At 68.8% G+C, this 56,162-nt stretch carries 55 protein-coding genes; 21 read left to right on the top strand and 34 right to left on the bottom strand.

The features are described from left to right. Nucleotides 1-85: 85 nt before the first annotated feature. Together ON38_RS12850 and ON38_RS12845 are read right to left on the bottom strand one after the other, a co-directional pair. Nucleotides 86-784 carry a GOLPH3/VPS74 family protein gene (locus tag ON38_RS12850; protein ID WP_039825030.1) on the bottom strand — a complete coding sequence of 233 codons (699 nt, stop codon included), beginning with the start codon at nt 782-784 and terminating at the stop codon, nt 86-88. Between the two features lie 296 nt (nt 785-1,080). Next, entirely contained in the window at nt 1,081-1,356 is a 276-nt protein-coding gene (locus ON38_RS12845) for a hypothetical protein (protein WP_051164673.1), read from the bottom strand. 1,225 nt (nt 1,357-2,581) lie between these two features. On the opposite strand from ON38_RS12845, the gene ON38_RS34135 reads away from it, so the two are divergent. Continuing rightward, nucleotides 2,582-4,567 (top strand): adenylate/guanylate cyclase domain-containing protein, encoded by a 1,986-nt coding sequence (locus ON38_RS34135; RefSeq protein WP_157181758.1) that lies wholly within the window; start codon nt 2,582-2,584, stop codon nt 4,565-4,567. Then, nucleotides 4,564-5,223, top strand: a complete 660-nt coding sequence (locus ON38_RS12835; RefSeq protein WP_039824983.1) for a Crp/Fnr family transcriptional regulator — start codon at nt 4,564-4,566, stop codon at nt 5,221-5,223. Before ON38_RS34135 ends, ON38_RS12835 begins: the two co-directional genes overlap by 4 nt. Nucleotides 5,224-5,227: 4 nt before the next feature. Here the strand turns inward: ON38_RS12835 and ON38_RS12830 are convergent, their stop codons facing one another. Together ON38_RS12830 and ON38_RS12825 are read right to left on the bottom strand one after the other, a co-directional pair. After that, on the bottom strand, nt 5,228-5,785 hold the full coding sequence (locus ON38_RS12830) for a hypothetical protein (RefSeq protein ID WP_039824982.1): 558 nt from the start codon (nt 5,783-5,785) through the stop codon (nt 5,228-5,230). A gap of 194 nt (nt 5,786-5,979) precedes the next feature. Beyond that, nucleotides 5,980-6,288 (bottom strand): DUF6802 family protein, encoded by a 309-nt coding sequence (locus ON38_RS12825; RefSeq protein ID WP_039825027.1) that lies wholly within the window; start codon nt 6,286-6,288, stop codon nt 5,980-5,982. A gap of 438 nt (nt 6,289-6,726) precedes the next feature. Here ON38_RS12825 and ON38_RS36020 point away from each other — a divergent pair, with 438 nt between their 5' ends. Beyond that, entirely contained in the window at nt 6,727-6,933 is a 207-nt protein-coding gene (locus tag ON38_RS36020; RefSeq protein WP_157181757.1) for a hypothetical protein, read from the top strand. Between the two features lie 116 nt (nt 6,934-7,049). On the opposite strand, the gene ON38_RS12815 is transcribed toward ON38_RS36020, so the two are convergent. The 7 genes from ON38_RS12815 to ON38_RS12780 form a co-directional block, all read right to left on the bottom strand. Then, entirely contained in the window at nt 7,050-8,462 is a 1,413-nt protein-coding gene (locus ON38_RS12815) for a DUF4153 domain-containing protein (protein WP_245564022.1), read from the bottom strand. 657 nt (nt 8,463-9,119) lie between these two features. Beyond that, the gene (locus ON38_RS12810; protein WP_373281213.1) at nt 9,120-10,070 is read right to left on the bottom strand and encodes a HAMP domain-containing sensor histidine kinase; all 951 of its coding nucleotides are present in this window, start codon (nt 10,068-10,070) and stop codon (nt 9,120-9,122) included. Between the two features lie 137 nt (nt 10,071-10,207). Then, a complete protein-coding gene (locus ON38_RS12805) occupies nt 10,208-10,909 on the bottom strand; it encodes a response regulator (RefSeq protein ID WP_083872621.1) in 702 nt (233 codons plus the stop codon). A 367-nt stretch (nt 10,910-11,276) separates the two neighbouring features. Beyond that, a complete protein-coding gene (efeB, locus tag ON38_RS12800) occupies nt 11,277-12,563 on the bottom strand; it encodes an iron uptake transporter deferrochelatase/peroxidase subunit (protein WP_039824980.1) in 1,287 nt (428 codons plus the stop codon). Next, nucleotides 12,547-13,680: an iron uptake system protein EfeO gene (efeO, locus tag ON38_RS12795; protein WP_039824979.1), complete on the bottom strand. Its 1,134-nt coding sequence runs from the start codon at nt 13,678-13,680 to the stop codon at nt 12,547-12,549. The genes efeB and efeO overlap by 17 nt, the downstream gene beginning before the upstream one ends. A 17-nt stretch (nt 13,681-13,697) precedes the next feature. Beyond that, on the bottom strand, nt 13,698-14,597 hold the full coding sequence (gene efeU / locus ON38_RS12790) for an iron uptake transporter permease EfeU (RefSeq protein ID WP_039825023.1): 900 nt from the start codon (nt 14,595-14,597) through the stop codon (nt 13,698-13,700). Between the two features lie 583 nt (nt 14,598-15,180). Continuing rightward, nucleotides 15,181-16,107 (bottom strand): TIGR03620 family F420-dependent LLM class oxidoreductase, encoded by a 927-nt coding sequence (locus ON38_RS12780; protein WP_039824977.1) that lies wholly within the window; start codon nt 16,105-16,107, stop codon nt 15,181-15,183. Between the two features lie 87 nt (nt 16,108-16,194). On the opposite strand from ON38_RS12780, the gene ON38_RS12775 reads away from it, so the two are divergent. Both ON38_RS12775 and ON38_RS12770 read left to right on the top strand, forming a co-directional pair. Then, on the top strand, nt 16,195-16,788 hold the full coding sequence (locus ON38_RS12775) for a TetR/AcrR family transcriptional regulator (protein ID WP_218000770.1): 594 nt from the start codon (nt 16,195-16,197) through the stop codon (nt 16,786-16,788). A gap of 341 nt (nt 16,789-17,129) precedes the next feature. Further along, nucleotides 17,130-17,528, top strand: coding sequence for a PPOX class F420-dependent oxidoreductase (locus ON38_RS12770; RefSeq protein WP_039824976.1), 399 nt, complete (start codon nt 17,130-17,132; stop codon nt 17,526-17,528). A gap of 154 nt (nt 17,529-17,682) precedes the next feature. Here ON38_RS12770 and ON38_RS12765 read toward each other — a convergent pair whose 3' ends face one another. Then, the gene (locus ON38_RS12765) at nt 17,683-18,093 is read right to left on the bottom strand and encodes a DUF5997 family protein (protein WP_039824975.1); all 411 of its coding nucleotides are present in this window, start codon (nt 18,091-18,093) and stop codon (nt 17,683-17,685) included. A 61-nt stretch (nt 18,094-18,154) separates the two neighbouring features. Between ON38_RS12765 and ON38_RS12760 the strand changes: the two genes are divergently transcribed. Beyond that, nucleotides 18,155-19,090 (top strand): LysR family transcriptional regulator, encoded by a 936-nt coding sequence (locus ON38_RS12760; protein WP_039824974.1) that lies wholly within the window; start codon nt 18,155-18,157, stop codon nt 19,088-19,090. 18 nt (nt 19,091-19,108) lie between these two features. Here ON38_RS12760 and ON38_RS34870 read toward each other — a convergent pair whose 3' ends face one another. Beyond that, entirely contained in the window at nt 19,109-19,756 is a 648-nt protein-coding gene (locus ON38_RS34870; protein ID WP_083872618.1) for a hypothetical protein, read from the bottom strand. Nucleotides 19,757-19,826: 70 nt separating this feature from the next. Here ON38_RS34870 and ON38_RS12750 point away from each other — a divergent pair, with 70 nt between their 5' ends. Next, nucleotides 19,827-20,450 carry a TetR/AcrR family transcriptional regulator gene (locus ON38_RS12750; protein ID WP_039824973.1) on the top strand — a complete coding sequence of 208 codons (624 nt, stop codon included), beginning with the start codon at nt 19,827-19,829 and terminating at the stop codon, nt 20,448-20,450. Between the two features lie 42 nt (nt 20,451-20,492). Here the strand turns inward: ON38_RS12750 and ON38_RS12745 are convergent, their stop codons facing one another. After that, nucleotides 20,493-21,332, bottom strand: coding sequence for an alpha/beta fold hydrolase (locus tag ON38_RS12745; RefSeq protein ID WP_039824972.1), 840 nt, complete (start codon nt 21,330-21,332; stop codon nt 20,493-20,495). 164 nt (nt 21,333-21,496) lie between these two features. Here ON38_RS12745 and mbp1 point away from each other — a divergent pair, with 164 nt between their 5' ends. Beyond that, nucleotides 21,497-21,739, top strand: a complete 243-nt coding sequence (mbp1, locus tag ON38_RS12740; RefSeq protein ID WP_039824971.1) for a microaggregate-binding protein 1 — start codon at nt 21,497-21,499, stop codon at nt 21,737-21,739. A 211-nt stretch (nt 21,740-21,950) separates the two neighbouring features. Here mbp1 and ON38_RS12735 read toward each other — a convergent pair whose 3' ends face one another. The 3 genes from ON38_RS12735 to ON38_RS12725 all read right to left on the bottom strand — a co-directional run bounded on the left by ON38_RS12735 (nt 21,951) and on the right by ON38_RS12725 (nt 23,984). Then, nucleotides 21,951-22,832 carry a CE1 family esterase gene (locus ON38_RS12735; protein WP_039824970.1) on the bottom strand — a complete coding sequence of 294 codons (882 nt, stop codon included), beginning with the start codon at nt 22,830-22,832 and terminating at the stop codon, nt 21,951-21,953. Nucleotides 22,833-22,921: 89 nt separating this feature from the next. Further along, nucleotides 22,922-23,125, bottom strand: coding sequence for a hypothetical protein (locus tag ON38_RS12730; protein ID WP_039824969.1), 204 nt, complete (start codon nt 23,123-23,125; stop codon nt 22,922-22,924). Nucleotides 23,126-23,249: 124 nt separating this feature from the next. Next, nucleotides 23,250-23,984, bottom strand: coding sequence for an MBL fold metallo-hydrolase (locus ON38_RS12725; RefSeq protein ID WP_039824968.1), 735 nt, complete (start codon nt 23,982-23,984; stop codon nt 23,250-23,252). 126 nt (nt 23,985-24,110) lie between these two features. Between ON38_RS12725 and ON38_RS12720 the strand changes: the two genes are divergently transcribed. The 3 genes from ON38_RS12720 to ON38_RS12710 all read left to right on the top strand — a co-directional run bounded on the left by ON38_RS12720 (nt 24,111) and on the right by ON38_RS12710 (nt 27,508). After that, nucleotides 24,111-25,646, top strand: coding sequence for an MFS transporter (locus ON38_RS12720; RefSeq protein WP_039824967.1), 1,536 nt, complete (start codon nt 24,111-24,113; stop codon nt 25,644-25,646). Beyond that, nucleotides 25,633-26,211 carry a TetR/AcrR family transcriptional regulator gene (locus tag ON38_RS12715; protein WP_039824966.1) on the top strand — a complete coding sequence of 193 codons (579 nt, stop codon included), beginning with the start codon at nt 25,633-25,635 and terminating at the stop codon, nt 26,209-26,211. Before ON38_RS12720 ends, ON38_RS12715 begins: the two co-directional genes overlap by 14 nt. 79 nt (nt 26,212-26,290) lie before the next feature. Then, entirely contained in the window at nt 26,291-27,508 is a 1,218-nt protein-coding gene (locus ON38_RS12710; protein WP_051164670.1) for a YbfB/YjiJ family MFS transporter, read from the top strand. Between the two features lie 98 nt (nt 27,509-27,606). Here the strand turns inward: ON38_RS12710 and ON38_RS12705 are convergent, their stop codons facing one another. Beyond that, on the bottom strand, nt 27,607-27,798 hold the full coding sequence (locus tag ON38_RS12705) for a DUF3072 domain-containing protein (RefSeq protein ID WP_039824965.1): 192 nt from the start codon (nt 27,796-27,798) through the stop codon (nt 27,607-27,609). Nucleotides 27,799-28,117: 319 nt separating this feature from the next. Between ON38_RS12705 and ON38_RS12700 the strand changes: the two genes are divergently transcribed. Further along, nucleotides 28,118-29,278 carry a DUF1444 domain-containing protein gene (locus ON38_RS12700; RefSeq protein ID WP_039824964.1) on the top strand — a complete coding sequence of 387 codons (1,161 nt, stop codon included), beginning with the start codon at nt 28,118-28,120 and terminating at the stop codon, nt 29,276-29,278. Nucleotides 29,279-29,334: 56 nt separating this feature from the next. Here the strand turns inward: ON38_RS12700 and ON38_RS12695 are convergent, their stop codons facing one another. From ON38_RS12695 to ON38_RS12685, 3 genes are read right to left on the bottom strand one after another with little or no spacing between them, the layout of a single operon-like run. Then, the gene (locus ON38_RS12695) at nt 29,335-30,867 is read right to left on the bottom strand and encodes an acyl-CoA synthetase (protein WP_039824963.1); all 1,533 of its coding nucleotides are present in this window, start codon (nt 30,865-30,867) and stop codon (nt 29,335-29,337) included. 8 nt (nt 30,868-30,875) lie between these two features. Beyond that, nucleotides 30,876-32,003 carry a DUF5938 domain-containing protein gene (locus tag ON38_RS12690; protein ID WP_039824962.1) on the bottom strand — a complete coding sequence of 376 codons (1,128 nt, stop codon included), beginning with the start codon at nt 32,001-32,003 and terminating at the stop codon, nt 30,876-30,878. 54 nt (nt 32,004-32,057) lie between these two features. Next, entirely contained in the window at nt 32,058-32,861 is an 804-nt protein-coding gene (locus tag ON38_RS12685; protein WP_039824961.1) for an SDR family NAD(P)-dependent oxidoreductase, read from the bottom strand. Between the two features lie 199 nt (nt 32,862-33,060). Here ON38_RS12685 and ON38_RS12680 point away from each other — a divergent pair, with 199 nt between their 5' ends. Continuing rightward, nucleotides 33,061-33,693: a TetR/AcrR family transcriptional regulator gene (locus tag ON38_RS12680; RefSeq protein WP_039824960.1), complete on the top strand. Its 633-nt coding sequence runs from the start codon at nt 33,061-33,063 to the stop codon at nt 33,691-33,693. Between the two features lie 92 nt (nt 33,694-33,785). On the opposite strand, the gene ON38_RS12675 is transcribed toward ON38_RS12680, so the two are convergent. After that, on the bottom strand, nt 33,786-34,715 hold the full coding sequence (locus ON38_RS12675; protein ID WP_039825019.1) for an SDR family NAD(P)-dependent oxidoreductase: 930 nt from the start codon (nt 34,713-34,715) through the stop codon (nt 33,786-33,788). Nucleotides 34,716-34,850: 135 nt separating this feature from the next. On the opposite strand from ON38_RS12675, the gene ON38_RS12670 reads away from it, so the two are divergent. Next, nucleotides 34,851-35,474 carry a DUF4126 domain-containing protein gene (locus ON38_RS12670; protein WP_051164669.1) on the top strand — a complete coding sequence of 208 codons (624 nt, stop codon included), beginning with the start codon at nt 34,851-34,853 and terminating at the stop codon, nt 35,472-35,474. Between the two features lie 150 nt (nt 35,475-35,624). After that, complete coding sequence (locus ON38_RS12665; RefSeq protein WP_039824959.1) at nt 35,625-36,389, top strand: dienelactone hydrolase family protein; 765 nt, start codon at nt 35,625-35,627, stop codon at nt 36,387-36,389. 121 nt (nt 36,390-36,510) lie between these two features. Here ON38_RS12665 and ON38_RS12660 read toward each other — a convergent pair whose 3' ends face one another. From ON38_RS12660 to ON38_RS12650, 3 genes are all read right to left on the bottom strand, one after another. Then, nucleotides 36,511-37,863, bottom strand: coding sequence for a diguanylate cyclase domain-containing protein (locus ON38_RS12660; protein ID WP_083872614.1), 1,353 nt, complete (start codon nt 37,861-37,863; stop codon nt 36,511-36,513). Nucleotides 37,864-37,957: 94 nt separating this feature from the next. Then, nucleotides 37,958-39,049, bottom strand: coding sequence for a terpene synthase family protein (locus tag ON38_RS12655; protein ID WP_039824958.1), 1,092 nt, complete (start codon nt 39,047-39,049; stop codon nt 37,958-37,960). A 272-nt stretch (nt 39,050-39,321) separates the two neighbouring features. Further along, nucleotides 39,322-39,789 carry a winged helix-turn-helix transcriptional regulator gene (locus ON38_RS12650; RefSeq protein WP_051164668.1) on the bottom strand — a complete coding sequence of 156 codons (468 nt, stop codon included), beginning with the start codon at nt 39,787-39,789 and terminating at the stop codon, nt 39,322-39,324. A 76-nt stretch (nt 39,790-39,865) separates the two neighbouring features. Here ON38_RS12650 and ON38_RS12645 point away from each other — a divergent pair, with 76 nt between their 5' ends. Further along, nucleotides 39,866-40,801 carry an NADP-dependent oxidoreductase gene (locus ON38_RS12645; RefSeq protein ID WP_039824957.1) on the top strand — a complete coding sequence of 312 codons (936 nt, stop codon included), beginning with the start codon at nt 39,866-39,868 and terminating at the stop codon, nt 40,799-40,801. Between the two features lie 147 nt (nt 40,802-40,948). Here the strand turns inward: ON38_RS12645 and ON38_RS12640 are convergent, their stop codons facing one another. Together ON38_RS12640 and ON38_RS12635 are read right to left on the bottom strand one after the other, a co-directional pair. Further along, nucleotides 40,949-42,112, bottom strand: a complete 1,164-nt coding sequence (locus ON38_RS12640; RefSeq protein ID WP_083872610.1) for a winged helix DNA-binding domain-containing protein — start codon at nt 42,110-42,112, stop codon at nt 40,949-40,951. Between the two features lie 466 nt (nt 42,113-42,578). After that, entirely contained in the window at nt 42,579-43,001 is a 423-nt protein-coding gene (locus ON38_RS12635; protein ID WP_039824956.1) for a VOC family protein, read from the bottom strand. Nucleotides 43,002-43,095: 94 nt separating this feature from the next. Here ON38_RS12635 and ON38_RS12630 point away from each other — a divergent pair, with 94 nt between their 5' ends. Further along, entirely contained in the window at nt 43,096-43,791 is a 696-nt protein-coding gene (locus tag ON38_RS12630; protein WP_039824955.1) for an HTH domain-containing protein, read from the top strand. Between the two features lie 291 nt (nt 43,792-44,082). On the opposite strand, the gene ON38_RS12625 is transcribed toward ON38_RS12630, so the two are convergent. Beyond that, entirely contained in the window at nt 44,083-44,853 is a 771-nt protein-coding gene (locus ON38_RS12625) for a hypothetical protein (RefSeq protein WP_039824954.1), read from the bottom strand. A gap of 265 nt (nt 44,854-45,118) precedes the next feature. Here ON38_RS12625 and ON38_RS36015 point away from each other — a divergent pair, with 265 nt between their 5' ends. Then, nucleotides 45,119-45,274: a hypothetical protein gene (locus ON38_RS36015; RefSeq protein ID WP_157181756.1), complete on the top strand. Its 156-nt coding sequence runs from the start codon at nt 45,119-45,121 to the stop codon at nt 45,272-45,274. A gap of 38 nt (nt 45,275-45,312) precedes the next feature. Here ON38_RS36015 and ON38_RS12620 read toward each other — a convergent pair whose 3' ends face one another. After that, nucleotides 45,313-45,891 (bottom strand): hypothetical protein, encoded by a 579-nt coding sequence (locus ON38_RS12620; RefSeq protein WP_039825014.1) that lies wholly within the window; start codon nt 45,889-45,891, stop codon nt 45,313-45,315. 111 nt (nt 45,892-46,002) lie between these two features. Here ON38_RS12620 and ON38_RS12615 point away from each other — a divergent pair, with 111 nt between their 5' ends. Next, nucleotides 46,003-47,643: an ABC-F family ATP-binding cassette domain-containing protein gene (locus ON38_RS12615; protein ID WP_039824953.1), complete on the top strand. Its 1,641-nt coding sequence runs from the start codon at nt 46,003-46,005 to the stop codon at nt 47,641-47,643. 15 nt (nt 47,644-47,658) lie between these two features. On the opposite strand, the gene ON38_RS12610 is transcribed toward ON38_RS12615, so the two are convergent. Together ON38_RS12610 and ON38_RS12605 are read right to left on the bottom strand one after the other, a co-directional pair. After that, nucleotides 47,659-49,458 (bottom strand): MFS transporter, encoded by a 1,800-nt coding sequence (locus tag ON38_RS12610; RefSeq protein ID WP_039824952.1) that lies wholly within the window; start codon nt 49,456-49,458, stop codon nt 47,659-47,661. Between the two features lie 73 nt (nt 49,459-49,531). Continuing rightward, nucleotides 49,532-49,990 carry a MarR family winged helix-turn-helix transcriptional regulator gene (locus ON38_RS12605; protein ID WP_051164667.1) on the bottom strand — a complete coding sequence of 153 codons (459 nt, stop codon included), beginning with the start codon at nt 49,988-49,990 and terminating at the stop codon, nt 49,532-49,534. 227 nt (nt 49,991-50,217) lie between these two features. On the opposite strand from ON38_RS12605, the gene hrpB reads away from it, so the two are divergent. Together hrpB and ON38_RS12595 are read left to right on the top strand one after the other, a co-directional pair. Further along, the gene (gene hrpB / locus ON38_RS12600) at nt 50,218-52,677 is read left to right on the top strand and encodes an ATP-dependent helicase HrpB (protein ID WP_039825012.1); all 2,460 of its coding nucleotides are present in this window, start codon (nt 50,218-50,220) and stop codon (nt 52,675-52,677) included. A 162-nt stretch (nt 52,678-52,839) separates the two neighbouring features. After that, the gene (locus ON38_RS12595; protein WP_085995399.1) at nt 52,840-53,799 is read left to right on the top strand and encodes a peptidase; all 960 of its coding nucleotides are present in this window, start codon (nt 52,840-52,842) and stop codon (nt 53,797-53,799) included. 46 nt (nt 53,800-53,845) lie between these two features. Here the strand turns inward: ON38_RS12595 and ON38_RS12590 are convergent, their stop codons facing one another. The 3 genes from ON38_RS12590 to ON38_RS12580 form a co-directional block, all read right to left on the bottom strand. Next, nucleotides 53,846-54,700 (bottom strand): ABC transporter substrate-binding protein, encoded by an 855-nt coding sequence (locus tag ON38_RS12590; protein ID WP_083872608.1) that lies wholly within the window; start codon nt 54,698-54,700, stop codon nt 53,846-53,848. Nucleotides 54,701-54,777: 77 nt separating this feature from the next. Next, nucleotides 54,778-55,308 (bottom strand): YybH family protein, encoded by a 531-nt coding sequence (locus ON38_RS12585; protein WP_039824951.1) that lies wholly within the window; start codon nt 55,306-55,308, stop codon nt 54,778-54,780. A 196-nt stretch (nt 55,309-55,504) separates the two neighbouring features. Further along, nucleotides 55,505-56,162 (bottom strand): TetR/AcrR family transcriptional regulator (locus ON38_RS12580; RefSeq protein ID WP_157181755.1); only part of this gene is annotated, 658 nt, incomplete at its 5' end.

Below are 56,162 nucleotides of genomic sequence, written 5' to 3'. Positions count from 1 at the left end.
GGGAAAGCGCCCGTGGCCCGCCCGGTGACGCGGCGTCATGCGCTGATGCTCTGTTGCGGAAATGCCGTCGGACGGCGCCGAGCTATCAGCCGCCGCTGCCGGCATTGGTCGCCGCGCTGGTGGCGGCGATGACCCCTATGGTGACAGCCTGGACTTCTTGCACCGCTTTCCGGACCGCCGGGCCGCCCCATTCGCTTTCACTGATCGTCTTCCCGCGCTGTTTGACAGCACGCTTGTCGGCGTCGGGAAGCAGCTTGGGCAGCAAGTCGACGGCGTGCAGGATCGAGATCAATGCCGCAGTGCGGTCGTCGGGTTCGATTTCGTCGATGACAGCGGCGCGGACGCGCTGTTCCACCCGGGCCTTTTCACCGTCGGTCCGCGGCCGCCATGCGGTGGTGGGGAACAACCCCAACACCTTGCGCTCGGTTTCGGTGACCTCGCCTGCGTCGGCGAGGTCACCGAGCAGTGCCTCCCGCAGATCGCGAGCGCGGCTGCGCCACGAGCCGAGCCCGCCCACCTTACCGATCGCGTCTTTCGGCTTGCGGCCATCGGCCACCGCCACGAGTTCGGCGAACCGCGGATCCCCGGGCTTCTTGCCGGTCGGCCTCAGGCGTCCTTTCTTGACGCCCGGCTCATCGGCCTCGGTCAGCCGTAGCGCGCCGTCGAGAGTGAGTTCCACGATGGCAGCACCGGCCAGTGCCGCAATCAGTTGGGTTCCACCCACTCGCGCCTTACCCGTCGTACTGTCGTAGACCAGCAACAGCAGGCTTTCTGCAACTGTCATCGCGACCACACTAGTCGCCCGGGCCGACCCAGAGAAGAGTCGGGTCCAACTCCTTCGCAGAGGGCGGACCGCCCGCGTCCGCAGCGACTTCACCGATACCGGCTGCGGCGCCGCCGAGCGTCTTCGCCATCGCCCGACACCCCGGGGTTCGCGGTAACCGGTGAGCGCCGGATTGCTCGAACGTGCCTCGTCGGCCTCCGGGCTCACGTAGCCCTGCCTGGAATGCGATTACCAGGCCATGAACGACCGAGCGAAGAGAGTACACATCAACCCTCGCTACGCGCTCTCTGTGCCGCTCAGCTGCAATGCACCTTGAAAGTCTGCCATAGGTCGTCACCGATGAGGCCGCCCCAGTCGATGCACTCGCCCTTCGCTGCAACTTTCACCGGGCCGGCTAACTCGGTGTAGTCGGCATCATCGATGATCACATTACTGTGATCCTTCGACGTCCGGAGTCCGGCGCCCATCCGCACAGGTTTCCCCGGCCGGTCCCGGACGGTGACCACGCAGTTCTTCGTACCGTTGTAGGTGAGGTAGACGGTGCCGCCCTCGAGTTTGTGTGAATCGATCACGTCATACCCTTGGCCGCACTGACCGCCATACGTTGCCGCGGAGGCAGTGGCGGGGTGGATCACCGCAACTCCGGCGGTGATTCCGATTCCGTACGCGCACACCGCGATTGTCTTCTTTACATTCCTCACGTCGAATTCTCCTTCGAACGGCGTTTGTTTCGGTGACCACAATTCTTCGGCTTCGGCCCCGGAAGATCTGTACGCGCACCGACATCCCCTGTGTGTCCGAGCCGACACAGAGACTCACCGAAACCTGTCGATCTTTGTTTCGGCGCCCCACCACGCGGCGTCCACCGAAGCCGACAAGCCTGCGCGCCCTCCGTGAGGTCATCCACCTGTAGTGCGAGTCGGTCATCGATGGACGCAGGTCCTCGCCCGCCATTGACTGGAGCCCGGTGAATGGGTCCATCGGTTGTGAGAGTTCTGATGCGTCAGAATGGGCGCAGGAGGAGACGACCACACCATGGCAGGGCTGAGGTCGGGGTGGTTTGCGCGGCTGCGGCGCGCAAACCACCAGATTGTGGGTAGCCGGTGACCGCTGGTCTGCCCGGCCTTTCCACTGTGGTTCCTGATAGAGCCCGGATTATCGGGGTGAACGGATAGGTCAGGCTGCGGCCGGTGGCGAGTGCACGGCAGCGAACAGATCGAGCCAGTCACCCTCGGCGTGCCAGTAGGCGGGTAGATGCCAGACCTGTCGGCGCCCGCGACGGGCCAGGCGAGCGGGCACTCCGATGAGGTCGGCGCGGATGGTGCCGGTGGTGGCGCGGCGGCGGCCACGACCTCCTCGGCATAGAACGCCGAATCGGCCTGCACCACCACCGGGCCGGACACGCTGAGAGCGCGCGGTCTTGACGGCCTCGGACACGAAATTCGCCGCCCCACGCGCGGATTTCGTCGCACCCTTCGCATCGAGTACAACACTTACCGTCCCCACGGATCGCTGAACTTTTCTACTCCCGAGAAATTTCGGCGGCAGTGGACATGGACCGAGTTCAACCAACCACAACTCGCATAGTCGGTGGACCCGCTGTCGGGGCCCAGTCACCATCATCCGGCCCCGGCACAGTGGCGATCCGTTCCTCTCGCGCTTTGCGCGGAACATACCGTGGTCGGGCAGATAGGCGAGACACGGTCGCGGAAGCGGTTCCGCCGGGCGCCGCAGCGGCGTAGACGTGATCGGCTGTACATGTTTCTCTCGTGCGAGTCGCGCGGTAGCGTTCGCGTGGTGTCGAAGGTCAAGGTTCTGCTGTGGCTGGGACATGTCGCATTACCGGCGCTCGGATTGTGGCTGCTGATAACCCGCCCCGAACTCGAGGTGGACTACGAACACCACGGGACACACTTCTGGCTGGTGCTCACCACCGCCGCCATCGCGATGGCCCTGGGCGTGATACTGTTTCGGGCCGCCCGGATGCGCCGGGACGCCCGGTTGATCCTGGTTTCGCTGGTATTCCAGTTCAGCGCGGGTTTCCTCGGACTGCACGCATTGGCGACGCCGGGCGTGATCCTGCATGCGCCCAACGCCGGTTTCGTCTATTCGGTGCCCGTCGGGCTGGGACTCGGCGGTGTCGCCGCCCTCGTGTCGGCGGTGGAATTCGGTCCCGCCGCGGCCGCCCGGTTGCATCGGTTCGCGTGGATGTTGTCCGCGCTCCCGACGCTTCTGCTCGTGGCATGGGCAGTGGTATCGATGGCACAGTTGCCGCCACTGCATCACGCACCCGATCCGGCGGAGGCCAAGGGACCACTGGTCGGTGTGGCCTTCATCGGATCAGCGTGCTACCTCGCCGCGGCGTTTCGCTATGGTCATCAGTACCTGCGACGACGCGGAGTGGTGCTGCTCAGTGTGCTCACCGCCTTCGTACTGCTGGCCGAGGCGCTGTTCGCCGTGGGTTTCAGTCGCAGCTGGCATACCTCGTGGTGGGAATGGCATGTGCTGATGCTGGCAGCCTTCGTCCTCATTTCCGGTAGCGCACACCTGCAATTCCGGAGGGAGGGGTCGGCCCTCGGGCTTTTCGACAGCGTCACTTTGTACCAGACCATGGCCGGGCTGGAGCGCGACTACACGCATGCCCTGAACGAGATGGTCGATGCGCTGCGGGCGCGCGCCGAGGGCGGCGTCGATCCGACCGAGCCGCTGGGAGCGGTCGGTGTCCGGTTGGCCAGGCGATTCGGGCTCACCGAACGTCAGGTCGCGGTGCTGCAGCAGGGCGCCTACGCGCTGGGTGGTGAGCGGGAGCAGGTCCGCCGATTGGGACTGCTGGCGGCGATCGGGGAGCGTTCGAACGTGATCCGCGGCGAACAGGAACTCCTCGACGAGGCGCTGCACCTGGTATCGGAAGCGTTCGAACGGGATCGATTCCGCCTGGGGCTGGTTCGAGGGCACGAACTGGCCTTTTCCGACGGTGGATCCGCCGATCCACAATCGTTGGCCCTTCCACTGGTCGTCAAGGGAAGTCGTGCTGGGGTACTCGAGGCACAGCGTGCGGAGGGCCGCTTCAGCGATACCGAGTTCGCGATGCTGCGATCGTTCGCCGACCGCACGTCGGTCATGCTGGAGAATGCCCGCCTGTATCGGCAGCTCGACGGGCTGTTCCGGTCCTATATGTCGCCCACGGTAGCGACCGCACTGATCGCCGACCCCTCCCAGGCCGGACTCGGCGGTCGGATCGCCGAGGTCAGTGTGCTGATGGCCGACTTGTCGGGATTCACGCCGTTCTCCGAGTCCGCGCCCCCGGAAGCGGTGGTGCATATGCTGAACACGTATTACGGCGCTATCGTGCCGGCAATCCTTGACCACGGTGGGACGGTTGTCCAGTTCGTCGGCGACGCGGTGATGGCCCTGTTCAACGCGCCGACCCACCAGCCGGATCATGCGCTGCGGGCGGCCGGCGCAGGGCTCGCGCTCCAGCGAGCCGTCGCCCACACCGCGATTCGGCATCCCGGCTGGCCGCGATTCCGTGTCGGGGTCAATACCGGTCCGGCGCTGGTCGGCAATATCGGCGCGCCGCAGATGCGCAATTACACCGCGATCGGTGATACGACGAATCTCGCCGCCCGGCTGGAGAGCCTGGCGGAGCCCGGGACCGTGGTCATCGGCTCGCTGACCTACGCACACCTCGGCTCGCGCGCGCAGGTACGCAGCCGTGGCACAGTCACTGTACGAGGCCGGAGCGAACCGGTGACCTGCTATGTGCTGGATGGATTACGGTGACGACCGACTTCGAAATACTCCGTGGCCTACGCGAGCCGGAACAACGCGAATTTCTCGCTTCGTGCACACCACGCCGGTACAAGCGGCGGGAGATCATCTGCCACGAAGGCGACCCCGGAGACTGTCTGCATTTGATCAAATCCGGCCGGCTCATCGTCCGGGTGGCTACCCCGCTAGGGGATACCGCGACGCTGACCATGCTCGGACCCGGCCACTCGTTCGGTGAACTGGCGGTGCTCGACAGCCACTCTCGCCGGACCGCGACCGTCGAAGCGGTGGAAAGTGCCGAGACATTGACGTTCGGTCGCGCACAGCTGACGGCACTGCGTCGAAGATATCCGGAGATCGACCAGGTCATGATCGACACATTGGCCGCCCAGGTGCGGCGGCTCTCCGCACAGGTGCTGGAAGCGTTGTATCTACCGGTCGAAACCCGGGTGGTGCGGCGTCTGATCGACCTCGCCGCCATCTACGGCGGATCGAGCTCCACCGCCGAGATCCGGCTCAATCAGGAAGATCTGGCGTCCATGGCGGGCACCACCCGGGCCACGACGAACAAGGTGCTTCGCGACCTGCAACAACGCAATATCCTGGCGCTGACCCGTGGCAGGATCACCGTGGTGGACCGGGTGGAACTGGTCCGCTTCGCCCGCTGAAAGCCTATTTCGCGAGGGCCTTACCGCCGGAGGGCGCGACTGCGAACCACGTGCCGCCGACGCCCTGACCTCGCAGATCACCTGGCCGGTGGTCCTTCGAGAAGTGGTACACCGGCCAGCCGCCGACAGTGATCTGGCACGAACCGTCCGCGCGTTCGACGAACCCGACCCGCCCCGGGTCGATACCGACGATGTAGAGCCCTTGCCCCCGGCTCACCAGCAGTGGCGGCCATGTGACGGCGCAATCGCCGTTGCAGTTCGACTGTGACGGTTTGGCGGTGTCCTTGTCGAACCGGTAGAGCGAGCGACCGTCACCATCGGTGACGCGAAGCCCGACCGTCGGGTCGGCGACCGCGGTGAGCTCGACGGCATTCGCGCCGTGCGGCGCCCGCCCGTCGTAGATGTTCAGCCATCCCTGCGTTCGCACGGGCGCGTGCGCCGATATCGCGGGGCCGGCCGGCGCCGGATCGGCCGTCGCGGCCGGGGGCCCGGACAAACCTACAACCGCGGCAGCGACGAATGCGACAGCGGTCGTATTGATCAGGGTGGTGAGTCTCGACATGGAATCCTCCGAATGGCCTGCGTTGTTCAGTGACCACAATTCTTCGGCTCCGCACCTGAACGGTCTGTTTCCGCACCGACATGCACTGTGTGTGCGAGCCGACACAAGGGACGCCACCGGTGCCGCTCGATCATCGATGTCCGCAGTCCGCACTCATCGACGCGGCGTCTCGGTGCGCGCGGCCCGCGCCCCGATCACTCCCCCACTGTCCCCTGGTCGGTCTGCCGCCACTCGCCCGTCCCGTCCGGATTGCGGTGGTATTCCCAGGCCGAGAAGTCGCCGTCGTTCTCCACCACGCTCAACCGGTCGGCGTAGCCGTCGAGGTCGGTATCGGTCCAGACACTCATCGAATCGGGACCGGTGGTGACGAAGGTGTCGAGGATGCCGTCGACGACGAGATCCTGGGTGGGTGTTTCCATTTCCACCGGACCCAGGCCGTCCATGGACGAGGACGCTTCGAAACTCGGCATACCGATGCCGGGGAACTCTCCTGATGTAGGCATGGATTCTCCTGAGCTCCACTGGTCGACCGCGATGATGTTCGCGCCCATCTTTCCATCCCCGACGGTACAGCGCAGCCCCGTACCGAGCCCGGCCGGCGACCCGCCCTGCCCGCTTGCGAGTACTGTCCGCTGCCCGAGGGCCACATCCGGTGGACCGTTCCGGTGAGGGCCGAGATCGAGTTCCGCTGGCACCGGGGCCATGCGGCGCTGGAACAGCTCCTCGACGAGGCGGACATCTTCCCCGCCGATGCACTCCGGGCATTCGGCGGTATGAGGCGTCGGCCCCGAGGTGCGGGGCGGTCCCCGCGTGTCATGACGAGAGGCATATCGGCTCCGGATCCCGCCGGCTTCGGAGATCCGGCCGGTGACGTCGAATTGCGCGAGAGGACAATATATTTCAGTCGCAAAGCAGCGGTGTCACACGGTAGCCTTCCCGCCATGTCGAAGTATCTGATCACCGGGGTGATGATCGCGGCCTTCTCCTTCGGCGCGGCCGGTACGGCGGCGGCCGATTACACCGTCGGCCACTACTCCACCCACGGAGCGTGTGTCGCGAACGGGGTGGGTCGATTCGGTAACGACGAGCTGGGTAAGACCTGGTTCTGCCGCCGGTCCGGTGAGGGGTACGACCTGATTCACCGCTGAGGGGCCGCTGGGGGCGGGATGGTCTCGCAGCACCGAGAGGGCCGTCGGGCCCTGCCGGCGAGCACACGCGGTGGGAGTGACCGGGGGTGAAATCGACTGCAGGAGCACAGCACGGCTCAGCGTGCCCGGCTGCGGGCCAGATTCCAGCTGTTCCAGGTGTCGTCGTCGAGCCGGTTCCCGAGCCGGTCGAGCAGGCTGTCGCGGATCGGGGCGGGCAGGCGGTCGAGGGCGGGGACTATGTCGACGGACAGACCGGCCAGGTAGTCGACGTCGAGATCTTCGCCGCGCTCCCAGCGGTCGATGTTCTCGGCGGCGACCAGGCCCTCGGGGTTCAGTGCGGCGAGGGCCAGTAGTGCGGCCGTCGCGGTGGCGATCACACTGCGGGGCAGCCAGGCCGTTTCCAGACGCAGAACGGCAATGATCACCAGTACGTAGACGATGCCGAGCCAGAGTTCGCAGGTGCCTACCAGCAACCGCAGCACGGTGAATCCGTACGCCTGCTGGTAGGTCCACATACGTCCGAACGCGGAGGCGATCATCACCAGGGTGAGCCCGCTGATCGCCCACAGCAGGCCGCGCAACCACAGCCGGTCCACGGCGGTGTCCCGGGCGGCCCGGTGCAGGACCGGCAGAATGACGGCGAGCGTCAGCACGGTGACCGCGGCGAGCTGCCAGAAACCGCCGCGGGCGTACTCGGCGTAGGTCAGGCCGGCGGTGCGCTGCACATAATCGTCACCACCGAACAGGGCCACCAACCGCGCCCCGAGGAATAGCGCGAACACCACCGTCAGAGCGCCGACCGGCAGTCCCCATTCCAGCCGCGCCAGCGTCCGATTCGCGTTTTTCGGCTCTCCGCCGGCCGGGAGCGGGGGTCCGGCGAGCAGGTACAGGGCGCCCAGAGTGCCGATACCCGCGGCCGAGAACACCACGACCCAGCGGGTCACCGTGTCACTGTCCATTCGCGGCACCAGACCGTCGATGAGCGCGGCGAACGTGGCGTCGGCGCCGGCCAGCAGCGGCACGAACACCGCCAGTAACGCCACCGTGACGGCGGCGGATACCGCGAGCCGGCGATTACGCGTCCCGGCACCGCCGGACCGGTTTCCCAAGGCGGTATACACCCAGGCGATGGCGCCGATCGACGCCAGCGGAACAGCCAGCGCGTCCCGGAAGGTGCCGCGCACGGAACGCCGGCCCACCACCGCCAGCGATCCGGCCACGGCCGCCGCCGCCACGCACAGAACGAACAACCACCCCGCGGCCCGGAAGGTGCCGACCGCCGGCAACACCAGCGCTGTGATCGCCCACCACAGGCGCCACGGGTTGCGGACCTGTCCGTGTTCCGGTCCCGCGGTACGACGTGCCCGTCGATGGACTGCACCGACCGCGGCCGCGGCCGCGGAAGCCGCGAGCACCCAGCCGATTCCGGGCCGGTCCAGCGGGACGGTCGCCGCGGCGACCAGGCCCACGATCCCCGCCGCCGGTAGGACACCCGCCGGGTAGGCGACCAGGTGCCGGTGTGGTGGCACGGCCGGCGGATTCGGGTGTTCCGGTGCACCGTGAGCGCTCGACGACTGCACGTGCATCCGGCTGCCCGGCCCTCGGATAGCAGCATCGGAGGCCGACTCCGCGGCGGTTTTCGGCCCCGCGGAGGACCTCGGGTTTCCGGTGACCGCTGCCGCTGAGTCGCATGGGGGGGCAGCCGAATGTCCTGTTACCGCAACAGGTTGCAAGGCCCGGGCCCGGGCCGTGTCACCGATCGGTTCGGCTGCGCCGGTTGCCTCGAGCGGGTCCGCGGGACCCCCTGATCCCGCCGACTCGCCCGGTCTCGCCGCCTCGATAGCGGTTTCGGGCTCACCCGGTTCCGCCGAGCGGGTTGATGCTCCCGACCCGAGCGATCTCCCCGGGCCGCTCGATTCGGCAGGGGCTGCCGAACCCATGTTCTCGGTCGTTGCTCCGACTCCCGTTGTTCCCACCGGCGTCGCCGCGGGCTCGGCGGCGGCCGAGGTTCCGAAGCCGGCACCTGCCGAGTTCGGAACCTCGGCAGGTGCCGGCGATTCCGCCGGGGTCGTCGTCGGTTCGGTGCTGTCGTCGTTCGGTTCGGTTCGTCCGGGCACGGGGCGCCTCCTGAAGGTGTGCGTGATCGGCCCGGGCCGATCGGCGGCCGGGCTGTGCAGAGGGAAAGGTCAGTGTCCGGGCGGCTCGGTGGCCGGCAGGACCACGCGGATCCGCGAACCGGGGTCGGTGACGGCGATGGCGCCGCGGTGCAGATCGATCACCCAGCGCGCGATGGCGAGCCCGAGCCCGGTGCCGCCGCCGTCGTCGGTACGACCACCGCGGGTGAAACGGTCGAAGATGCTCTCGCGCTGGGCAGGTGGTATGCCGGGACCGTCGTCCTCGACGTCGATGACGAGATCGGCGGCCACGGTGTGGGCGCGGAGCCGGACCTCGCCGCCGGCCGGACCGTGCCGGGCGGCGTTGTCCAGAAGATTCAGCACGACCTGGTGGAGGCGTGCGCGGTCGGCGTACACGGTCGCGGTCACCGGCTCGACCTCGCTGCGGAAGCGGATCCCGCGGCCCGATGCGGCCGTCATGACCTCCACCTCGGCCACCACTTCCGCGAAAAGGGGCGCGATGGCGAACTCACCGCGGTCGAGCGGGACGGCGCCCGCCTCGATACTCGAGAGGTCGAGCAGTTCGGAGACGAGCCGCCCGAGCCGTTCGGTCTGCGCGAGAGCCGTTTCGAGTGTTTTCGGATCGGGCGTCGATACGCCGTCCACCAGGTTCTCCAGAATGGCGCCCAGCGCGGTGACCGGGGTACGCAATTCGTGCGAGACATTGGCTATCAGGTCACGACGCTGCTGGTCGGCTGCGGCGAGGTCGTCCGCCATCCGATTGAACGCTTCGGCCAGCTGGCCCACTTCGTCGCGAGAGGAGGCGCGCACACGACTCGTGTAGTCCCCGCGCGCCATCCGCTGCGCGGCGGCGGTCATCTCCCGCAGCGGCGTGGTGATGCCGTGCGCCAGGAACTGAGAGGACACCAGCGCGATCACCATCGCGGCCAGCGTGGTCATCGGTGGCAGCCAGCCGATCTGCAGGCGGAAGTAGCCGAAGGCGACTCCACCCGCGAAAGTCATCAGGACGGCCAATTTGAGTTTGATGGAGCGGACCCGATCCAGCGGCCGCGGCAATACCGCCGCCACCCGATCGGATGCCCGTCGCAACCCGCCCACGACCCCGCCCCGGGCGTCGGCTCCGGTGACCGTGTGCCCGCTCATCTGCTCTCCAGCGCATACCCGACACCGTGGACGGTCCGGATCAGGTCGGCGCCGAGTTTGCGACGTAATGCCTTGATATGGCTGTCGACCGCCCGGGTACCCGCGGCATCGGCCCAGTCCCATACCTCCTCGAGGAGCCGTTCGCGGGCCAGCACCGCGCGGGGCCGCTGCGCCAGCCGGGCCAGCAGATCGAATTCCAGCGGCGTCAGTTGTGCTTCGACTCCGCCGCGCCAGACCCGGCGCTGATCGGCGTCTATTCGCAGATCGCCGACCACGGTGATCGCGCCGGGCGGCGCCGCGGCACGTTCCACCCGGCGCAGCAAGGCGTGCACCCGGGCGGCGAGAACCCGGAGGGAGAACGGTTTGGTGAGGTAGTCATCGGCGCCGACGCCGAGACCGACGAGCTGATCGGTCTCATCGGTTCGCGCGGTGAGCATCAGTACCGGCACCGAGCGTTCGGCCTGGATCCGCCGGCAGACCTCCAGTCCGTCGAAGCCGGGCAGCATGACATCGAGGACGACGAGATCGGGTTCGAAAGTGTTCGCGGCGGCTACCGCGGCGGGCCCGTCGTGGGCCAGTTCCACCGTGAACTTCTCGGCCCGCAACCGCGCCGCCACCGATTCCGCGATGGTGAGTTCATCGTCCACCACCAGGATCCGCCGCGCCGCCGCTCCCCCTACCGGTGAGTTCCGTTCCATGCTCGGGAAGCCTAGCCACCCGGTGTGGAGAGAACAGGCGTCGAATGTGGAGATTCTGTGCCCGGGAACACCCTGTACCCGCCGGTGAACCCTCGGACCGTGCCCGACCTCGCTCGGCGCCCCTCATTCGGACCGCCGGAGTCCCGTCGATCGATCGCCCGGTCGCCTCGGGCCGGCGCTCTCACGCACTGCCGCGGCCGGCGCTGATGATGCTGCTGAGTACACCTGGGTAGCGGTCTTCGATCTTGCCGGGCAGGCCACGGAAACCACAGCGTCCAGTCGCGGTCTCGCGAACAGGCTGACCGAAGCCATGTCCCGGGCAACGGAATCACGGCCGAGCGCGCCGCAGCTCAGCGGCCGATTCCGTCTAGTCGCCGAACAGGCGAGCGCCCCAGTGTTCTCCGTCGCTCGGCCCACCCGGGCAGGCGAATACCGCCGAACCGACGTGCTGGATGTATTCGTTCAGCGCGTCGTTGCGGGCGAGAGCGTTCTGCATCGGTACGAACTGGGTGCTCGGGTTGCGACAGTAGGCGATGAAGAACAGCCCGGCGTCGAGGTGACCGAAGCCGTCCGATCCGTCGGTGAAGTTGTAGCCGCGGCGCAGGATCCGGATCCCGCCACGTTCTTCGGCGGAGGCCAGGCGGACATGGGCGTCGGCATCGATCAGCGGTCCGCCGGGGCCCGACGACTGCAGATCGAGGTCGTCGAACTCGTCGCTGCCGCCGAGTGGTGCGCCGGTCCCCTTCGCCCGGCCTATCACCCGTTCCTGCTCGCGCAGGCTCGTGCGGTCCCAGGGCTCGATGAGCATCCGGATACGGCGGGCCACGAGGTAGGAGCCGCCTGCCATCCACTTCTGATCGTCGGCTTCGTCGACCCACACGAACTCGTCGACGGCGTGCCGGTCTTCGGCCTTGATGTTGCGGGTTCCGTCCTTGAATCCGAACAGGTTCCGAGCGGTCACCTGACTCGTCGTCGTCGAGGACGTGCGACCGAAGCCCAGCTGCGACCACCGCACCGAAACCACTCCGAAGCCGACGCGCGCCAGATTCCGGATCGCGTGCACCGCTACTTGGGGATCGTCGGCGCAGGCCTGGATGGCGATATCGCCACCGCTGCGAGCCGGGTCCAGCGCATCTCCGGTGAATCTGGGTAGATCGGCGAGCGCGCGGGGTCGGCGTGCGCCGATCCCGAATCGATCCCTGCCCTCGGCATCGGTGAACAGCGAGGGGCCGAAGCCGATCGTCAGCGTCAGCCGGGCCGGAGACAGATCCGACGCCTCACCGGTATCGGCCGGCGGGTTGTAGGCGCCCCCGCCGACCGCGCCGTCCGGGAATGCCTCCCGCCCCGCGGTCATCCGCTCGGCCATCACGGTCCAGGTGCGCAGTAGATCGACCAGCTCGTCACGCGAATCGGTGTGTACATCGAAGGCCGCGAAATGCAACCGATCCTGCGCCGCCGTGAGGATCCCCGCTTGGTGCTCACCCCGGAACGGCACGATCTGGTCGACGGCCGGCGGCCGGCTCCGGGACAGCAAGCTTCCCGCGACCGAACCGGCCCCCGCCGCGACGACTCCGACACCGGCCGACCCGATCAGGCCGCGGCGGGTGATACCGCCGCGGCCCCGGGACAGCCGCGGTTCAGGATCCGGCGACAACGCCCTGCACCTGACTCACCACTGCGGACAGCGCGTCGATCCGGCGAGAGAGCGCACCGCGCTGCGCGTCACCGACGGTGTCGTAGCCGACGTAGCCGTCGCCACGCCGGTACTGGGCCAGTTCACCGTCGAGTTCGGTGAAGCGACGATCGATCAGGACGCCCAGTTCGGCGTTGCGCTCGTCCAGGATCGGGCGCACGCTCGCGACCGCAGCCTGCGAACCGTCCACATTGGCCTGGAAATCCCAGAGATCGGTATGGGAGAAGATGTCCTCCTCACCGGTGATCTTGGTACGCGCGATCTCGTCGAGTAGCGTCTGCGCGCCTCCGGCCACCTGCACCGGATCGATCGAGTACTCCGGGGCACTCACGCCGGCCACGAGTTCGTCGAGATCGGCGAGCAGCTGATCGGCGATCCGATTCGTATCCGGTTGCGGACCACGGACCCACAGATCCTTCTCGAGCCGGTGGAACCCCGTCCACACATCCCCCTCGGCCAGGTCGGCCTCGCGCAGGTCCAGCCGCGGATCCAGATCGTCGGGGAAACTCTCGGCGACCGGTTCGATGCGCTCGTAGTAGGTCCGGGTCACCGGGTACTGCTTCTTGGCAGCCTCGATGTCGCCGGCCTTCACGGCCGAAACGAAGGTTTTCGCCGTTTCCTGCAGGGCGGTGACCTGACCGACCAGGTAGCGCTTGTACCCGTCCGCCGCTTCCGCGAGCTTGCCGGAATCGTCGCGTTGCCGTGCCTGGCCGGTGACCGTGAAGTCGTGACGGATCCCGTCGCCGACCATGCCCGGTTTGCAGGCGGTCGAATAGCTCCCGGGATCGGGTACCGAAACGATCAGCTGCCGGGTCAGCCCCGGGCCGATGTTCTCGACCTCCCCGAGCACCCGATCACCGGCACCGTAGACATAGAACTCGGTGACCTTGGTCCCGTTGTTGGTGATCCGGAACGTCACTGTCCCGGTCTCGGCGGAATCGCGGGAGATATCGCAGGACGAATCACCGGCGGTCACCGCGATCTCGTCCTGCGCGGCCGGACCCGATTTGGCCGTACACGAGACGAGTAGCAGCGGTGCCGTCGCCGCCAGGACAGCCGCGAACAGGGAACTACGCACGGAAATGGACCTTTCGTTCACCGCGGCGATGCCGCCGAATTCTGCGCCGACGGGAGCTTCCTGTCCGGAGCAGCCGGGACTGTGCGCAGGAACAGCCACAGCACCACGGCCACATAGACGACCCACGCGGCCGCCTGCAGGACGGTGGGGTCGGCACGGAAGTTGAAAATGCCCTGGGCCACGGTGCCGTACCAACTCGACATCGAGAACCACGACGAGATGTCGAAGGCGTGCCGCGAAAGCCCGGGCAACCACGACGCGGTTTGCAGTGCGCGAATGCCATAGGCGAGGATCCCGGCCGCCACCACGATCAACAGGATCCCGGTGTACTTGAAGAATGTCGTGAAATCGATCCGGACCGCACCCAGGTAGATCAGCACCGTCACGGCCGCAGCCACCCCGATACCGGCCAAGAGCCCGATCAGGGGCCACTGACTGCCGGACGCGTTCTCGGCATAGCCGACCATCAGCAGCGCCGTTTCCACACCCTCGCGGCCCACCGCCAGGAATGCCAGGGTCATCACCGCCACCGGACCACCACGCAACGCCCGCGACATCCCCGTCTTCAGCTCCCCCGAGATGGACTTCGCGGCCGCCCGCATCCACAGCACCATCCAGGTGACGATCACGACCGCGGCCAGCGACGCGAGCCCCGCGATCAGCTCGGCGGCCACACCGGTCACCGTGGATGTCCCGTAGTGCACACCGGCGAAAATGGCGACCACCATCGCGACCGCACCGCCGACTCCGAGAGCCACCCACTTCAACGCGGCATGATGCCGCGATTTCACCAGGAACGCGACCAGGATCATGACAACGATCCCGGTCTCGAGGCCTTCACGGACACCGATCAAGCCGCTACCGACCAGCTGGGCCGCCACCGACGGCGCACCGGAAGCGAACGTATTTTCGACCACATCCACTCCCGCAGAGAACCAAACCAAGCCTTACCAACATTCGATAGGGCGGACTCAGTGTTACACAAGATTCGGCAGATACGGAAACCGACGCGAAGAAAGCACAGTCGGCCATTTCCACCGGATCAATCCGGCTTTTCGGACAAATCGGCGATTGCGTCTGCTGTGGCCGGCCTTCGGCGCGGAGCCGTCGACCGTCCAATTCGGCGAAGCGGAATTCCCGATGCCGGGCAACCACCGCCCTTGGCCGCCGAAACCCGCATCGACCACGCCCGGAGCCGGAATTCGCCGAGCCGGTACACCACCGATGGAGGACATCTCGCGCCGATCACCGACCGAACTCGATCGGAAATTCGCCGAATCGAGGAAATCGCCACCGGGAGATTGCTTGTCGCTCTCGCGGTAGCGGGTTCGTCCGGTTGCCGAAGTCGAACGATTCGCTCGCGTTCTGTCTTCGATCGATGCAATGAAACATTGTTGCGGCAGTCGCCGATCGAAGTATCCGTCGCACTCGGTCGTTGGCACGCCCACGACGCACGCACCGGCACACCGGCTCCCATGACGCGTCGGGGTGGGGCGGTGATCAGGAGACCGACGTGCGGTGGGACACGCTCGGCACGATCGCCGACAGTTCGCGCCATTCCCGCAGCGGCAGAGCCGCCGGGGCGGTCCCCACAACTTGCAGGCACACATGGTCCGCACCCGCGGACAGATGGCGGCGCACACGTTCCTCGATCGCGTTCAGATCGCCGTAGGCCACGATCGCGTCGACCAGCCGGCCGCTGGGACCGGCGAGATCGTCGTCACCGAAACCCAGCCGGCGCAGATTCGCCGCTTGATGCGGAGCGCCGGATGCGTACGCGGCGACATGAGCTCGGGCGAGTTCGCGGGCGCGGGCGATATCGGGATCGAACACGATCGGTTGCTCCACACCCAAAAACGAGTCGGGCCCCAGCACTTCCCGGGCCCGCGCCGTATGTTCGACCGGAACGAAATAGGGGTGCGCTCCCCAGGTCCGCTGCGCCGCCAAGGCCAGCATTTTCGGCCCCAGAGCTCCCAGCACCCGCCGAACCGGCGGGTCCGGGACCGGCCCGTGGGCGGGCACCGCGTCCATCGCGTCCAGATACCCACTCAGCAGCGCCAGGGGCCGGCCACCGGAGGGAATAGTGAATCCCCCCGCGTCGACCGGGCGGCCCCCGACCCGATGCCCACCGAGCCCCAGGAGATAACGACCGGGGAACGCCTCACCGAGGGCCCGCTCGGCTGTCGCCATCGAGATCGGGTCCCGCAGCGCGACATTCGCGATGCCCGATGCCACCACGATCCGCCGCGTGGCCGACAGCAACAGCCATGCCTGTCCGACGGTGTCCCGGCCGAGCCCTTCGCCGAACCAGAGCGCCCCGAAGCCCAGTTCCTCGATTTCCGCGGCGGCGTCGCGTACCGCCGGCGCCGGCTGCCGGTCGAAGGACCATGTCCAGATTCCGACGACGCCTGGGTCCTGCTGTTTCATCCGATCCTCCGTAACGCGTACCGGAGAACCTCTCCGTTACCGCCCGGATAGAATATGGAGAACTTCTCCGCTTCACAAGAGGTATGGATGCGATCACACGCGCGGCGCAACTACGACCAGATCATCCGGACGGCGACCACCGTGTTCGCCGAGTCCGGTCCCGACGCCTCACTCAACGAGATCGCCCGCCGCGCGGGGGTGGGTCCGGGAACTCTGTACCGGCACTTCCCGAACCGGCAATCCCTGCAGGCGGCCGTGCTGGAAGAACGCGTCGAGAACCTCTGCGGGGGGGGCGCCGAGCTCCTGTCCCTGCCCGACGCCGACGCCGCCTTGACGCGATGGCTACACGCGCTACTGCTGCACACCCGCACCGACAAAGGACTCGGAGCCGCCGCGCTCACCGGCAGCGCCGAGCAGAGCGCGCAGTGCCGGACAGCCATCGAAGAAACGGCCACCCGCCTGGTCTCGCGCGCGAAGCGCCACGGCACCGTCCGGAACGACACCTCCGTCGACGACCTCATCCTTCTGGTGGCCGGCATCGGACTGACCACGGAGCGCGATAGGACTCCCGCACGGGCCGAACGACTGCTCGAGACCATCCTCAGAGGGATCGGCATCCTCGAACCCGACGACCGTAACCACGGCACCGGTACGCCCGCGGCGACCCCCGCGCCCCGCTGACAGAGCGCTCGCGAGCCGGCCCCGAGAGGCGCCCGCTTCCGAACCACTTCTCCCCGTGACGCTCCCGCACCCGGGCTGCCGCAGTCGGTCCCGAGGGGTAACGAAGCGCTCGACCGAAGGCGGGCGACTCGCTGTTCCCAGCAGGATCCGAGCCCGAGATCTAGCAAGGCTAGACAAGATAGCGCCCCGATGTTAACGTTGCGCTAGTTCCTAGCAACGCTAGATAACGTCGATGCGGTAACCTCCGCGCCCACGCAAGGGCTCGCACCTCCCGCACCCGACAGCTTCCGGCCAATCACCGGGGACACATCCGGAATACAACTCACCCAGGAGTAACCGACATGACCTTCACCGCCAATGAACAGAAGTTTCTCGCGGAGGCCGGAATCGGCCGGCTGGCCACGGTATCGCCCGACGGCGTTGTGCAGAACAACCCGACCAACTATCGGGTGAACGCCGACGGCACGATCGACATCGGGGGCATGCGCATGCGCACCAGTCGGAAGTACCGCAATGTCGAGGCGGGCAGCCGGGTATCGTTCGTGATCGACCAGCAGGTTTCCTTGGAGCCCTATGTGATTCGCGGCATCGAGGTACGCGGCACGGCCGAGGCGCTCGACGACGAGGAGCCGCCGTTTCCCCCGCAGGAACGCGCGGTCATCCGGATCCACCCCGAACGGGTCATCTCCTGGGGCATCGACGGCGGGTCCTTCGACTTCACCAGTCGCGGCGCCGAGTAGCCGGGCCGCGTGGAAGATCTCCGGAAAAGGTCGTCACCGGCCGACCGATGAGGGAGCGGAAAGGCCGCCGGGCTGTTGTGGCCGGCGGCCTCCGGCCGGGGCGCCTCACCCCACACCGGCGGGGACTACCGCGAGTGCGGTCGACTCAGCACAACTAGCGGCCCTTGGCCGGCCGGTTGGTGGCGGCCCGGCGTTCGGCCTCCTTGGCCTGGACCCGTTCGTCCTCCGCGCGCACGGCGGCATAGCTCTCGCGTTCACGGATCAGCCACTCCGGGGGATCCGCGAGGAACGCGGCGATCTCGTCGGCGGTGAGCGCGTCGGACACCCCGGCCCGCGTCAGGCCACTGTGGGAGATACCGAGCTTGCGGGCCACGATGTCACGCGGGAATGGTCCGGTGCGGCGCAGCTCGGTGAGCCACTGTGGCGGGTTCGTCCGGAGCTCGTCCAGCTCGCTCCGGGAGATCGGGTGGTTCCGGAACTCTTCGGGAGCCGCGGGAAGATAGATGCCGAGCTTGTTCGCCGCGGTCAGCGGCTTCATCGTCTGCGGTTTCCTGTCCTGGCTCACCGGAACAGCGTATCGGGCCGCCGGGCAGGTCCGGACTCCGCGGTGCCATACGCTTGCGGGTATGAGCCGGTTCCCCTCGATCGATGTGCAGCGCCTGCGCTGGTTTGCCGCAGTCGCGGAGGAATTGCACTTCGCACGCGCCGCGACGGGATTGCACATCTCCCGGCAGAAGCTCAGCCACACCGTCATCGACCTGGAGACCGAGCTCGGCACGAAGCTCTTCGTGCCGGGGGCGCAGCCGACCCGGCTGACCGATGCGGGGAAGGAGTTGCTGCGCGAGGCGCGTGAGATCATCGCGCGGACCGAGAAGGAGCCGGACAGCGCGACGGTCACTGCCCCCGCCACCCTGCGGGTCGGGTTCGTGCCCGGCGTCACCGTCACCAAATGGGAGCGCATCTGGGGCCGGCGGTTTCCGGATACGCCGCTCGAGCTGGTCGCGGTCGCTCAGGCCGACCAGGAGACGGCGCTGCGCGACGGCCGGGTCGACATGTGCTTCGTCCGCCTGCCGATCGACCGCGACGGGATGAACGCGATTCCGCTCTACCGTGAACTGCCCGTCGTCGTGGTACCGAAGGATCACGAAATTTCGCTGTTCGACGAGGTCGGCATGGCCGATCTCGCGAACGAGCGCCTGCAGGACACCGCCGATATCGACGCGGCCGGGGCCGCCATCGAACTCGTGGCCGCCGGCGTCGGTGTCGCCATCGTGCCTCATTCGATCGCCCGCCTGCACCACCGACGCGACCTCGTCTACCGCACGGTGACCGACACCGACGACACCGAGATCGCCCTGGCCTGGCCGCCGGACCGGACCTCCGATCCGGTCGAGGAGTTCATCGGCGTGGTGCGCGGCCGCTCGGAGAACAGCTCCCGGTCCCCCGTCGGGAAGCGCATCGAACCGGAACCGCGGAAGCAGCCTTCGCCGGGGAAGCGACCGCGTCCCGCGAAGAAACCGATCACTTCCGGGAAGAAACCGGCACGGGGGCGCAAACGCTAGCACGCCGGAATCCGGTGGCTATCGAGCCAGCAGGGTGACGCTGGCGGCCACGATCCAGCCGATCCAGCCGAGCCAGCCCACCAGGCCGATCAGCGCGAGGCGGCTGGTCCCCTCGGCATTGTGGGAACTCGCGGAGGAAGCGAAGAACAGCAGCGCGGCGGCGGCGAAGCCGAGCCACTGCTGCCACGGCGGCAGGAAACCGGTCTCGGCGGCGGCGATACCGAAACCCAGCAGCGCGATCGCCAAGAAGAGCTGGTTGAAGCCGAACAACACATTGTGCAGGGCCCACAGGCCCGATGCCGGAACACGGTCACGGGCGGCCGCGGCCATCCCGAACCGCAGCGCCTCCACACAGCCGAAGGCGACGTTCTGCATCAGGACGCCACCGAATCCCAGCAGCAACCACATGGTCGGCGCCGCCGGCGACTCCCACATCGCCGCGGCCAGTCCCGCGGCGAACACCGTGGTGCACAGCCATGCCAGCGGGGCGAGCACCGAGGGACGTTTCAACGCTTCCCCCACTCCGGCCAGCGCGTCCATCACCTCGTCCATGCTCTGTCCCGACATCGGCAACGGCAGTCGCGCACGCAGGTAGACGACGTTGACCGCCACTGCGGTGAGCACGAATCCGATTCCGGCGAAGCCCGCTGCATTCGACTCGACCACGGCGTCGACCTCCCATATTCGGTTTACGCTTATTATTATGAATATAAGGAGCGGAAGACCGGAGGCGCAAGTGACCGACTCGACCCCCCGCCGCGGCTACGATTCGCTGCGACGGCAAGCGCAAGCGCAGCGCACGCGGGCGGAGATCGCCGAGGCGGCTCGTCGCCTGTTCGTCGCACGGGGCTGGGGGGCGACGACCGTGCGGGAAGTGGCACAGGAGGCAGGGGTGTCGGTGCCGACCGTCTACGCCGCGTACGGGAACAAGACCGGTCTGGTGTGGGCGCTGGTGGAAGCCGCGGACCTGCCGGCCGACCCGGCCCGGCTGCTGGGCGAATTGGAGTCGGCCGAACCCACGCGGCAACTCGCCGCAATGGCCGGCTACGACCGCAGGCTCTTCGAAAGGTCCGGCGACCTCATCGGACTGATCCGTGAGGCCGGGCGGACCGAGGCCGACCTGGCCACCCTCTACACCCGGGTCCGCCGGGCCGCCGACGGCATCCGGGAGGAAGTCTTCTCGGCCTGGCCCACGGGCACACTCCGCTCCGGAGTGGATCTGTCCACCGCCGTCGACACCTATGCCGCCCTGTGCAATATCGACGTCTACACCGTGCTCACCCGTGAACGCGGCTGGTCCCCGGAGCGGGTCGAGCAGTGGTGGAGTCACGTGCTCGTCCGCCAGCTGCTCGACGGGTGATCGCAGCGTCTCGTTACCGGGACACGTCCGGCCCCACGGCTGCTACACCGTGAAGAAATCGCCCATGACACGGGCGATCCGGCCGGGGGCGCTTTCCGTGGGGATATGATCGGCCCCGCGAATGCGGACGAGCTCGGTACGCGGAATCTCCGCGGCGAACTTCTCGGCGTAATCGATGCTTTCGAACCGGTCGTCCACACCCCAGACCAAAAGCTTGGGTGTCCGGCAACGCCGTAGCAGGGGCACGAGATCGAGGGTGTAGCGGTGGTCGGCCGCCCGCGCGAGCGCCAGCCAGGAGCGGCGAACCCTCGGGTCGGTCCACGGATCCACATACTCGGTGACCAGTTCCGCGGTGGCGGCATCGGCGAGCGCCGACGCCACGGCCCGCCGGCGCGCTTCCAGAAACTCCTCGGCGGTGGCGGCGGCGGCCACCGCCGGGTCCGCGAATCGCGCCACGTGTGGTGCGGGCCAGGAGTCGTAGAGCACCGAGTTGACCAGCGCGAGGCCGGACACATCGAAACCGTCGTGGACGAGGAGATGCTGGGCCACGGCACCGCCGATATCGTGGCCGCCCAGGGCGATCGGCCCGGTGATCCCCATCGCGGAGACGAATCGCCGTACCCATGCCGCCAGCGCGGGAACGGTGGCGGTATCCGTGGTGAGTTCGCCTTCCGATCGGCCCAGCCCGGGAAGGTCGACCGCGAGGGGCCGCAGCCCCGCCGCCGCGAGTCCGCCCAGCACCGGAAGCCACACGCGGCTCCAGTACGTTCCGTGGAGCAGCAGCACGGTGGGCCCGTCCTGCTCCACGGTCAGGTAACTGGCCGCTCGGCCGTCGACCGGTACGGCGGTCCGCCGTACGCGCGGTGGAATGGTTGCGCTCATGGCTTCAGCGTGGCCGTATCGGCACCCGCAGACGAGAGTCCGGAAAGACATCATCGAGTACATTCCTGCCACTGCGCGGCCGCAGGGAAGATCACCGATTGAACCTCCGACCTCCGGGTACGTCGCGTATATCCACCAGCACCGAACATGCGGAGGTAGATATCGTGGCCGAGAAGCAGACCGGTCCCCGGGAAGGATTGGAAGGCGTCGTCGAGGGCGTGAAGGGCAAAGCCAAGGAAGTGGGCGGCACCCTCCTCGACAACAAGGACCTACGCGACGAGGGCATCGCCCAGCAGGACAAGGCCGAAGCACAGCGTGAGGTCGCGGAGAAGGAAGCCGAAGCCGAGAAGGCCCGCTCCGAAGCCGACGTACAGGAAGCGCGGCAGAAGTCGCATCAGGGACGGTAGCGGCGATTCGCCTGCCGGACCCGAGCGCCTCGTCACGGCGCACCGGCCATCGAACACCCGACGGCGGCCGTCCGGACTTCCGGGCGGCCGCCGTCGTGCTGTCATCGTCGCGGAAGGTTCCGGTCGCGTGCCGGAATAGACCGGTGGCGATCCCGCCCGGAATCGCGTCCCGCGCCGCGGACTATCGCCGGCTCACTGCCCGGCCGGGCGGCTACGGATGCGGATGGGCTGTGAACAGCTGCCACATCCGGTTCAGGATCTCGGTGCGCCGGGTGCCCGTCGGCCAGGCATGGCTGCCGCCGTTGTAGACCCGCCACAGCACCTGGGTGCCGGACGCACAGTCCCAGCGCTTCGAATCCTTGACATCGGTCCCGCCGTCGGGCTGCTCGTTCTGGCAGGGACGATTCTCCCAGCTCCAGTACACGACATGGCTGTAGGCGATGGGCTCGACCACGGTGGTGTCGTTCGCCGAAGCGAAGACGCCCCAGGAGACCGCCCGCGCCGGGTCGCAGCCCGTCGGCGGCGGCGCGGGCGCGTAGACCGCACCCGAGGCGATGAGACCCGGGTCCGTGCAGGCGACGCGAGAGGCCATCTGCCCGCCGTTGGAATGGCCCGACAGATGGATGCGTTTCGGATCCACGCAGTATTTCGCGCGGACGTCGGACACCACCTTCTGGATATGGGTGATGTCGTAGGCGCCCTCGCCGGCGTCCCACCCCCAGCCGGGGCTCTCCGGTTTGCTGCCGCGCGGATAGATCACGATGGCCTTCTGCTGATCGGCGATCGTATTCCAGCCCGACACGGAGGCGATGGTCTCCGGAGTGCTGTAACCACCGTGGACGACGACCACCAGCGGTGCGCCGCCGGCGGATATCCCGGCGGGGACGTGCACGAGATAGTACCGGCCGTCGAAACCGTCGACCTTCAGGTTGCCGGTGGTCGGCGCGGTCGAACAGGCGAGGGCCGCGCCGCCCGGACCTCCGGGGGACTTTTCGTCGGCGGCGGCGGGGCCCGTTGCCGATACCACGAGCGACAGTGCCGCGCAGGAGGCGGCGAAAAGCGCGCCCAGGCGTTTCGAAAGGGAGGACGCCACGGAAACTCCTTGTGTGCGAACGAACTTCCGGATCGCACACTACGCAGGGGATCGTGGGGTCCGGGCCGGAATCGCGGGGCCCGGCCGGGTCAGCGGCGGACGCGTCGCCAGTTCCAGGAGCGGCCCCCGGTTCCGGCGCGCGCACCGGTACCGAATCCCGCGAGATGCAGGGCGATCAGCAGCAATCCGAGGGTGACGAAGGTGCCGCCGGTGATCGACTCACCCAGGTCGGCATCCGTCAGATCGAAAAGGAGCGCGAGGCCGAACGCGACGGCGGCGGCGATGGCGAGCATGAGAACCTCCTGATGTTCCGTCGGAACCGGTGACACCCGAGCGGCTTCGCCGAGTTCCTATGTCGCACATACCCGCAAAACTCCCCGGCTCACAGTCGCGTCGGGAATGGCGTGGCGGCCGGCGCTACAGGGTGGGTTCGTCCACTCCGAAGCGGGTGACCAGATCGTCACGCTGTCTGCGAAGGAAGTCCGCGTCCACCGCCGCGCCGTGCCCGGGCACGTACACCGCGTCCTCGCCACCCAGCTCGAGCAACCGGTCGATGGCGGCGGGCCACCGCGACCCGACGGCGTCGGGCCCGGCCTGCGGTTCGCCCGACTCCTCGACGAGATCACCGCAGAACACCACCGTGGGGTCGCCGGGCACCACGACCGCGAGATCGTGCCCGGTGTGTCCGGGACCGATACGGACCAGCAGGACATCGCGACCGGCGCCGCGCGCCAGCACGGTCACGTCCCGGACGTACTCACCGGGCCGGACCAGGGCATCGGCGGCCGCCCGGGCCGCGGTCGTGTCGAGTCCGTTGCGCACGGCGTCGGCATACAACTCCTCGCGTGCTTCCCGGTACAGCGCCTGCGCACCGTCCGCGGCGAAGACCGGCGCGGGCCCGAACGCCGCGGCACCGAAGACATGGTCGAAGTGCTGATGGGTCAGCACGACACCGGTGATATCCCGGCCCGCCAGCCGCTGTGCCCGATCCCGCACCCGGGCGCCCTCCGCGAGGCTCGACCCGGTATCGACCACCAGTGCCGAATCCTCCCCCACGATCAATCCCGCCGTGCAGTCCCATACCGGCAACCGGCATCGCCCCACCCCGTCCGCGAGCCGCTCCCACCCCATCTCTTCCCACGTCACCGTCATACCGAAACGCTAGCGGCCGGCCCAGCCGAGCAGCGCCCACGGACGGCGGAACGCCGACCACCGCGTGTGACCGAACAAACCGTTCAGATTCTATAACCTTCCATATGGACTGTTAGTGTGGGAGGAATGAGCGAAGCCGTGGAAACCGCCGGCACCCGGGCGGGCCGCCGTGAATGGGCGGCCCTGGCCGCGCTGGTCAGCGTGGTGCTGCTGCTCGCCATCGATGGAACCGTGCTCTACCTCGCGGTTCCGGCACTCACCGCCGATATCCGGCCCACCGCGACCCAACTCCTGTGGATCGGCGACATCTACGGGTTCGTCCTGGCCGGACTGCTCATCACCATGGGCAATCTCGCCGACCGGATCGGACGCAAACGCCTCCTGCTGATCGGCGCCGCCGCGTTCGGCGCCGCCTCCGTCCTCGCCGCCCTGGCGCCGAACGCCGAAATCCTCATTGCCGCGCGAGCGCTGCTCGGGGTGGCCGGGGCGACTTTGATGCCGTCGACCCTGTCCATCGTGCGTGCCGTGTTCACCGATCCGCGGCAACGGACGACGGCCATCGCCGTATGGTCGGCCGGCGCCACGGCGGGCGCGGCCGCCGGGCCGCTGATCGGCGGTGTGCTCCTCGAACATTTCTGGTGGGGTTCGGTATTCCTCATCAATGTGCCGGTCATGGCCGTCGTCCTGGTCGCGGGCGCGCTCCTGTTGCCGGAATCCCGCGGCACCGGCGGGCATGCGGTGGACTGGCTGTCCTCGATGCTGTCGATCGTCGCCATCGTGCCGCTGGTCTACGCGGTGAAACACTGGGCCGGCACCGGCCTCGACGCGACAGTTGCGATCGCGGCGCTGATCGGCGCGGGCGGCGGTCTGCTCTTCCTGCGCAGACAGTCGCGGCTGGCCCTTCCGCTGGTGGATATCTCGTTGTTCCGGATGCCCGCCTTCACCGGTGCCGTGCTCTCCACCGCCCTGTCGATCTTCGCGTTTCTCGGGCTGCTGTTCTTCTTCTCCCAGTACCTGCAACTCGTCCGCGGGTACGGGCCACTGCAGGCCGGGCTGGCCGAACTGCCGACAACGCTGGCCTCCATGGCCGTCATCGCCGTGGTCGGCCTCCTCGTGTCCCGGCTCGGGGCCGGGCGGACCATCGGCGGCGCGCTGCTGGTGGCCGCCGCCGGTCTGGCCGGGATCGGGTGGGCCGCCACCTCATCCGGTTTCTGGGGGCTCGGTATCGCCCTGGCCGTCCTCGGCCTCGGCGTCGGCGTGGCCATGACGCTGTCGACGGACGCGGTGGTCACCGCGGTGCCCGCGGAGCGAGCGGGCGCCGCCTCATCCATCGCCGAGACCGCTTACGAGATGGGCGGCGCTCTGGGTATCGCGGTGCTGGGTTCGATCCAGCTGGCGCGGTACCGCGCGCACCTCGAACTCGGGCCCGGCACCGATCCGGACGCGGCCGCCGCGGCCCGGGACTCACTCGCGGGCGCGGCGGGCGTCGCGGGCGAGTCCGATATCTTCACCCGTGCGGCGCACGCCTTCACCACCGGTCTGCAGTCCACGTCGTATCTCGCGGCGGCCCTGCTCGTGATCGCGGGCGTGCTGGCCTGGCGCGTCATCCCGTCGCGGCGGCCGACCACGGACAAGGAGCAGGGACAGCATGAGCCGGTCTGACCAGGGGCTCACCCGGGACAAGGAACGCACCCGGCTGGCCGTGCTCGAGGCCGCGGAACGAATGTTCGCCGAACACGGCGCCCGGGTGAGCCTGAGCGATATCGCCACGGCAGCCGGTGTGACGAAAGGCGGTCTCATGCACCATTTCCCGAACCGGGGCGCGCTGCTGGCCGGGGTCACCGAACACCTGATCGCGAAGGTGTGGGCCGAGGTACACGAGCGGATCGACCTGTCCGAGAACCGGCCCGGGAAATTCACCCGCGGTTACGTCCGGGCCCTGACCAGCGGTAGCGAATCGGTCACCCGGGCCTTCAGCCCGACCGGCCTGCTCGTCGCCCTGGGTTCGGCCCGCGACCTCGAGGAACTCTTCGCCGCCGACGCACGGCGGCTGCACGAAGCGTTCGCCGCCGACGGCCTCGCACCCGCCACGACATCGGTGATCCGCTTCGCGGCCGAGGGCCTGGCCACTGCGGCCGACAGTCCCTACCTCACCGCCGAGCAGCTCGAGACGGCACGCGCGGAACTGCTCGCCATGACCGAAACCGCGGCGCCGGACCACGGGTGACCGGCGGTCGCCCGCTCGCACTCACGGTGCCCGACCGCGGCCGTCCGAGGGTGGGACGGGGAATCGTAATCTACCGGGTATGACCGATCTGCGGGCCGCTCGGCGCGGCGGGGGGCCGGCACTGCGTGGCCGAGCGGTGGGCATCGCCGCGGCGGCCGGGCTCGCCGCCGCGATGGGCGTCGGGCGATTCGTGTTCACACCCTTGCTGCCGATCTTGACCGCTTCGGCCGGAATGAGTGCCGGCGAGGGCGCGGTGATCGCGACCGGCAACTACGCCGGGTACCTGCTCGGCGCGGTGTTGCTGACACGGCGGCCACAGCTGAGCCTGCGCTCGACGTTCCTGGCGTGGTCGGTGGTGCTGGTCGCCAGCGAGGCGGGAATGGCGGCGACCGCGCAGGTGGCGGTGGCGAGCGGCCTCCGGTTCCTGGCGGGGGCGGCCAGCGCGGCGATTTTCATCGCCTGCGCGGCCACGGTGGCCCACCACCGCCACGAGGGCGCGTCACCGGGAGTGGCGTTCGCGGGGGTCGGTATTGGGATCGCCTTCTCCGGCGTCTACACCCTGCTCGCCGCCCCGCATCTGTCGTGGCAGGGCCTGTGGCTCGGGTCCGCGGTGCTCACCGCACTGCTGCTCGCGCCGGCTTGGCTATTGGAGATCCGCTCCGAATCGGGTCCGGCCGACAGCGCGGGCGATACCGCGTTCGGCACGGGACATAGCAGTGCAGGGCCTGCGCGGCGAGCGTGGCGACTGCTGCTCGGGTCGTACTTCGCCGAGGGGGTGGGCTACATCATCATCGGCACCTTCCTGGTGGCCGCCGTGGCCGGAACCGGCAGCGCGTCGGCGGGCGCGCTGGTGTGGACGCTCGTCGGGCTGGCCGCGGCACCGGCCACACTGGCCTGGCATCACCTCGCACACCGGATCGGGACCGGGCCCGCGCTGATCACCGCTCTCACGGTGCAGGCGGCGGGGGCGGCGGTCGCCGCGGCGTCGCACAGCGTTGCCGCCGCGGCGGTCGCCGCCGTCGCATTCGGGGCCACGTTCATGGGCGTGGTGGTCCTGACCCTCGACTACGCCCGCGGGCTGGACGTCCCGCGCGCCGCGGCGACACTCACCGCGGTCTACGCGATCGGGCAGGTGATCGGCCCGCTGCTCGTGGTCCCGGTCATCGGGCACTCCTTCGCCACCGCGTTCACCGTCGCAGCGGTGGTCATCGCGATATCGGCGGTACTCGCGTTCGCCGCCTTCCGGGCCGGACGGTATCCGCGCGCTGCCCGCCGGCGAATCCCGGCCGGCCGGTGACACCGCCGTCCGGGCGCCGTGGGTTCGCCGGTAGACCCCCGCGTTACCGGAGTTCGCCGACCGAACCTCGCGGCCGCTGCGCTACCGGAGCCCGCCGATCACACCCCGCGGCCGGTGCGCTGCTGGAGTTCGTCGATCAGCTGTGACGCCTGCGCTTTGGTCAGCCCCTCCGGTACCTGCTGCCCGGCCTCCTGGGCCAAGGTGTGCAGATAGGACTCCTGTGGGCCGGTCATCGGCTCGTCGCCGGTGGTCCACTGGTCCCGGTCCTTCTCCGGTTGCTGCTGCACCATTACCGCTCCTCTCCACGGCAGAACGAGTGTTCGAATGGCGCGTACCCGGATCGGACAACTTCAACCAGCCCGCCACTCGCCCGCGGTGACGCGACCGCCACAGCCGGAGAGGCCCACTATGGTCGGTGTGGGCCACGGTCGGCGTGGGCCGCCCCACGATCACCGGCTTGCTCCCCTTCGTCGCCCCGGTGATCGACTTCGTCGCCGGGCGTCGGCCGACAGGGCGCACCGGCGCTGGGAATATCACCGGCAACTATTCCGGGTAGTGTCCGCGCTTCCTGCCATTGCCCGACCGCGAATTGTGAGGTTGCTCTTTCCGATGACGAATATCGACGACGACCGGGTACGGCGCGAATTCGCCTTGCGGGTGTTCGGGCATATGCGGTCGGCGGGCATCACCGATGTCTCCTACGACGCCGACGAATTCGCCGTCCGATACGACGGCGGCGATGCCGTTCTCCATCTCGCGAATCTCTTCGCCGAGACGCGCGACCGAGCACCGGAGGACACGCAGGAGTGGCTGGCCCGGATCGTCCCCGCGCTGGTGACACCCGAGACGCCTCCGGAGAGCTGGGAGGAGGTACGCCCGCTGCTGCGGCCGGTCCTGCGGCCGTCGACCTACGCGCTGGAGGACAGTGGTTCGCGGATACGACGCCCGCTCTTCCCGTTCGTGGACGAGTTGCTGGCCATCGACTATCCGGATGTGATCGGTTTCCCCGACGAGTCCAAGCTCACCGAATGGGGCGTGACGGCCGACGAAGCGTTGACGGTGGCCCGGGAGAACCTGGCGGCGGTGGTGCCGGTCGCGGAACTGCCCGGCGACGGCATCGTGAAGATCGAGGTCGACGAGGCCGACTACCTGTCGTCGTGGATCCTGGTGCCGGATTGGCTGCTCGTCTCGACGACGAACTTCGAGCATCCGCCGGTCGCGTTCATCCCCGACCAGCAGACCCTGCTGATCGTTCCCGGCGAGCCCGAACTGTTGTCCGAGGCCTTCGACGCGGTGGAACAGGAGTACCGGGAGGCGACCCGGCCGCTCTCGCCCCAGGGCTACACGCTCGACGAATCCGGCCTGGTGATCCCCCTGGACCGGGTGAGCACCGCGAACGACGCCGAGATCGCCCGCGCCCGGGCGGTCCTCGCCGGCGCCGAATACCACGCCCAGCAGCAATGGCTCGAGGAGCACTACCGGGCCGACCTCGAGGCGATCTACGTGAGCAGCCTGATGGTGGCCGAACGCGAGGACGGTATCCATACCGTCACCGTCTGGGGCGAGGGTGTCGACGCCGCCCTGCCGGTGGCCGATTTCCTCGCGTTCGCCACCGAGGACGAACGGACCATCATGGTGCCGTTCGAGATCGCCGTCGATATGACCGGCCTCGCCCCGATGCCGGGCGTCCACCCGCCGCGCTATCGCACCGCCGGTTGGCCCGATCCCGCGGTGTTCGAACGTCTCACGGCGGCCGCGGTGGCGTTCTGACCGCGAGGAATCGAGAGTGGTGATCGCGAGATCCGCCCCCGGCGGTACCGGCTCGGTCACTCCCGGAGTTCGGAACGGATCACGTTCTTCAGCACCTTACCGACTTTCGAGCGCGGTAGATCCGCCCAGATCTCCACCTGCTTGGGGGCTTTGACGCTGCCGATGCGCTGTTTGACGAACGAGATCAGCTCGTCGGTGGTTACGGTGTGTCCCGGACGCAGGCGCACCACCGCGGTCACCCGTTCACCCCATTTCTCGTCGGGCAGACCGACCACCGCGCTCTCGGCCACCGCGGTGTGCGCGAGGACGGCCTGCTCGACTTCGGCGGAGTAGACGTTGAACCCACCGGTGATGATCATGTCCTTGGCGCGGTCGACGACGTAGAGGAAACCGTCCTCGTCCAGATAGCCGATATCACCGGTATGGTGCCAGCCGTACGCGCTCACTTCCGCTGTCGCGGTGGGGTTCTCGTGATAACCGTCCATCACCAACGGGCCCCGCACCACGATCTCGCCGCGCTCATCCGGCGGCAGCAGCGTCCCCTGCCCGTCCATGATGGCGACCGTGGTGAGTGGCGTGGGCCGTCCGGCCGAGGCGAGACGCTCGGTGGCGACCGAGCCGTCGGGCCGGAAATGATCGGCCGGTGCGAGGGTGGCGATCATATTCGGCGCCTCGGTCTGGCCGAACAACTGACCCAGGACCGGGCCGATCCGCGCGAGTGCCTCCTCGAGCCGGGTGGGCGATATCGGTGCGGCGCCGTACCAGAGACAGCGCAGCGCGGACAGGTCGGTGCGGTCGAGGTCGGGGTGATCGAGCAGGCCGTAGATCACCGTCGGCGGGAGGAACGCGTGCGTGATCCGGTGCCGCGCGGCGAGCGCGAGGAACTGCCCGATATCGGGCGCGGGCATGATGACGACCTCGCCGCCCAGGGCCAGGATCGGGAAGGTGAGTACTCCCGCCGAATGGGTGAGCGGTGCGAGAGCGAGGTAGCGCGGGCGGTCGCCGAACGGATAACTCATCAGCGCCAGCGCGGTCGAGGTCATCATATTGAGTTCGGTCAGCCGCACGCCCTTGGGCCGCCCGGTGGTGCCGCCGGTGCCGGCGAGCATGCACAGCCCGTCCGCCGGTCGCCGGCGCATGTCGGGTTCGCCACGATGCGCGGCCAGCCACGTGTCGAACGCGACCGCGCCCGCACTGTCGCCGTCCAGGCAGACCAGCCACTCCAGCCGGGGCAGGTGGTCGCGGATACGGGCCACCAGGCCGGCGAAGCGCTGCTGGAAGAACAGCAGCCGGCAACCGAACAGGTCGAAGAGTTGCCGGTTCTCCTCGGCCTCGTTGCGCGGGTTGACCGGGCACCACACCGCGCCGGCGCGCGATATGCCGAAAACGCAGGTCAGGGCGAGCGGATCGTTGGCGGACAGGACCGCGACCCGGTCGCCGGATTCGATCCCCGTGTGCTGCAAGGCGCCGGCGACGGCCACCGACCGGTCGTACACCTCGCCGTAGGTGCTGGTCGTGCCGCCGCAAGTGAGGCACGGGGCCTCGCGGCCGAGCGAGACCCCCTTGTCGAGATAGTCCGCGAGTCGCATCGACGGCCTCAGCGATGTACCGTGACGATGGGGTCGAGGACGAGCCCGAACGCGCGCAGCGTGCCGAGCAGTTCGCGGTGCCCGAATGCCTGGCAACTCGAGGCGAACCCGGTCACCTGCGGGGGCTGCTGGAGCAGGGCGGCCGCGGCGTGGGCGTTGAGGAGCGCGGTCTGCTTGTAGTTGCAGTTCCCGTGGATCAGGCAGTGCGCCCGGCCCAACGGCCCGGAGGCGTACACCGAGTCGAGCGAGGTGTTGATCCGCGGATTCTCCCGCGGCGGCATCTCGCTGCGGATGGCGGCGGACTGCTCGTCGATGATGCGGTACTTCTCCGCTTCCGACTTACCGTCCATCTGCGCGAGGGCCGCCGCCACCAATTGTGGTACGCCGAGCATCAACGGACGGTTCATCACGCCGCCGAGCGCCCGCACATTGGCGACCCGCGGATCGTTCTTGAACCACACCGGATGGGAGGTACCGCCCCACGGCAGTGCCAGACCCAGTTCGTGCTGACCTGGCACCACCACCTGGTAGAGCCCTTCGTCGACCGGCCATTCCACGTACTCGTTCTGCTCGAGGTAGTACGCCTCGGCGAAGGCGGCATTGGTGAGGATCGTGTTGGTGGAGGCCACGGTCGGGTGTCCCTTCCAGAACACCTCGATATCGAGGGTGTCCAGGCCGGGGTTCTCCAGACAGATATTGGCGGCGATCTCGCCGATGGTGTACATCTGCGCCAGTCCCGGCGTGAGCAGCAGGCTCCGGGCGGCGAATTCGGCACCGTAGCGTTCCTGGGCGTCGATCATCCAGTTCTGCTCACCGTTGGTGTCGGTGTAGTGGGCGCCTATCTCCAGACACGCCTCGACCACGGGGTGACCGTAGCGGGCGAACGGGCCGACCGTATTGAGCACGACCCGCGCGCCCCGGAATGCCTCGGCCAGCGCCGCGGCCGTGTGCTCGACCTCGGCGATCTCGTGGTCGACGGTATCGATACCCGGCACCGCGTCCACCGCTGCTTTCAGTCGCGCGTGGTCGCGGCCCGCGGCCAGGAAGGGAATACCGTACTCGCGCAGATATTCACAGATGAGCCGGCCGGTGTAGCCGGAGGCGCCGTAGACGACGACCCGTTTGTCGGTAGCCATGGTGGTGTTCTCTTTTCCTCGAATGTGATGGGGCGGTGGTGATTCGGGCTGCCGCTACATGCCCATCCCCCCGTCGACCGGCAGCCCGGCGCCGGTGATGAACTTCGCCGCGTCGGAGGCGAGGAATACGACGGCGTCGGCCATATCGTCGACCTGGCCGAGCCGGCCCAGCGGCGTGAGCTCGGCTACCGCTTGCGCGGCGGCTTCCGGAGACGGGAACAACCCCAGCTCCGCGCAGTCGACAGCGAGCTTGTTCCCCATCGCGGTGGGAGTCAGGGCGGGATAGATCGAGTTGACGCGCACGCCGTAGCCGAGCTTGCCCGACTCCGCGGCGGCCACCCTGGTCAGCCGGTCGATACCCGATTTGGTGGCCGAGTAGACGCTGATTCCGGGAAACGCGATCGTCGCGGCGACCGAGGCGATGTTCACCACGGCCCCGCCCCGCCCGGCGGCCCCGCCCGGCCGCATGGCCCGGAACGCGTGCTTGATGCCGAGCGCGGTGCCCAGCAGATTGACATCGAGCATGGTGCGGGCCCGGTCGGGATCGAGATCGACCAGCAGGCTGGTGACTTCCACGCCCGCGTTGTTGACCACGATGTCGAGCCCGCCCAGCGCGCCGACGGTCGTGGTGACGGCGCGTTCCCAGGCACTGTCATCGGTGACGTCCAGCGACACGAATTCGGCTCGGCTGCCCTGTGCCCGCAGTTTCTCGACCATCGTGGCGCCACCGTCGGCGTCGATATCGGCGATCACCACCGCCGCGCCGGCCTCGGCCAGCGCTTGGGCCATCCCCGCACCCAGGCCGCGCGCACCCCCGGTGACCAGCGCAGCTCGTCCGCCCAGGTCGTAACTCGTCATAACTGTTCCTCTCTCGAAAGCAGCCGACACAGTGATCTGTGCCACAACAACGCCGTGGTGTGTCGCAAGACACAGTAGGGCGAAATCTTGACAGTCGTCAAGAAAAATCTTGACAGTCGTCCAAAGATTGCGGGTAGCCGTGCGCTTACACTCAGGAGAAGCCGGGCAGGTGAGATCGAACCGAGAAGAATGCAGACGAGTGACACAGGCCGCTGACCCCAGATCCCGCATAGACGAGCGCGCGCGCGACAAATTCGCGGCCAAGCGCACCGAACTGGCGCTGGCCACCTTGCACACGCTCGCCGAGCGTGGCTACGCCCATACAAGCCTGCGCGAGATCGCGCAGAACTCCGAGTACTCCCACGGCGTCCTGCACTACTACTTCCGCGACAAGATCGACCTGCTGGTGCACGCCGTCCGGCAGTACGAGATGGTCTGCGTGACCCGGTACGACGAGGTGATCGCGTCCGCGCAGGACGCCGACGAGTTGCGCACCGAGTTCATCGCCACGTTCTCGGCCACCCTGGTGGCCGACGCCGCCGTCCACCGGCTCTGGTACGACCTGCGCAATCAGAGCCTGTTCGACGATTCCTTCCGCGACGATGTCCTCGAGATCGAGGCCCGCCGCGAGGACATGATCTGGCGGGTCGTCTCCCGCTACTGCGAACACCGCGGCAGCGCACCGGCCCTCACCCCCGCGGTCGCGTACACGACCATCGACGGGATCTTCCAGCGTGCCCTGCTGCACCGGCTCGCCGGACGCACCGACGGCGTGGAAACCGTGCGCGATCAGCTGGATTCGGTATTCGCTCTGCTCGGCGCACCGTCGTAGCGAGGCGGGAGCGGCACCGGTCCACGGGCAACGGCTGTGGTGGCCCGGCCGGAGAACTCACCCGTGCGCGCGGTGCACGAGACCGAGCGGGTTCACCGATCGGCGAGACCGACCATCACGGCACTGCGGGCCCAGAGGTCGTCGCGGACCTCGTCGTCGCGGGCGAGCTTCGAGGGCGCGGGATAGGTGACCTCTCCCCCGACCAGGGATACGTAGACGTGGCCTGCCGGAGGTGTCAGCGCGCCGGTCGCGAGCCGCGCGAGTACCAGCCCCGCCCGCCCGGGTTCGCCGGCGCGGTACGCGGGCCTGACGCTGCCGAAGATCCGGAAGAGCGGATACACCGCGAGTTTCATGAACCGCGCCGACGCGGGACCCGGGTCGCCGAGATCGGTGCCGGCGGTGAGACCCGGGTTGTATGCCAGCACCGTGATCCCGCGCGCGCGGAGCTCGGGCAGTTCGGCGAGTGACCGCGCGGTCAGCAGATTGCACAGTTTCGACGCCGCATAGGCGCGGAGGCCTGCCCACGGCCCGGATGCGGGCCGGTGCGCGAGAGCCTGCGGGTCGAGGCTTCTGGGCCCGAAGGGGATGACCGCCGGATCGTGGGTGTCGCTGGTGGTCAGGATCAGGCGCGCGTTGTCGGCGAGGTGGGGCACCAGCAGACGGGCCAGCAGATAGTGGGCGAGGTGGTTCACTCCGAAGGTGGTCGCGAAACCGTCGGCCGTCCGTGCTTCCCGGCGTCGCCTGGACTGCGTACCGGCATTGAGGACCAACGCGTCGATGGCCGTCCCCGCGAGCCGGTCCGTCACGGCGGCGGCGAACGCGCGGACGCTGTCGAGGGACGCGAGGTCCAGCGGCAGCGTTTCGACTCCGGTGGGCACCTCACGGCCGGAACCGCGGGCGCCGACCGTGATCCGAGTGCCGGGCTCCCCCGCGAGTTGCCGCAGTGCGGCGGCGCCGATACCGGAGGTGGCGCCGGTCATCACTACTACGCGAGCGCTACCGGGCGTGGTGTCGTCGGTCATATCGTGTCCTTCGTCGAGGAAGCGGACGGGCAGCCGGCGGTGGTGCCGGTGCAACCATCGCATCGGAATCCGTGCGGTGCACGGTGACCGTCCGTCCCGGGCCGTTCCCGGCCGAGGAAACCTACACTCGCAGACATGAACAGCTGGGTACTCCCCGCCTTTCTGGGTCTGGGGCTGGCGGCCGCCTGCGGATTCCGGACCTTCCTGCCGTTGCTGGTGCTCAGCGCCGCCGCGCATTTCGGTGTGCTCGGCCTGAACCTCAACGAGTCCTTCGCCTGGATCGGCTCGACCGGTGCCCTGCTCGCGCTGGCGGTCGCGGCCATCACCGAGATACTCGCCGACCTCGTCCCGTTCATCGACAACGTCTTGTCCCTCATCGGCAATGTCAGCGGCCCGATCGCGGGGGCGATCGCCGCCGGGGCGGTGTTCGAGGCGGCCGATCCGGCCACCGCGGCGATCGCGGGAATCATCGTCGGCGCCCCCACCGCACTCACCTTCAGCGCGAACCGGACCGGTGTCCGCGCGGCCACCACTGCCACGACGGCCGGTATCGCGAACCCGGTGGTCTCGGTCGTCGAGGATGTGCTGGCGTTCTTTCTGGTCGCGCTGGCGATCGCGCTCCCGCTGCTGGTGCCGATCGCGCTGGGCGTTCTGCTGTTCATCGCCTGGCGTGCGGTGCGCAGATTCCGTCGCCGCAGGCCGATACCGGCTCCTTCGGGCAGCGGCGAAAAAGAAGTTGGTACGGCGACATCGGCCTGATACTCTCCGCGAGTCCGTGACATCGACCGAGGAGGTGAGACCCATCAACGCTGTATCGAACGGGTGCTCCCTCTTCTCCGCACGGCCGGGCGACTGACGCTGGTGTCGCCGGGAGCGCCGCGAACAAGGCACTCCCGAAAGGTAATACCTATGCGTTCTACGCACTTCAGCGCCGAGACCTCGTCGAACGGCGTCATCGAGCGCGACTTCACCGTGGGAGAGGTCCCCGGCGTACTCTTCTCGCCCCAGGCCTGCTCCGCCCCAGCGCCTCTCATACTGATGGCGCACGGCGGCGGCGGACACAAGAGAGCTCCGGGGATCGCAGGTCGCGCGCATCGCTTCGTAACCGGTGGCGGTTTCCACGTGGCCGCCGTCGATGCTCCGGGCCACGGCGACCGCCCCCGGACCGCGGAATACGAGCAGCGCCTCGCCGTCCTCCGCCGGGCCCAGGCCGGTGGTGAGCCCATCGGCCCGGTCGTCGGCGCGCTGCACACCTACCTTGCCGAACGCGCCGTGCCGGAGTGGCAGGCCACCCTGGACGCTCTACAGCGCATACCGGAGATCGGTGCCGCGGGGCCGATCGGCTTCTGGGGCATCATGCAGGGCACGGGGATCGGGGTGCCCTTGACGGCGGCCGAACCCCGGATCACCGCGGCGGTGTTCGGGTGCCTCGGGCAGGAGTCCCTGACCGAGGCGGCGGCCCGGATCACGGTGCCGCTGGAATTCCTGCTCCAATGGGACGACGAGCTGGTCGACCGCCGCTCCGGTCTCGCGTTGTTCGAGGCTTTCGCCTCGAAGGAGAAGTCCCTGCACGCCAACTCGGGCGGACATGCCGAGGTGCCCCGGTTCGAGGTCGACAGCGCGCTCGCGTTCTTCCGCCGGCATCTCGGACGGGACAGCAGGCCGGGAGCCTGATGGGGCCGGTATCGGTGATCCGGTTCCGTGCCGGTCGCCGATACCGGTGTCATCGCTGTACCCGGTGCCGGTTCCTCGTCCCGGCGGACCGAGCGACTCCGGCGCGGAGCAACCGCCGTGATCAGGATTCCGGCACGTCCTCGGTGGGGATGTATCGGTTGAGTCGATCGGGATCGAGGTCGGGATCGGCTTCGGTGACCACACCGTCGGCGAGCATATGCAGTACCCACTGCGCCTTGCCGTTGTTCTTGGCGCGGTACAGGCCGGTGTCGGCGGCGTCGATCAGAGTTTCGGCCTGACCGCTCTGCACCGTGGTCAGCACGGCGCCGATACTCGCCGAGACCTGCACCCGGTGGCTGTTGGTGGTCACCGGGTCGCTCAGCGCACCCAGCAGGCTGTCCGCCACCCGGCCCATCTTCCAGGCGTCGACCGGCGGCGGCACCAACGCGACGAATTCGTCGCCGCCGATCCGGGCCACCAGACAGTCCAGGTCCTGCACACTGGCGTGCAGCCGGTCGGCGACAGCGGTGAGCACCCGGTCGCCGGTGCCGTGCCCGTATCGGTCGTTGATGTGTTTGAAGCGGTCGAGGTCCACGAAGCACAAACCGATCTGCTCGTGACCGCCCGCCTCGTTCATCACGGTATCGAGCCGTTCCAGCAACTGACGCCGGTTGGGCAGGCCCGTCAGTGGGTCGTGCCGCGCCTGGCGGTGGAGTTCCTGGCGCATACGGTGTTGTTCGGTGACATCCTCACCCACCGCCAGCAGATAGTTCGGGTGGCCCGCGGCGCCCTCCACGAAGGTGATGGAGAACGAAGCCCAGCCGTAGCTGCCGTCCACGCGGCCGATCTGCTGTTCCAGTTTCACCGTGCCGCCGCGCTTGGGCACCAACTTCTCGTAGACGAGTCTGCGAATACGCTCACGGTCCTCGGGATGGGCGAATTCGTAGACCGATATACCGCGGAGCTCGTCGACCGGGACGCCGATCATATCGGCGAGTTTCTGGTTGGCGTCGAGCAGGATACCGTTGGTGTCGCCCACGGCGATCGCCACCGCCGCGTTCTCGAACACCACCCGGTAGCGCGCGTCGGACTGCCGGGTCGGCTCGGTCTGTTCCGCGTGGTGGGCGGCGAACCGCTGCTGGCGGTGAGTCCCGTACCCCTCGCCCAGTTTGGTGAGGAGTATCGACATACGCGTCACGACGTCCGGACCGGCATCCGGCTCCACGAGGCCCCACAGGATCGGCGCCGAGACGGCCGGTACATCGTCCACACCCACCTCCACGGTGGCCAGAGCCGCGCCGACCCTGGCCCCCGCGGTGGGGTCGAACTGTGTCGTGGTGAGGGCTTTCGCCAGGTCGTCGACCAGCCAGTGCAGGAACTGTTCGGCAGCCGGATCGGACGGGGAGGAGTCGCCGGGCGCCCGTAGTGCCCGTGACCACGAGCGGACCAGTTCGTCGTGCCCCGACCCGTCCATCGCACCCCTTCGTCCATCCACTGCCCGACACCACCGCAGCCACCACGTCACCCCTGCCGGGCATCACCACCCCGACTGAGGCCATCCTTCCCTATCAGGCCGCGCCGCTGCTACTCGGCCGGGCGTTGTTCTCGGAGAAGATGCCGACACCCTTGTACCGGGTGGTCATCAGCTGCCACACCCAGGTGGCCTGGACGCAGCCGTCCAGATCGGCGAGATGGGTCAGCACCGGCCCGGCCAGCCCGCTGCCGGCGATATCGGGTTCGGCGCAGCGGGCCGTGAGCGCCGCGTGCAGGCCGCGGAACTCGGTCAGCCGATCACGCACCACTTCGGCGGCGGCGTGCACCGCGTCGGCCAGCGTCGCCCGCGGATCGTTGAGAAAGCACACCGGTATCAGATTGAAATCGGAGCGGTCGACTATGCACTCCTTCTCGAAGGAGAACATGTCGTTCATCAAGGCACCGATCTCGGCCGTGACCACCCGTAATCGGCGCACGTCGTCCGCCAGGCCCGCGGCGGCCAACCGCTGCCGGTCGAGATAGCTGTCGCGCCCGAATTCGCACAGGGCGATGGCCGGGAACATGCCCGACACCTGAGCACGGAGATCGATGTATTCGGCCGTGGTCAGCAGGTCCCGGCGAGAACGGGCATTCTGGTCCCGGATCGCGGTGCGCAGATGCTCGACGGTCGACTCCAGGAACCCGTCGAGCCACTGCTGGTCCGCGTTCTGGGTGCGCAGCCGGGAGAGGAACTCCAGTGTCGCGATTTCGATGGGCGCGGCATCCTCGGGCGCGGTCCGCGATTCGAGCAGGCGGCACAGTCGGTCGAGTTCGGTTCGGGCCCGGTCCTGTTCGCCCGTGGACAGGTGGCCGAACTTCTCCCGGCCCACGGTGTCGTTGAGCCAGAACAGGATCGCGTTGAACAGGCCGATGGTGGTCAGCCGGTCCGCACTGATCGGTCCGGGGTGTAGATACGGCGTCATACTGTTGTAGTGGGCGCCGCCCGGCTCCAGCCAGATGCCCTGGGCGCGGCAGTATTTCTCCACGTCCGCGCAGGCACGCTCACCGAATCGACTCGGCCTGAACTCTTTGCTGTATTCTGCGATATCGCAGTCGGGTGTGCTGAACAGTTCCTGTAACGACCAGGGCTTGTTCGCGCGTACCCGGGCGTCCCGTTGCGCACGCATATCCGCGATTCTCCGCTCGAGCGCCGATGTGTATCGAGAAGCCACGACGACTCTCCTCCCGCATGATCCAAACCCTTCAAGCTTGGTCGACGGCGGCGGTCGTGTCACCCCATCTGTCTTCTTGCACACAAGATTCGGTGTGTCCGGAGGATCGTTACCGGTCGCGCCACACCGGTGCGGTGGTAGGCACGAGCGTCCTGAGTGCGCGCAGAAACGCGGCATGCCCCCATCGGGCGGGTGCGGCGGCGCCGGGCCCGGCCCATGCCCCACGATCAGAGCCGGAAGCATCCGTCGATCGTGACCGGCGGGAGTCGTGGCTCGGCGTTGTCTTTCGATTTCGGGGCGTGAGCTGCCGGGTAGGCCGCGCGGGCTTTTTCCACTTCGTCCATGTGTTGTTCGGCCCAGTCCTTGATGGCCCGCATGACCGGTAGCAGCGAGTGCCCGAGTGGTGTGAGTTCGTATTCGACTCGCTGCGGCACGGTCGGCCACACGGTGCGGGTGACCAGGCCGTCGCGTTCGAGATTGCGCAACGTCTGGGTGAGCATCTTCTGGCTGATGCTGGCCAGTCGCCGGCGGAGGTCGCTATAGCGCTGCGGCCCATCGGCCAGTGCGTTGACCGCCAGACTCACCCACTTGTCGGAGATTCGGTCCAGCAGTTTGCGGGCGGGGCATTCGGCCAGATAGGCGTCGTACGCGGCGCCGCGCTCGGCGCGCAGTTGCGCTGCGGTCCGGGTGGACACAGGTTACCTCCGGGTGCCGTGGGCACTTCGAAGTGCCGACTTCCGAATAAAGAGTAGCTCTCCAATAGTTGTGTTCATGAGCGAGCGAGAGATGATGCGAGCGGTGGTGGCTCGCGGCTACGGTGGACCCGAGGTCTTGCAGATCGTCGATGTGGATATCCCCGAGCCGGGCGTGGGTCAGATCCGGATCAAGGTCGAGGCTGCGGCCGTCAACCCGGTCGATCTGGCGACGCGCTCGGGCGCGCTGGTCGAAGCGGGGTTGATGGCGCCGCGGGAGATCACCGGTATGGGTTGGGATGTCGCCGGTGAGATCGAACGCCTCGGCCCGGACGTCGACGGGTTCACCGAGGGGCAGAAGGTGATCGGCCTGCGTGACCTGCTCGATGTTTCGCTCGGCGCATACGCCGACTATGTGGTGCTCGACGCGACTGCTGTTGCTGCGGCCCCGACGGGGTTGTCGGCCGTCGAGGCGGCCACCCTGCCGCTCAACGGCCTCACCGCCGCCCAGTCGCTCGATCTACTGGAACTGTCCGAGAACGACACCCTTCTGGTAACCGGTGCGAACGGCGCCGTCGGCGGCTTCGCCGTCCAGCTCGCAGCACAACAGGGTGTTCGGGTGATCGCCCAGGGGAGTGACACGGACTTCCTGCGCTCCGTCGGCGCGCGTTGGACACTTCCGCGCAATGCGGACCTGGTGGTCGAGGCGCGCCGGCTCGTCCCCGGCGGTGTGCACGCCGCGCTGGATACCGCCGGAGCCGGCGTCCGTGCTCTCGCCGCGATCCGCAACCGCGGCCGTTTCGTCACCGTCGTCGGTGGTCCGGACCCCGCCCCCCTGCGCGGCATCACCGTCCACCACGAATGGATCCACGCCGACGGGAAAGCTCTCGCCCGCATCGCAGAACAGAAGCTCACCACCCGTGTCGCCGATACCCTCCCACTGCACGCAGCCACCGAAGCCCACACCCGCCTCGCCGCCGGTCGATTTTCCGGTCGCCTCGTTCTGACACCGTGACCAGCCTGCGAGCCGGCGACTACGGCCCCGACCACACCCTGCGCACCGTCGTCGGCATGGCCGGCATCCGGGCCGGCACCACCGACGAAGTCGCCTACTTCATCACCCGCCGAAACAGCAACGGCCAACCCTCGACGGCGCCCACAGCTACCGCGAGTTCGGGGCGGCGGGTGTGGCCGGCCGGTGATCGTCACCGCCCCCGTCTCCGTCGCTGTCACCGAATGCCGCCACCTGCACGGGATGGCTGTTGTCGTCGGTGAGGAACGACGCCAGTTCTCGTCCTTGTTCGGCGACCGCGCGGTGTTCGGTTCGAGAGAGCCGGCGCAGCGGGGTGACGGCCAGGGCGCCATCGCGGTGGGACCAGGTCGCGGCGACCCGGCCGTCGACCAGTACCACGCGCTCACCGGCGACCGAGAGGCCGCGGTGGGCGTGGTCGATGATCCGGCTGCGGTCGTGGTAGCCGAGGATCGCGTTGTCGAACGCGGGCAGGAATCGCACCGGGGCCGGGGTGTCCGGATCGGGGCGTGGTGCGTCCGGGAGGTCGAGGAGTTCGCGGCCGTGCTCGTCACGGAAGGTGAGCAACTCGTCGCGGACCGCGGTCACCGCGGTGGGTAGCCCGGCCAGGCCGCACCAGGCACGCAGATCGGCCACCGAAGCGGGACCGAACGCGGCGAGATATCGCAGCACCAGCGCCTTTCCGACCGGATCGGTGCCGTCCGGGGTGGGCGGGTCGACCGCGCGACCCAACCAGGCGGCGAGTGGCACGGTACGGGCGCCGGCCGTGCGGCGCCACAATCCGCGTGGGGGCAACTGCACGGTCGGGACGAGGGCGGCGATCACCAGTTCACCCAGTGGCCGCGGCCCGGCGGCCGGCCAGCGCGCAGCGAGTTCCCGGCCGAGTTCCGGCATCGTGCGGGATCGGCCGTCGGCCAGCAGTTCCTGGGCCGCGGCCGCGAGTTCGTCGAGGTCCACGCCGGCGAGTTCGCGGCGGTAGGTCCCGAGGACCCGCTGGCGCAACATGGCGTCGTGGCGGGCCCGCCACGCCAACGCGTCGCCGGCGGTGACGAGGTGGACCGTGCGGCGCATGAGATGGAGGCGCACCACCCGGCGGGTCGTGAGCAGTTCGTCGAGGGTCGCCGGATCGAAGGCGCGCAGCCGTGACCACAGCCCTACGAACGGTTCCTGTGGCTCCTGAGCCTGTAATCCGCACAGATGTGCCACGGCCTCGGACACCGGTAGGTCGGCGCGGTCGAGCAACAATTGCCGGGCGAGGGTGGCCCGGTTGAGCGCGCGGGCGGACAGTACGGTCATCGGGCCGGGCCGCCGTCCGCTCGGCGGCCGGAAACCGTTGTACCGCAGAGGGTCCGGCGGCGGGCAATGGATACGACCACTCCGGGCCGCGATCCGTACCGGGTTCGACGGTCCGAACCATCCGGTCGGGCACCTCGCCGGAGGTGACCGCGGCACAGGCCGGCCGGATCGCCGAGCCGCGCCGGGATGTGCGGGCCGATGGCGGTGGAGACGGCCTCGGGATGGGTGCCGGCGCGGTCTAGGCCCGCGTCCAGCGAACGGTGGACGATTCGGACGTATTCGTCACGGTAGGGATTTCCCGCCGGACCGGACGTCATGGCGCCGCGGCGGTACGGGCCGGCCCGTCTTCCGGTGCGACCGAGGGGGCGCGTTCTCATCGTGGTGTCCATTCGTGTGTCGGTCTTCCGAGTGGGGTGGCGCGCAATGGGCCACCGCAGCGGATGTGTCCGCCCCGGTGGCCCGTAGGTCATCCGTTGTATTCGCTGGTGACGTCGAGGACCCACACGACACCGAAGCGGTCGCGCAGCATCCCGTATACGGGCGCCCAGCTCGCCGGGGCCAGCGGGACGACGACCGTCGCGCCCGCGGCCAGTTTCTCCCAGTAACCCGAGACCTCCTCGGCGGTCTCGCCGCGTACGGAGACGAAGAACGCGTTCTCGCCCGGGGTATGGGCAGTCGGCGCGGGGACATCGTAGGCCATCACGCGGAAACCGTTGCCGGCCTGTACCTGCCCCCACATGATCTGGTCGGCTTCGGACTCGTTGCCTACGGCTCCGGCGTCGTTGTAGGTGATGGCGGCAAGATGACCGCCGAACACCGACTGGTAGAACTCCAGCGCCGCACGGGCCTCGCCGCGGAAGTTCAGGTGGGTGGTGGTGGTGAGGGACACGGTTGCTCCTGATTCGCACTCGGTGACTTACCGGGAGCAACATTCGCAGGGGTAGCGGACAGGATATGTCCTCTACTGCGCCCAGAATGAGAATGTGCCGAAAACTTCCGCCCGGCTGCTTGTGCTGCTGTCCCTGTTACAGGTGCGCCGGGACTGGCCGGGAACGCTACTGGCCGAAAGGCTGGAGGTCAGCCCGCGCACCGTGCGCCGCGATGTCGACCGGTTACGTGAGCTGGGCTATCCGATCGTCACCACCAAAGGCCCGGACGGCGGATACCGCCTCGGCGCCGGCAGCGCGCTCCCGCCGCTTTTGTTCGACGACGAGCAGGCCGTGGCCCTCACCCTCGCGCTGCAGATCGCCACCACCGCGGGCGCCGGACTCGAGGAACCCGCGGTGCGCGCGCTGAACACGATCCGCCAGGTGCTGCCCGCGCGCCTGCGTCACCGCATCGACGCCCTCCGGATCACCGCGGTCGAAACACCCTCGAGCCGGCCCGTCCCGGACGTGGACACCGTCGTTCTCACGACCCTCGGCGCGGCCGTTCATCACAGCGAAGTTCTGCGCTTCGACTACGCCGCCGACGGAATGGTCGAGGCACTGGGCCCGGATCGGTGCCGGGTCGCCGCCGGGTCGTGGTCGTGGGTGGGGCTGGCCGGTGCCCTCGGCAGGTTCGACGCCGATATCGAGGTTGTGGGCCCACCCGAGCTCACCGCCGCATTCGCCCGCCTGGCCCGCCGCTACGCCGACGCGGCGGACAGCGGACCCGGCATATGCTCGGCACCGGCGTGAGAGAGCAACTTTCAGCGCGTCGTCATCGCCATCCATCCACGGAGCGCCCCATGGGAAGCCGACCCCGGTCGACTCCTCGGAAACCGCCCGGAGCCGGCGGGCCACCTCGGCGTCCCCGCGCCTTCGCCGGTCACGCCACGCCGCGCCGGCATTTCCCGAAGCGCCAAGCCCTGCCGAGCGCACTCGCCGAAGGCGGGTTCGCCCGGCCGGACGCCGCGCTGCCCACCGTGGCAGAACGCGACATATTCGACTCCCCCTGCCGCGGCGACATCACCGGGCGAGCGCGGTCCGTCAGAAGTCGAAGCCACCGCCGTCGAAACCACCGCCGTCGAAACCACCCCCGTCCCCGCCCCAATCACCGCCGTCGCCCGGACCCCCGTAATCCTGCCCGCCCTCGGCGAATCCGTCCGCATAGCCTTCACCGAAGCCCTGTTCGAAGCCTTCGGCACCGTAACCCACGCCGGCCATCCCGGAGAACAGCGAGCTGAACAGCAGCGCCGAGCCCACACCCCAGGCCCCGGCGACCATGGCCGGTTTCCACCAGGGCTCGGAATACCAGCCGGCCGGGACGGGCCGGCCCGCGACGCGTCCGCCCGGGAAGTAGTTCGGCGTTCCGGCCGAAGGCCGGGGAGACGCGGCGATCCGGCGGTTGTCGAAGTCGATCACCCGGTCTTCGCTGACCTCGCCCGCGGTGTCCCGTCCCGCCAACTCGGGTACGGCGGGGCCGGGGTCCATCTCCATGGCGATCCGTGCGGCACGGATGTAGTAGAGCCCCTCGACCGCGGTCTGTTTCGCCAAGCGGGCTTGGACCGGGGTTCTGGCCTGGTCGACCTGTGAGCCCGCCGCGGTATGACGTTCGGCGGCGTCGGCGAGCGCCTGCTGGGCGGCGGGATTGCTGCCGGAGAGCTGGTAGACCTGCCCGCCGAGGCGCTCGTTGAGCCGGCGGGCGTCGGCCAGCGCGTCGGCCAGTTCGGCCGCCGCCCGCATTCTGTTCTGCCGGGACCGCCACACCAGGATCGACGCCACCAGCACGACCGCCACCGCGATCAGTAGCCACTCCATGGTCACGCACTCCTCTTGTCCGCGGAGCACCGTGCCGACCAGCGTACCCGCTGGACAGGCGTCCACGGCGTGACCAGGCACCGGCGTACGCCGCGGGGACCTGGTCGGGCCGTCACCGGGATATCGGGCGGCAGCGCCGCCGCGCGATGCCCGGGCGTACGCGGTCGCCGGGGCCGCATCTCGCCACGCGGGCCGGTTTCGGGAGTCGGAAGCACTGACCGACCCGCCGATCCTGGTTTCCCTGGAAGCCCAGTACCACATCATCATGCCGCTCGCGCGAAACGCCGACGAGCAGCTCTTCCTCTATACACCGAGCACCACTCTGTTGCTCATCGCGACCAGCCGGACCTCGGTCAGCATGGGCCGGTTCAGTGTCGCCGCCACACGGACATTGCAGTTGCTGCAATCCCCCGATCCCTGACCGGCGCAAGGGAGTGGGCCGGCGCCCGGGTCCGTCGATCAGCGGGAACCCCGCAGCGAGGCCAGCAGCCCGATCCCGGGCGCGAGTGCGCCGTCCTGACCGAGTGCGTGGAAATCCGCCGCGACCGGATCAGGATCGAGCCTTCCCGCCCGCACGGCCTGATAGCGCACCTGCGACCACACGAAGGTGTCCAGATCGTCGAACCGGGTACCGCCTTCGAGGACCTCTTCCTCGTGGAACCAGATCGCCACCCGACCACTGGTGAGCACCGTGTACAGGTTGCCGCCACCGTCGGCACCCACGGTGTACACGTCCTCGTCGGTGAGTTCGGTGCGGTAATCGCTGTCCAGCAGCCCGCAATCGTTGGCGGCGAAACCGAACCCGTAGGACCAGTCGTAGATGTCGAGGAACTGCGGCATCGTCCCGGACCGCACCCGGCGATCGAATCCGGCGAGCGCGGCGGCGGCGGCCGGCTCGAGGCGTTCCAGGAACGGCTCGACCGGCCGCACCGCGGCGCCGGGGATCTCGACCCGCGGCCGGTCGGCGAACCAACGCGTCAGGTCGGCGTCGAGATCGCGCTCGATGTAACCGATCAGGTCCGCACGGGTTATCGACATCGCCGGATCGTATGTCGCCGGATGCGCCGGCGCCACCGGCGCGAGCACCCCGGCGCCGGTGGCGGCCGGTCGCCCGGCGGGCCGCGGCGGGGGACGGGCAGAATATGCCCGGTGAGCGCAACCTTGCAGGCCGGCGGCCTGGCGGCCGGACACGCCGAACGCACCCTGTTCGCCGACCTCGATTTCACCCTCGCTCCCGGCGACGTGGTCGGCCTGGTCGGCGTGAACGGCGCCGGTAAGTCGACGCTGCTGCGTATGCTCGCCGACGGCACCCCGGACGAGGGCACTATTACCCTGAGCCCACCGGACGCCACCGTCGGCTACCTGGCGCAGGAACCCGAACGCATCGAGGGGGAGAGCGTATTCGGGTTCCTCGCCCGGCGCACCGGCGTCGCGGATGCCCAGCGGGTCATGGACGCGGCCGCCGAGCGCCTCGGCGAGGGTGGTGCCGACGACTACTCCCCCGCTCTCGAGCGCTGGCTCGCGCTCGGCGGCGCCGACCTCGACCAGCGCGCCGCGGAGGTCGCCGCGGACCTCGGCCTCACCGGTAACCTCGCGGGCGGACTGGATACGCCGATGACCGGTCTGTCCGGCGGGCAGGCCGCCCGTGCGGGTCTCGCCTCGGTGCTGCTGTCACGCTTCGACATCCTGCTGCTCGACGAACCCACCAACGATCTCGATCTCGACGGCCTCGAACGCCTCGAACGGTTCGTCACCGGGGTGCGCACGCCGCTCATGATCATCAGCCACGACCGGGAGTTCCTGACCCGCACCGTGACCAGCGTGCTCGAACTCGATCTCGCCCAGCAGCAGGTCGGCTTCTACGACGGCGGCTACGACGCCTATCTGGCCGAGCGCGAGATCGCGCGCCGGCACGCCCGTCAGGCCTACGACGACTACGCGGCCACCCGCGCCGGGCTGGAGGCCCGGGCGCTCATGCAACGCAACTGGCTCGAACACGGTGTGCGGAACGCGCGCCGCAAGAGCAAGAACGACTCGGACAAGGCCGGCCGCAAGATGCGCGCCGAATCCACCGAGAAACAGGCCGCCAAGGCCCGCCAGACGCAACGCCGTATAGAGCGGCTCGACGTGGTGGAGGAACCACGCAAAGAGTGGGAACTGCGGATGACGATCGCGACCGCGCCCCGCAGCGGCACCGTCGTCGCGACGGCCGCCGCGGCCACCGTCACACGCGGCGCGTTCACCCTCGGGCCGGTGACCACCCGGATCGATTGGGCCGACCGCATCGTCGTGTCCGGGGTCAACGGCTCCGGTAAATCCACCCTGCTCGCACTGTTGCTCGGCAAGCTGGCTCCCGACACCGGGACGGCGGCACTGGGGTCCGGCGTGCGGGTCGGCGAGGTCGACCAGGCGCGCGGCCTGTTCCGCGGGGACGCCGCGCTCGCGGCCACCTTCGGCGCGGCGGTGCCCGACTGGCCGGACGCCGAGGTGCGCACCCTGCTCGCCAAGTTCGGTCTACGCGGCCCGCACGTGCACCGCGCCTGCGACACCCTGTCCCCGGGCGAACGCACCCGGGCCGCGCTGGCGCTGCTCCAGGCCCGCGGCGTGAACCTGCTCGTCCTGGACGAGCCGACCAATCATCTCGATCTGCCGGCCATCGAGCAGCTCGAGGAGGCTGTCGACTCGTTCACCGGCACACTCCTGCTGGTGACGCACGACCGGCGGATGCTGGATTCGGTGCGCGCCACCCGGCGCTGGCATCTGGCCGGCGGACGGCTCCACGAGGAATAGGCGAATGCCGCGGCGTCAGCGTCGTACGGGTTCGTCGATCAGTTCGGACGGGGCCTCCCCCGACGCGAACGCGGCCACCGCGGCCAGCTCGTCACCGACCGACTCGTGGGTCTTCTCCTCGGCCCCTCCCCTACGACGGTCGTCGGTGAAGAAGGAGAAGATCGCGCCGAGCACGCAGCAGATGAGCGCGAAGGTGAAGGCGGCGCTGAGACCGTCGGCGAACGGGTCGCTGATCAGGTGCGGGAAGAACTCGAGTCCGGTCAGATGATCGACGGCGGTCTGCGGCAGCCCGTGCAGCGCCTCGCCGCCGACCTGCTGGATGGGGTTGTAGCCGAGGAAGGCCGCGAACAGGATGCCGACCGTCGGCAGCGCGGCGATGCCCTGAGCAGGGGTGTCCGCCATACCACCCGCGGTCAGCCCGTCGAACATGGCGGCCGGCAGGTGCGCGCTCAGTCCGGCGATCATCAGCGAGAAGAACAGTCCGATCGACAGCACCATCGCCGCGTTCTGGAAGGTCGTCATCATGCCGGCGCCCGAGCCACGGGAGGTATCCGGCAGGGAGTTCATCACCAGGGCGCGATTCGGCGAGGAGAACAGGCCCATGCCGATGCCGTTGATCAGCAGGATCAGCGCGAACACCCAGTAGGAGAAGTCGACCGGCAGGGCGATCAGGCCGGCGAAGGTCCCCGCGGTGACGATCATGCCGGTGGTGGTGAACGCCCTGGTGCCGAACCGGTCCGACAGTGCGCCGGAAAGCGGTGCGCTGAGCAGGAAGCCGATCGTCATCGGCACCATGTAGATACCGGCCCACAGCGGGGTGCGGGAGTAGTCGTAGCCATGTTGCGGCAACCAGATGCCCTGCAGCCAGATGATGAGGATGAACTGCAGACCGCCGCGGCCGATCGAGGCCATCAGATTGGCGGCATTACCGAATGCGAAGGAGCGGTTCCGGAACAACGACAACTCGAACAGCGGGCTCTCGACCTTCGTTTCGATGTACACGAAGACGCCGAGTACGACGCAGCCACCGATGATCGCCGTCAACACCCAGGGATTCGCCCAGCCCATATCGGAGTCGCCATACGGCTGGATGCCGTAGGTGATGCCGACCAGGATCGCGACGAGACCGACCGCGAATGTCGCATTGCCCCACCAGTCCATCTTCGCCCGCTTGCGTACCCCGGTGTCGCGTAGCTTCAGATAGGCCCAGACGGTACCGACGACCCCGAACGGCACGGAGACGAGGAAGATGTAGTGCCACTGGATGGGCGCCAGCACACCGCCCACGAGCAGGCCCAGGAACGAACCGGCAATGGCGGCGACACCGTTGATACCCATGGCGAGTCCACGTTGGTCGGCGGGGAACGCGTCGGTGAGGATGGCGGAACTGTTGGCCATGAGAAAGGCGCCGCCGATGCCCTGGACAACCCGCCAGGCGATCAGCCAGATCGCCGCCGCGGGACCGTCGAACCAGGTGATCGCCAGGAAGATCGAGGACACGGTGAAGATGGCGAAACCCATGTTGTACATGCGGGCGCGGCCGAACATGTCACCGAGACGGCCGAAGCCGACCACGAGTACGGCGGTGACGACGAGGAACCCCATCATCATCCACAGCAGGTAGCCGGTGTTCCCGGACTCCAGCGGGTTGAGGTCGATGCCCTTGAAGATATCGGGCAGTGCGATCAGCACGATGGACGAATTGATCGTGGCGATCAGCATGCCGAGGGTGGTGTTGGAGAGCGCGATCCATTTGTAGTGCGGTCCGAGATCCGCCGGATGCGCGGCAGCCGCTCGGCTGACGGGCGTGGTCATGGATGGCTCCTTCGAGCGATGGTTCAAGGAAGGGCTGCGCCGCACTGCGCATCGCCTGTGGGTACTGGGCGGACTAGGTCATTCCGAGGGCACCGGCCAGAATCGCGACTCCCCGGCCGACCGTCAGACGGTCGGCCGGGGTGAGGCTGCCGACGGCCTCGGCGAGTACCTGTGCTCGCCGGGTCCGGGCATCGGCGATCAGTGCGATCCCGGCCGGTGTCGGATTCAGCAGACGGGCGCGCCCGTCATCGGGGTCGGGGGTGCGCTCGACGTATCCGTGCCCCTCGAGGACGGCCACGATCCGGGAGATCGTCGGCGCCGAGACCGATTCCCGTTCGGCCAGGCCGGACAGCCGGATCGGAGCGTGGTTGATGATCGTCCACAGCGCCGAGGCGACACCCGCGCTGAGATTGCGGCTCTGCCCACGGGTTCGCAGCGTCCGGTTGATCCGGGTGAGCAGGTGATACAGCGTCGCGATCTCGGCGGGGGTGCCCAGCGCGCCGGTCGCGGCCGTACCCTCCATCGCGCCCATCTTTCGTTTGTTCGTTCGCAAGAGATTTTCGTTCGTGCCGTAATTAATTGCTTCCGCTAAGTAATCACACTGTACCCCGCCCGGCCCGCGGGATGCGGCCGGTGTCGGCGTGTGCGACCGGCCGCACCGGCGTCACCGGCGGTGCGGTGCCCGGTAACAGTGGTTTCCCCGGCAGAGCCCGGCGGTGGATACCGCGGGACCGAGCCGATGCCGCAAACTGTCCGGTGATGAAACTGCCCGTGCTCCCCGACCTACCGATTCGCGGCGTTCTCGATCACCTCGTCGAGACGTCGGCCGAACACGGAACCGCCGTGCTGGTGGCGCCACCGGGGACCGGGAAGACGACCCTGCTGCCCTTGGCGCTGGCGCAGCACGCCACCGGGCGGGTGGTCGTGGCCGAGCCGCGACGACTGGCGGCTCGGGCCGCGGCCGGGCGGATGGCCGCGCTACTGGGCGAGCAGGTGGGTGACACCGTCGGCTACTCGGTCCGGGGGGACCGGCGCGTGGGGCGGCGGACCCGGATCGAGGTCGTGACATCCGGACTCCTGGTGCGCCGGTTACAGGACGATCCCGAACTGACCGGGGTCGAGGTGATCGTGCTCGACGAATGCCACGAACGGCACCTCGACGCCGATCTCCTCTTGGCGCTGCTGCTGGACGCCCGCGCCGGGCTGCGACCGGATCTGCGAGTGCTCGCGACATCGGCGACCGTTGCGGCCGAACGCCTCTCGACGCTGCTGGGCGAGCAGCACCCCGCACCCGTCGTGCAGGTCGAGGGGCGAACTCATCCGGTGGAGACGACATACCTTCCGCCGCTGCCGCGGGAGCGGTTCGAAGCCCACGTCGCGCGCGCCACCCGTGCCGCACTCGCCGCGACCGAGGGCGACGTCCTGGTCTTCCTGCCCGGTGCCGCCGAAATCCGCAGGGTGACGGCCCTTCTGGACGACCTGTCCGATATCGACATCGTGCCGTTACACGGCAGACTTTCGGCGGCGTCGCAGGACACGGCGTTACGGCCCGGACCCCGGCGGCGGGTGGTGCCGGCGACGGCGGTGGCGGAGTCGAGCCTGACGGTGCCGGGAGTACGGGCGGTGGTGGATTCCGGACTCGCCCGGGTCCCCCGCATCGATCGTGCCCGGGGCCTGTCCGGTCTGGCCACCGTGCGGGTTTCGGCGGCGGTGGCCGAGCAGCGAGCCGGGCGGGCCGGGCGGGAGGCTCCGGGACACGTATGGCGCTGCTGGCCCGAATACGAGCACGGCACGCTGCCCGCCTACCCGGAACCGGAGATCCGGACCGCCGACCTGACGCGCTTGGCGCTGGAGCTGGCGTGCTGGGGTACCTCCGACGGGCAGGGCCTGACCTGGTGGGACGCGCCACCGGCCGGGGGGTTGGCGGCCGGGCGGGAGGTATTGCGCGCCCTGGGGGCCGTCGGCGGAGACGGTGCGGTGACCGACCGCGGGCGGCGTATGGCCCGCATCGGACTGCATCCGCGGCTGGCGCGGGCATTGCTCGACGGCGCGGCCGTGGTCGGTCCGCGGGCGGCGGCGGAGGTCGTCACCGTACTCGACGACGACAGTCATCTGTCCGGCGTCGATCTCGCGGCCGGTCTGCGGGCGCTGCGGCGCGAACGGCCGGTGCGCTGGCGGCGGGAGATCGATCGGCTGGCCCGGTCGGTCGACGGGCCGGCGGGCGAAGACGATCCGGCGCTCATCGTCGCATTGGCCCATCCGGAACGGCTGGCGCGCCGGCGCGGCCCGGGTTCGACCAGTTATCTCATGGCCGGCGGGACCGCGGTGACGCTGCCGCCCGGTGCCGGAACAGGTGCCGCCGAGTGGCTGGCGGTCGGCGTCGCGACGCGCGATCCCGGCCGGGCCGAAGGGGTCGTACGGTTGGCCGCGGTCGCCGATGAACAGCTGGCCCGGCGAGCCGCCTCGAACCTGCTGACCACCGTCGACGAAATAGATTGGATCGACGGCGAGGTGGTCGCGCGGCGCACCGAGCGGCTGGGTGCGATCACCCTGTCGGCCACCCCGATTTCCGACCCCGAACCCCGGTTGCTCGGCGCGGCGATACGGCGCGGGCTGAATTCGACCGGGCTCGGTCTCCTGTCCTGGACCGCGGATGCGCGCACCCTACGTCAGCGCCTCGATTTCCTGCACCGCACACTCGGCGACCCCTGGCCGCCCGTCGACGACGAGTCACTGCTCGCCGACGCGGAGACCTGGCTCGGCCCCGAACTCGCCACCGCCCGCCGCCGCGCCGACCTCGAACGCATCGACGCAGGTCAGGCACTGCGCCGCCTGCTGCCCTGGCCGGAGGCCGCCCGCTTGGACGAACTGGCGCCCGAGCGGGCCGAGGTCCCCTCCGGCAGCCGTCCCCGGCTCGACTATTCGACCGACCCGCCGGTGCTCGCGGTCAAGGTGCAGGAGATTTTCGGCTGGACCGACACACCACGCCTGGCCGGCGGACGTGTTCCGGTGGTGCTGCACCTGCTCTCCCCGGCTCAGCGCCCGATCGCGGTGACCACGAATCTCACCTCGTTCTGGCGGACCGGCTGGCCCAGGGTCCGCGCCGATCTCCGCGGCCGCTACCCCAAACATGCCTGGCCGGAGGACCCGGCCACCGTGCCCGCCCACCGGGGCACCGCCGGCAATGCGGGCCGCGACCGGCCGGCGCCACCACGCTGAGCCACGCTTCGGCGTGCCCGCACGGTCCGCCGGACCCGGTTTCCGGTCACGCCCGCACCGGCGACCGGCCGAAGACGCCGGGGTGATTGCGCTGTGATTGCCGGGTCCCGCAGACTTGGGGCCGGGCAACGGTCCGGCTCAGCGCGCACCGGGAGGTCAGGGGTGACGATTCATCGCACGCTCACGCTCGTCGCAGCCGTGTTGCTCGCCGTGGTGGGCTGCGGTGACGATTCCGGCCCGCGGACCGGCGACGCGAGAACTCCGGCGGCGCCCGTCCCGCCGCCGGAGTTCTGGTCGCAATCCGCCGACAGCCCGCAGCAGCAGACGGCCGTCGCCGAGGCGACCCGGCAGATCGACGTCTGCGCCCTCCTCCCCCGCGACACCCTCGACGACCTGGGCCTCGGCGAAATCCAGAGCGTCACCGTCGGCCTGTACTCGTGCCGGGCCACCCTCGGTGCCGCGGGCGACGCCGCCACACTCACCTGGCATTCGACCCTGCTTCCCCCACTCACCCCTAATCGCGGCCGCACCGAACAACTCGGTGAGGTGACCGCCCTGGTGGTCCCCGGCCGTGACGGCGATCCGCGTGCCTGCGGCGCCACCGTCCGCTTTCCGGCGGGCGCCGCCTTCTACCTCGATGTCTCGGTTCCGGACCGCGATTCGTGCGCGGTCGCCGATGGTTTGCTGCCCGGTATGATCGAGCGCTGGCGGCAGTCGCCGGCCCAGGGCACCTCTCCCGATACCGCCCCCACGGTGCTGCTCGGCGCCGACCCGTGCGCGGTGCGCGCGAAACTGACCGGCACCGCCGATACCGACGAGCGCCGGCTGACCCAATGCCTGTTCCGGTACCGGGACGAAACCGTCACGGTGGTGTACGACTACCGCGTTCCCGACCAGATGCCGGCCCGCAGCACCGAGGAGAAGATCGACGACCGCACCGTGTTCCGCACGACCTCGCTCTACGACAGCAGTATCCCGATCTATTCCGCCGCGGTCGGCCCCGAACTACCCGCCAGCAGCACCGCTTTCGTTTCCCGTGTCCCGGCCGTCGAGGTCACCTCGGCCACCGACGACGTCGCCCGCCAAGTGATGGCCCAGGTCCTGACACTGTTCCCGCGGTGAGCCCCGGCGGCCCGCACGGGCGTCGTGCGCGCGGGCCCCGCGAGGGCTACCGCGTCCGCGGCAGGAACCGATCGTCCAGGAGACCGGCGTAGTCGGGGAGCCGGGTCCCGGCGGGGATCGAACCCTGGGTTTCGGCCCAGGTGCCGAGTTCGGTGAGCTTCGGGGCGAGACCGGGATCCAGTTGCAGGGTGAAGTCGAATTGCGAGAGGACTTTCCGCAGCAGGCCGGGGTCGAGCTGGGTCGCGCCGGCGACAGCGCCGACGGCGGTATCGGAGATCTTCTCCAATTCGGCGCCCGCGTCGTCGAGCGCGGCGAAGAAGGCGGCGATGGCGGGGCTCTTCGCGGCGATCGCCGCCTGGGTGGCCAGGTAGAGACTGTGCTGGCTGTAGCTGACGCCGGCGAGCTCGACCGCGTCGGCGCCCAGGGCCTGGACCACCTGCGCCTGATAGGGCTGGAAGATCGACACGGCGTCGACATTGCGCTGGGTGGCGGCGGTGACCGTCGCCGACGGGGAGACCTGCACCAGATTCGCCGCCACGGCGTGCTGTGCCAGCGTATCGGCCGCGAAATAGGCCGCGCTCGTACCGAGCGGGGTACCGATCGACTTACCCGCCAGATCATCGACGCTGTCTATCCCAGCGCTCCGACGCGCGACTATCCGGGATCCCTCCCAGCGGGCGCCGTCGCCGACCACGCGCAACGACGGCGAGCGCGTCAGGACAGCGGAAGTGGGCGCGTCGGCGGCGGTGGCGATATCGACCTGGCCGGCGGAGACGGCCTGCAGCGCCTCGATACCGGAGGGGAAGTTCACGACCTGGACCTGCACGCCGTGCTTGCGCGTCGCCGACCGGATGTCGAGCAGCCGGTCGGCCCATTCGAGCGCCGGCGCCGGCCACGCCATATCGTCGTAGTGCCGATCGGCCCGGCACTATGACTTTCACCCGGCGCCGAGAGCGGCCCTGGTTCAGGACGGGTTTGTCAGTCCGCTGTATCGAATGCTCTCCGCCGCACACCGAAACGCGCGAGCAAGCTGGTTGTGACCAGCCCGAATATCGATCTTCCGCCCCCTCGAACGGGCGAGTTCTTTCCGGACGCGAACCAGACCTGGAAATTCGCCGGGTTGACCGGAAGCGAGATGTGCTCGTGGGTTATCGCCCAGGTACCGTCCGTCCGTCGCAGGCAGACTGTCTCGCGTACCCATATCGGTAGCTCGATGCCGCAGCGGCGCGTTCCCGAGTCGAGGTGGAGCATGTGGGCGAAAGCCGTGTTTTCAGAAGTGCTGACGGCCACATCGTGGGTTTTCAAGCCGATGGGACCGATATACCCGTCGAACCACCGCACGAAGTTGCGGCGCACTTCATCCGAACCCGTGAACCGCAAGGGTGCGACGGCATCGTAATAGACGATATCCGGTGCATAGAAAGACATGAGGCGATCGATGTCTTTGGACCGCTGCGCCTCTGTCCGGCTCTCCAGGAGCGCCCTGACCTGGGCTTCATACGAGGTCATCGTGTCTCCGCTCAAGATTTCTCGGCTACCGCCGGCCGGCTGACGGCCGACTCTGTGCTTGCACGTATCCGACGACGCGGCCCGGCCGGATGTGAGGTGAAAACTCGAATGCGCATATCTACATTTCGACACTTCTCGAACGGCATGCTCCGATCCTGCTGATACCCGCCGCAGCCGACCGGTCCACACACCGGGATCAGATCTCGGAGGGGTCGTCCGGGACCTCGGAGGCAACGGCGCGGCTGCCCGCCGAGCCCGCGAGCAGGACGGCGAATCCGTCCAGGTGCCGCGCGAGTCCGTATTCGAACAGTCCGTCGAGGTCCGCGGTCGTATCCTCCGGAGCCGCCGCGAGCCGGGGGAATCGGCCGGTGCCGAGCAACTCGTGGGCACGGGTACGCGCCGCGGCCCGCCACCCGTCGAGCGTGACACCGGTGCTCTGTTCGGCCTCGGCCTCCTCCGCCACCGATATCGCCGCGGCGAGGACGAGCGAATGCAGCGTCAGGGCTTCGCGCATCCGGACCTCCGCGGACAGTCCCGTCCCGTCCAGGGCCCGCAGGATCCATTCGGTCTGCGCCATCGTATTGAGCGCGAGTAGGGGGCGGGTGAACGAGACGACGCGCGGCAGCCACAGATGCCGTCGGCACAACTGCCACTGCAGGCGGGCGATCCGCTCGAGGTCGTGCCGCCAGCCGAGCACCCCGGGCTCCGGGAGGTCCAGTTCCCCGAACGCCGCGTCGGCCATCTGGGTGAGCAGTTCGTCCTTGTTGGCCACAAACCGGTACAGCGACATCGGGCCCGTGCCGAGCTCGGCCGCCAGCCGTCGCATCGAGACGGCCTCGAGCCCTTCGGTATCC

The sequence above is a fragment of the Nocardia testacea NBRC 100365 genome (assembly GCF_000308775.1).
GTDB classification, from domain to species: Bacteria; Actinomycetota; Actinomycetes; order Mycobacteriales; family Mycobacteriaceae; genus Nocardia; species Nocardia testacea.
This window is presented reverse-complemented; position numbering and strand designations above follow the sequence as displayed.

Bases quoted from the DNA above. Each gene is read 5' to 3' on its own strand.
- ON38_RS12850 (WP_039825030.1), bottom strand. From the start codon at position 784: ATGACAGTTGCAGAAAGCCTGCTGTTGCTGGTCTACGACAGTACGACG.
- ON38_RS12830 (WP_039824982.1), bottom strand. From the start codon at position 5,785: ATGTCGAGACTCACCACCCTGATCAATACGACCGCTGTCGCATTCGTC.
- ON38_RS12825 (WP_039825027.1), bottom strand. From the start codon at position 6,288: ATGCCTACATCAGGAGAGTTCCCCGGCATCGGTATGCCGAGTTTCGAA.
- ON38_RS36020 (WP_157181757.1), top strand. From the start codon at position 6,727: ATGTCGAAGTATCTGATCACCGGGGTGATGATCGCGGCCTTCTCCTTC.
- ON38_RS12810 (WP_373281213.1), bottom strand. From the start codon at position 10,070: ATGACTTTCGCGGGTGGAGTCGCCTTCGGCTACTTCCGCCTGCAGATC.
- ON38_RS12805 (WP_083872621.1), bottom strand. From the start codon at position 10,909: ATGGAACGGAACTCACCGGTAGGGGGAGCGGCGGCGCGGCGGATCCTG.
- ON38_RS12780 (WP_039824977.1), bottom strand. From the start codon at position 16,107: ATGAAACAGCAGGACCCAGGCGTCGTCGGAATCTGGACATGGTCCTTC.
- ON38_RS12775 (WP_218000770.1), top strand. From the start codon at position 16,195: ATGCGATCACACGCGCGGCGCAACTACGACCAGATCATCCGGACGGCG.
- ON38_RS12770 (WP_039824976.1), top strand. From the start codon at position 17,130: ATGACCTTCACCGCCAATGAACAGAAGTTTCTCGCGGAGGCCGGAATC.
- ON38_RS12760 (WP_039824974.1), top strand. From the start codon at position 18,155: ATGAGCCGGTTCCCCTCGATCGATGTGCAGCGCCTGCGCTGGTTTGCC.
- ON38_RS12745 (WP_039824972.1), bottom strand. From the start codon at position 21,332: ATGAGCGCAACCATTCCACCGCGCGTACGGCGGACCGCCGTACCGGTC.
- ON38_RS12730 (WP_039824969.1), bottom strand. From the start codon at position 23,125: ATGCTCGCCATCGCCGCCGCCGTCGCGTTCGGCCTCGCGCTCCTTTTC.
- ON38_RS12725 (WP_039824968.1), bottom strand. From the start codon at position 23,984: ATGACGGTGACGTGGGAAGAGATGGGGTGGGAGCGGCTCGCGGACGGG.
- ON38_RS12720 (WP_039824967.1), top strand. From the start codon at position 24,111: ATGAGCGAAGCCGTGGAAACCGCCGGCACCCGGGCGGGCCGCCGTGAA.
- ON38_RS12715 (WP_039824966.1), top strand. From the start codon at position 25,633: ATGAGCCGGTCTGACCAGGGGCTCACCCGGGACAAGGAACGCACCCGG.
- ON38_RS12710 (WP_051164670.1), top strand. From the start codon at position 26,291: ATGACCGATCTGCGGGCCGCTCGGCGCGGCGGGGGGCCGGCACTGCGT.
- ON38_RS12705 (WP_039824965.1), bottom strand. From the start codon at position 27,798: ATGGTGCAGCAGCAACCGGAGAAGGACCGGGACCAGTGGACCACCGGC.
- ON38_RS12700 (WP_039824964.1), top strand. From the start codon at position 28,118: ATGACGAATATCGACGACGACCGGGTACGGCGCGAATTCGCCTTGCGG.
- ON38_RS12695 (WP_039824963.1), bottom strand. From the start codon at position 30,867: ATGCGACTCGCGGACTATCTCGACAAGGGGGTCTCGCTCGGCCGCGAG.
- ON38_RS12690 (WP_039824962.1), bottom strand. From the start codon at position 32,003: ATGGCTACCGACAAACGGGTCGTCGTCTACGGCGCCTCCGGCTACACC.
- ON38_RS12685 (WP_039824961.1), bottom strand. From the start codon at position 32,861: ATGACGAGTTACGACCTGGGCGGACGAGCTGCGCTGGTCACCGGGGGT.
- ON38_RS12675 (WP_039825019.1), bottom strand. From the start codon at position 34,715: ATGACCGACGACACCACGCCCGGTAGCGCTCGCGTAGTAGTGATGACC.
- ON38_RS12670 (WP_051164669.1), top strand. From the start codon at position 34,851: ATGAACAGCTGGGTACTCCCCGCCTTTCTGGGTCTGGGGCTGGCGGCC.
- ON38_RS12665 (WP_039824959.1), top strand. From the start codon at position 35,625: ATGCGTTCTACGCACTTCAGCGCCGAGACCTCGTCGAACGGCGTCATC.
- ON38_RS12660 (WP_083872614.1), bottom strand. From the start codon at position 37,863: ATGGACGGGTCGGGGCACGACGAACTGGTCCGCTCGTGGTCACGGGCA.
- ON38_RS12655 (WP_039824958.1), bottom strand. From the start codon at position 39,049: ATGCGTGCGCAACGGGACGCCCGGGTACGCGCGAACAAGCCCTGGTCG.
- ON38_RS12645 (WP_039824957.1), top strand. From the start codon at position 39,866: ATGAGCGAGCGAGAGATGATGCGAGCGGTGGTGGCTCGCGGCTACGGT.
- ON38_RS12640 (WP_083872610.1), bottom strand. From the start codon at position 42,112: ATGACCGTACTGTCCGCCCGCGCGCTCAACCGGGCCACCCTCGCCCGG.
- ON38_RS12625 (WP_039824954.1), bottom strand. From the start codon at position 44,853: ATGGAGTGGCTACTGATCGCGGTGGCGGTCGTGCTGGTGGCGTCGATC.
- ON38_RS36015 (WP_157181756.1), top strand. From the start codon at position 45,119: ATGCCGCTCGCGCGAAACGCCGACGAGCAGCTCTTCCTCTATACACCG.
- ON38_RS12620 (WP_039825014.1), bottom strand. From the start codon at position 45,891: ATGTCGATAACCCGTGCGGACCTGATCGGTTACATCGAGCGCGATCTC.
- ON38_RS12610 (WP_039824952.1), bottom strand. From the start codon at position 49,458: ATGACCACGCCCGTCAGCCGAGCGGCTGCCGCGCATCCGGCGGATCTC.
- ON38_RS12605 (WP_051164667.1), bottom strand. From the start codon at position 49,990: ATGGGCGCGATGGAGGGTACGGCCGCGACCGGCGCGCTGGGCACCCCC.
- hrpB (WP_039825012.1), top strand. From the start codon at position 50,218: ATGAAACTGCCCGTGCTCCCCGACCTACCGATTCGCGGCGTTCTCGAT.
- ON38_RS12590 (WP_083872608.1), bottom strand. From the start codon at position 54,700: ATGGCGTGGCCGGCGCCGGCGCTCGAATGGGCCGACCGGCTGCTCGAC.
- ON38_RS12585 (WP_039824951.1), bottom strand. From the start codon at position 55,308: ATGACCTCGTATGAAGCCCAGGTCAGGGCGCTCCTGGAGAGCCGGACA.